This window comes from Martelella mediterranea DSM 17316, assembly GCF_002043005.1.
Taxonomy (GTDB): domain Bacteria; phylum Pseudomonadota; class Alphaproteobacteria; order Rhizobiales; family Rhizobiaceae; genus Martelella; species Martelella mediterranea.
The window spans coordinates 2,371,051-2,426,777 of sequence record NZ_CP020330.1; the positions used below are offsets into that span (position 1 = coordinate 2,371,051).

Below are 55,727 nucleotides of genomic sequence, written 5' to 3' on the forward strand. Positions count from 1 at the left end.
GGAGACCGGGCTTTTGCGGCTCTTCTTCTCTGTCATGTCATTCTCCAGATAGGCACTTCATGGCTTCCGACAACAGCACCTCGAACAAGATGTGGGGCGGACGTTTCGCCTCCGGTCCCGATGCGATCATGGAGGAGATAAATGCCTCCATCGATTTCGACAAGGCGCTCTATAACGAGGATATCGACGGCTCGATTGCGCACGCCACGATGCTTGCCGAAAAAGCCATCATTTCGAAAGAGGATGCCGGCTCAATTATCGAGGGTCTGACTACAATTCGCCGTGAGATCGAGGCGGGCGATTTCGCCTTCTCGCGCCAGCTCGAGGATATTCACATGAATATCGAGGCGCGGCTGCGCGAGCTGATCGGCCCCGCCGCCGGCCGCCTGCACACCGCCCGCTCGCGCAACGACCAGGTCGCGCTCGACTTTCGCCTGTGGGTGAAGAAGGAGCTGCAGCGCACGGAGGCGGCGCTCACTCGGCTGATCGGCGTGTTCTTGACGCGCGCGGAAGAGCATGCCGATACGGTGATGCCCGGCTTCACCCATCTGCAGACCGCCCAGCCCGTCACCTTCGGCCACCACTGCATGGCCTATGTCGAGATGTTCGGCCGCGACCGCGCCCGCGTGCGCCACGCGATCGAGCATCTGGACGAAAGCCCGATCGGGGCGGCAGCCCTTGCGGGCACCGGCTTTGCCATCGACCGGCACATGACGGCCGCCGCACTCGGCTTTTCCGGCGGGCCGACGCGCAATTCGATCGACACGGTGTCGGACCGCGATTTCGCGCTGGAGTTCCTGTCGCTCGCCTCGATCTGCGCCACGCATCTGTCGCGGCTGGCAGAGGAAATCGTGATCTGGTCGACGCCGCAGTTCAATTTCGTGCGGCTTTCGGATAGTTTTTCCACCGGTTCCTCGATCATGCCGCAGAAGAAGAACCCGGATGCCGCGGAGCTTGTGCGCGCCAAGACCGGCCGCATCAACGGGTCACTGGTGGCGCTTCTGACGGTGATGAAGGGCCTGCCGCTCGCCTATTCCAAGGATATGCAGGAAGACAAGGAGCAGGTGTTCGACGCCGCCCGCAGCCTCGATCTCGCGGTCGCCGCGATGACCGGCATGGTCGGCGATCTCACCGTCAATATGGATGCCATGAAGGCCGCCGCCGGCTCGGGCTTTTCCACCGCCACCGATCTGGCCGACTGGCTGGTGCGCGAGGCGGGCCTGCCGTTCCGCGACGCCCACCACGCGACGGGCGCCGCCGTGGCGCTGGCGGAAAAGAAGGGCTGCGATCTGGCGGAACTCTCGCTGGAAGAATTGCAGGGCATCAACCAGGCGATCACCGCGGGCATTTTCGACGTGCTGACCGTGGAGGCCTCCGTCGCCAGCCGCAAGAGCTTCGGCGGCACGGCCCCAGACGAGGTGAGGAAGCAGATCGCTTGGTGGCGCGAGCGGGTTTGAGGCAGGCCGCATAGCCCCCAAACCTTCTCGCCCCGGAGGGGAGAGATGTCGCGAAAGCGACAGTGAGCGGGGAGTCTATCCCCGCGATCGCCCTCGCGGACTGAAAAGCTGCTTCACCCTTGTAACTTCGAATCCGCTGCTTGTGGTATAGAGCAGGTTGCGGTGGCGGACGGGAGACCGGTCACCCTGAGGGACACCAAGCCCGTGAGTGAGCAAGGGTCCTCGTCCGCCGTTCCATCGAACCCGAACAGTCGCTTGGGCCGCTCGAAGCGAAGCCCGCTTAAGCAAGGATGGGATCGGATGGACGCTCTTAACATCGGTATCGACGTCTCCAGGGATCGTCTGGATGTCGCCGCCAACACGTCTTCGATGGCCCCTTTTCATGTCCCGCGCGATCATGACGGGCTGGAGGACCTGATCGCGCGGCTGAAGCCGCTCGGGGCCGCACGGATCGCCATTGAGGCCACCGGCGGCTTCGAAACCGTGGTCGCGGCGGCGCTGGCTTCGGCCGGACTGCCGGTTGTCATCGTCAATCCGGCGCAGGTGCGGGCCTTTGCCCAGGCGCTCAGCAAGAGGGCCAAGACCGATCCGATCGATGCAGCCGTGATCGCCCGTTTCGCCGAGGCCACAAGGCCCGCCCTGCGGCCGCTGCCGGACGCCGAAACCCAGGCCCTGGGTGATCTCGTCGCTCGCCGGCGGCAGATCATCGCCATGATCGGCGCGGAAAACCAACGCCTGAAGCGATCGTCTCAGCGCACGGCCAAGAGCATCAACCGGCTCCTCAAGGCGCTGCAGAAGGAACTCACCGACATCGATCAGGACATTGACGACAGCATTCGCCGATCGCCCCATTGGCGGGCCAAGGTCGAGCTCATGAAGTCTGTCCCCGGTATCGGTGACCAGATCGCCCGCACCCTGATCGCCGAACTGCCGGAACTCGGTACGCTCGACCGACGTCAGATCGCCGCTCTCGTCGGTCTGGCTCCATGGACGCGTCAGTCCGGCCAATGGCGCGGAAGGAGCTTCATCGGCGGAGGACGCGCCGGCGTCAGAACGGCGCTCTACATGGGAGCCCTCGTTGCAGCGCATCACAATCCAAGCCTCAGGGCGTTCAGGGATCGTCTGGTCGCTCATGGAAAACCTAAACTCGTGGCCATCATCGCAGTCGCACGAAAACTCATCACCATCCTCAACGCAATCCTCCGGGACAATCATCCATGGCGCGAACAAAACGCTTGACCAGAAAGACAGTCGCTCACTCCCCCTTTCGGGGGTATCTCTCCCGCAAGCGGGAGAGAATATAGGGAGCGAGCTTCGACTGCTTTATGCTCAGAAGCGTTCGCCCGCGCGGGTTTGACACGGTGCCGTGGGCCGCGACTTTCTTTCAGTCGCGCAATTTGGGGTGCACAAAGCGGTTCTGATCGGTTATCAGAATGGCCAGGGCGTTTGCGTTTGCGGGGCCCGTATCCGGTTCGGGGCTCTTGATGAAGACGATCACGATTGCAGTTGTTGCGCTGATGGCGCTTTCCCTTAGCTCCTGCGGACGACGCGGGCCGCTGGAAGTGCCGCCGCCCACGCCCGAACAGCAGGCGCGCGCCGCGAAGACGCAATCCGAACCGACCATCCGGCTTGCCCCCAATGACAAACCGATCGTGTTCGACGGCTCGGGCGACGATGTCATCAATGCCGGGCCGGATGCCGCCGTCGACGGCGAGCCCTTCCTTCTCGATCCACTGCTTAACTGACGCAGGCCAGACGTGAACCATTTCGAATATCGCGACGGCGTTCTCCATGCCGAGGGCGTTTCCATTCCGGCGATCGCGGCGGCCGTCGGCACGCCGTTCTATTGCTATTCCACCGCCACCTTCACGCGCCATTACAAGGTCTTCGCCGAAGCCTTCGCGGGCACCGATGCGCTGGTCTGCTACGCGGTCAAGGCCAATTCCAACCAGGCCGTGCTGAAGACGCTCGCAAACCTCGGCGCCGGCATGGACGTGGTGTCGGAAGGCGAATTGCGCCGTGCGCTCGCCGCCGGGGTTCCGGCCGAAAAGATCGTGTTTTCCGGCGTCGGCAAGACCGTGCGCGAGATCGATTTCGCGCTCGATGCCGGCATCTACTGCTTCAATGTCGAATCCGAGCCTGAACTGGAGGTGCTGAACGCGCGCGCCATGGCAAAGGGCGTTGTCGCCCCGGTCTCCTTCCGCATCAATCCGGATGTGGATGCGAAGACCCATGCGAAGATCTCCACCGGCAAGAAGGAAAACAAGTTCGGCATCGCGTTTTCGCGCGCCCATGATGTCTATGCCCATGCGGCGAGCCTGAAGGGCATTCGCGTGACCGGCATCGACATGCATATCGGCAGCCAGATCACCGAGCTTTCGCCGTTCCGCGATGCCTTTCGGCTGATGCGCGAGCTGGTCACGGAGCTGCGCACGGCCGGCCACGAAATCGACCATGTCGATGTCGGCGGCGGGCTCGGCATTCCCTATCAGTTCGACAACAACCCGCCGCCGGAGCCGCTCGCCTATGCCAGCGTCATCCGCGAGGAACTGGCGGGGCTCGACTGCCGGATCGTGGCCGAGCCGGGGCGGATGATCGCGGGCAATGCCGGCATCTTCGTCACCGAGGTTCTGTATGTGAAGGACGCCGAGGCGAAGAGCTTCGTCATCGTCGACGGGGCGATGAACGATCTGATCCGCCCGACGCTCTATGACGCCTGGCACGATATCCGCCCGGTGGTGCTGAAGCCCGGGGCGGAGCGGATGACCGCCGATGTCGTCGGCCCGGTCTGCGAGACCGGCGATTACCTGGCGCTGTCGCGCGAGATGCCGCGCCCCGAACCCGGCGATCTGTTCGCGGTGATGACGGCGGGCGCCTATGGCGCGGTCCAGGCCGGCACCTACAATACCCGCCTTCTGGTGCCGGAAGTGCTGGTTGATGGCGACCGCTTTCACGTGGTGCGTCCGCGCGGCAGCTATGACGAACTGATCGGCCTCGACTCGCTGCCGGACTGGCTTTAGGCCGGTCGCGGGAATGTGAACCGGGAATTTGCCGGCCTCACCTCGCTATCGACACAAAGCGTGCTATTCTGAGGCCATCACGCCGCGCGACAACAGGGGCTCATGACCGGGCAGAATCACACTGCGGGAAAACCCAAAGACGCTGTCGATGACGCGCTGACGCGCCGCATCCGCCGCAAGCGCGCGCTCACGCGTTTCAATCTCTTCGTTGAGTCTCTTGCGCCCCGGCTGTTGTGGCCGGCAGCGGTCGTGGCGCTTTATGTCGCGCTGTCCTGGCTCGGCGTGTTCCTGCTGCTGCCGTTTGCCGTCAGGATCGCGCTGCTGTTCTTCCTCGTCGCCGGTTTCGTCGTCAGCCTGTGGCCTCTGCGTCATCTGCGCATTCCCTCGGCCCACGCCGCCGAGCGGCGGCTGGAGGCGCATAACGCGCTTGCCCATCAGGCGATTTCGGTGCGCCTCGACCGGCCGGCGCGGCAAACGCCGGAGGCGATGGCGCTGTGGCAGGCCCATCAGCGCCGCATGGCCGAACGCCTGCTGGAGATCGACAGCGGCCTGCCGAAGCCGGACCTCGCCGCCGTCGACCCCTATGCGCTTCGCGCGGTTCCGGTTCTTTTGCTGTTCGTGGCGTGGTTCTATGCCGGTCCCGACAGCGCGTCGCGGCTTGCCGATGCCTTCGCGCCGCCTGCGGGCGAGGGTGAGACGCAGGTGGCGCTCCGATTCGATGCCTGGATTTCGCCGCCCGGCTATACTCGCAAGGCACCGGTCTATCTTCAGGCCGATGGGGAGGAGGCGATCACCGGCATTCCCGAGGGCTCGGTGCTGACCGTCCGGCTTTCCGGCGAGGGCGCGGACCAGCCGATCACCTTCACGCCCGATAGCAGCGAAGAGGCCCAAGCGCCCGCCGAGGCCGAACAGGGGGCGCTCGCCAACAGCGCCAGTTTCTCGCTATCCTCCGGCGGTCGGCTGGAAGCGGCCGGGCGAAACTGGGAGATCACGGTCGATCCCGACGAAGCCCCGATGATTGCGTTCAAGGGCACGCCGAAGGCGGCGGCGAACGGGGCGCTGGAACTCGAATACACCGTGACCGACGATTACGGGGTCACCCGCGCCCATGCCGAGATCGCGCCGGCCGGCGATGTCGATCCGCATGCCGAGCCGGTCTATCCGCTGCCGGAGTTTCCGCTCAACATGCCGGGGCGTTCGTCTGAGGATCATTCGGCCTTCACCAGCCGCAATCTGACGGAGCATCCGCTTTCCGGCAAACCGGTGACGATCACGCTGATCGCCGAGGATGCGGCCGGACATGTCGGCAAAAGCCCGGCGCTGGAGATGGTGTTGCCGGAGCGCACCTTCCGCAACCTGCTTGCCGGTTCGGTGGCCGAGCAGCGCCAGATTTTCGCGCTCGACACACGCCGCATGCCGGAGGCGCTGCAATATAGCGCGGCGATCACGCTCAGGCCGGAGGAAACGATCCCGGACCTCACGCAATTCCTGCTGATCAAGTCGGCGCAGACCCGGATGGCGCTCGCCCATGACGATGACAGCTATCGCGATACAGCCGATTACATGTGGGATATCGCCACCGGCATAGAGGACGGCGCGCTGTCGGATGCCGAGCGGCGGCTGCGCGAGGCGCAGGACGCGCTGAGCGAGGCGCTGGAGAATGGCGCTTCGGATGCCGAGATCGCCCGGCTGATGCAGGAATTGCGCGAGGCGATGCAGCAATTCATGTCGGAAATGGCCCAGCGCATGCAGCCCTCCGAGCAGATGCCCGGCGACCAGCAGACGCTGCGCCAGCGCGATCTCGACAATCTTCTGAACCAGCTTGAAAACCTCGCCCGCTCCGGCAATCGCGATGCCGCCCAGCAGCTTCTGTCGGAATTGCAGCGGATGATGAACAATCTCCAGCCACCGTCTTCCACCGCCCAGCAGCAGGGCGGACAGCAGAATTCCGAGATGCGCCAACAGATCGACAAGCTCGGCGAACTGATCCAGGAACAGCAGCGGTTGATGAACGAGACCTTCGACCTCGATCAGCAATTGCAAGACCGGGAACGCTGGGGCGATCCGGAGCCTTCGCCCGGCGAGCAGGCGGAAGACGGCGAGAAAGCGCCCCGCGACATGACGGCGGAGGAGTTGCGCGAGGCGCTGAAACAGCTTCAGGAGCAGCAGCAGGGTTTGGCCGAGCAATTGTCCGAAATGCAGCAGAAGCTCTCCGAACTCGGCATGCCGCCGGCGGAAGGCTTCGATCAGGCCGGCGAGGCCATGGAAGGGGCAGCGGGCGCGCTCGGCGAGGGGGAGGGCTCCGCGGCCGTCGAGGGGCAGGGCAACGCGCTGGAGGCGCTGCGCCAGGGCGCGCAGCAGATGATGAATTCGATGATGGCGCAGGGCCAGGGTCAGCAAGGGCAGGGCCCGGGCGGACAGACCGGCTGGGGCAACCAGGCCGGGCGCGATCCGCTTGGCCGCAATCAGGGGGCCGACGGGCTCGATTTCGGTGATAATGTCGATGTTCCCGACGAGATCACCGTTCAGCGCGCCCGCGAAATTCTCGACGCCATCCGCGAGCGGCTGAACGAACAGGCCCCGCTGCCCTCCGAACCGCCTTATCTGGAGCGGCTTCTGGAACCCCAGTCACAGAACTGATTTTTGCTTCAATATGCCTTTAAAACGCACCCTTTCGGCGCCACTTGAATCAATGGCGCCCGCATCGGAGCGTCGGCATCAAGGAGTATCGTCATGTCCAAGAGATTCGAAAACAAAACCATCATCGTGACCGGAGGCGCTTCCGGCATCGGCGAGGCCTGCGTACACCTTCTGGCGCGTGAAGGCGCCAATGTGGTTGTGGCCGATCTCAACGAGGACCATGCGAAGAAAACCGTCGCCGATGTCGAGCAATCCGGCGGCAAGGCAGCCGCTTTCGCTGTTGACGTGAGCGACCCGAAGGCCGTGGAAGCCATGGTCAAATTCGCTGTCGAGACATTCGGCGGACTTTATGGCGCGGTCAATAATGCCGGCATTGGCGGCCCTTCGGCTCCGATCGGCGATTACGACATCGACGCATGGCACAAGGTGCTGAATGTCGACCTGCACTCCGTCTTCTATTGCATGAAATACGAACTGGCGGCTATCGAGGCATCGGGCGGCGGGTCGATTGTCAACATGTCGTCAATTCTGGGAACCAACGGGTTTTCGACGGCGCCTGCTTATGTGGCCTCGAAACACGCCGTGGTCGGCATGACGAAATCGGCGGCGCTGGAATATTCCAAGCGCGGTATCCGCGTCAATGCCGTCGGCCCCGGCTTCATCCGCACCCCGCTGCTTGACGAAAACCTGGAGCCGGAGGATATCGAAGGCCTCGTCGCGCTCCACCCGATCGGCCGGCTCGGCAAATCCGAGGAGGTCGCCACCCTGACGGCCTTCCTGCTCTCTGAAGACGCCTCCTTCGTCACGGGCAGCTATCATCTGGTGGATGGCGGCTACGCCGCGCAGTGAGGCAAGCAAAAGGCCGTTGCCCTCCGCGGGCAGCGGCCTTTTCAAAACTGCGGCGGTTGTAGCCCGGCTTTATGCCGCCAGCGCGCGAGCAACGGCCTTGCGGATATCGGGCAGCGCGAAGGGTTTGGAGACCACGTCGACGATCTTTTCCATCAGGTCGTCGGCGCGTTCGCGCTGTTCGGCAAAGCCGGTCATCAGCAGGATCTTGGTGCGCGGATGGTCGTGCGCGGTGGCGTGCGCCAGCGCGATGCCGTCCATGATCGGCATGCGGACATCGGAGAGCAGAAGGTCGTAGTGGCTTTCGCTCAGGAGTTCGAGCCCCTCGGCGCCATCGCAGGCTTCTACCGTCTCATGCCCGTCGAGCCGCAAGGCGCGGGCGACAAACATACGCAGCGATGCCTCGTCTTCGGTGATCAGAATCCTCGCCATGGCGCTATCCAGTTCTCTCTGTCTTTCAAAACCCGTATTGCAAACCTGTTGTTCCAGGCTTTGTTGCAATGGAGATGACCAGAACTTTCCTAGCGAGAGGTAAACATCGAAATGTGGCGGTTTATGTAGTTAACAAGCTGTTCGGACTGTATTTATGCTTGATTAAGCATCCCCGGTCACCACGCCGACGAAAGGAAGCTCGCGGAAGGCATAGGCGACGTCCATACCGTAGCCGACAACGAACTTGTCGGGGCAGCGGAAACCGGCGTAATCCGCCTCAAGCGCTTCCTCGCGCTTGTTCTGCTTGTCGAGAAGAACGGCGACCGAAACATTGGCCGCGCCGCGCTCCAGCATCAGTTCGCGGGCGAAACGCAGCGTGCGGCCCGATTCGAGAATGTCGTCGATCAGCAGGATGTCGCGGCCCTCGACCTCGCTGTCGATATCCTTGACCATCCGCACGGACTTGCCGACCGTGCCGGTGCCATAGCTCGACAGCGTCATGAATTCGACTTCCGGCGCGAGGCCGACCTTGTGCAGCGCGCGGATCAGGTCGGCGGCGAACACGAAGGAGCCCTTCAGGATCGCGATCACCAGAAGGTCCTGCGACGGGCCGCTGGCAATCTCGCGGGCGAGCTCCTCATTGCGCGCGGCAATTTCCTCGGGCGAGAACAGAACTTCGATCTTTTTGCCGCGGACGACATGCATGGCGCGCTCCCTTGCCTCCAGCGCTGAGCCGTAAGGGCCGGAAACGCCGTATATGTTTGAAGATGGCCGGTTTTACTGGGTTTGGCCGGGCGGGGCAATCGCAAGGCCGGGCGCAACCGCGCCTTGAGGCCAAAACGCCGTGGATATCCGCCAAAATCGCATAACTTGCGGCCTGTTCACGACCTGTTATTCATAATCGCGGATAATGGAAGGGATCGAACGACGAGGACAGTATCAGGGCATGGCACTGATTCAGTTTGAAAATGTTGGCCTGCGCTATGGAATGGGCCCGGAAGTCTTGCGCGACATGACCTTCGACATTCCAAGGAACTCCTTCCAGTTCCTGACCGGCCCGTCCGGGGCGGGCAAGACCACGCTGCTCAGGCTGATGCTGATGGCGCTGCAGCCGACGCGCGGCCTGATCCGCCTGTTCGGCCGCGATGTCGCCGTCATTCCGCACAAGGAACTGCCGATGCTGCGCCGCCGGGTCGGCATCGTGTTTCAGGATTTCCGCCTGCTCGACCATATGACGACCTATGAGAACGTCGCGCTGCCGCTCCGGGTGCGCGGCAAGGACGAGGTCTCCTACCGCAATGATGTGATCGAACTCCTGAAATGGGTCGGGCTCGGCGAACGGCTCCATGCCCGCCCGCCGGTGCTGTCCGGCGGCGAGAAGCAGCGCGTGGCAATCGCCCGCGCGCTGATCGACCAGCCGGAAGTGCTGCTCGCCGACGAGCCCACCGGCAATGTCGATCCGCCGATGGCGCGGCGTATCCTGAGCCTGCTGGTGGAGCTCAACCGGCTGGGCACCGCCGTTGTCATCGCCACCCATGATATCGCGCTGATGGACCGCTATAATGCGCGCCGGATGATCCTTTCGGAAGGAAGGCTCGATATTCATGACTAGGCCGCCCCGCTCGCTTCGCGATCCCCGCATCGAGGAAAGAGAACGCGCCGAACGACGCCTTGCCGAACAGCGCGCGGAGGAAGAACGCCTCCTTGAAGCGCGGCGGCTGGAGGAAATCCGCCAGCAGCAGGAGGAGGTCGCGCGACGCCAGGCGGAACAGCAGCGCCAGCTTGCGCAGCGCCGCGCGGAGGAACTGGAGAAGCGGCGCGCGAAGGAGCGCGAGGCGGCGCGACAGCAAGAGACCCGGCGGGTAGAGGCCGAGCGGGCCGAAGAGGCCCGGCGGGCGGCGCAGGCGCGGCAGAAGGCAACAAGCCCGACGCCCGCATTCCGGTCGCGCGCTAACCCCGTGCCGCAAGGGCAGGAGACGCCGGTTGCGCGGCGCGCCGAGCCGTCCCGTCCGGGCGCTGCTCCATCCTCGGAGCCCACATCGACGAAGGCGCGGACCCCGCGTCCAGCCCCCGGCTCCAAGTCCGGCGGCAAGACCCGCTTTCAGCCCGCGCGCCAGGCACCGCGCAAGCCGACGCCGATCGTGCCGCCCTCCAATGTCCAGACGCGGGCGTTGATGGCCGTGGTGACGATCATGGCGTTTCTCGCCTGCCTGACGCTCGGCGCCGTCTCGATGGTGCGCGCGACGGCTGAAAGCTGGCAGGGCGGCATCTCGCGCGAGGTCACGATCCAGATCAAGCCGCGCGAGGGCCGCGACATGAACCAGGCGCTGCTGAACGCGCGCGACGTGGCGCTCCAGTTTGTCGGTACGCTGGACGGAAGGGTGGTCGATGAGGCGGCAACCGAGCGGCTCCTGGAGCCGTGGCTCGGCACCGGGCTTGATTTCGACATGCTGCCGGTGCCGCGGCTGGTGATCGTCACCATCGACGAGAACAATCCGCCCGATTTTACGGCCATGGCCGCGGCGCTGCAAAAGGCGGTGCCGGGCGCATCGCTTGACGATCATCGCGCCTGGGTGAGCCGGTTGTCGGCGATGGCGGACGCCACCACCACGATCGGCGTTTCGATCATGGCGCTGGTGTTTTCGGCCATGGTGCTGACGGTGGTTTTCGCCACGCGCGGCGCGCTTGCCGGCAGTCGCGATATCGTCGAGGTTCTGCATTTCGTCGGCGCGGAAGCCTCGTTCGTCGCCCGCCAGTTCCAGCGCCATTTCCTCAATGTCGCGCTCAAGGGCGCGTTTCTCGGCGGGGCGCTGGCCTGCCTGTTTTTCGTGCTGGCGCGGTTCTGGCAGCGGCGCTATCTGGCGACCCCTGGCGCGGACCAGACCACGGCGCTGTTCGGCACGATCTCGATCGGCTGGGGCGCCTATTTCGGCATCCTGCTCACCATCGTCGCGATCGCCGGTCTGACGGCGCTGACGACGCGGCTGACGGTGATCAGGACAATCCGCGAGATCGACATCGTGCGCTCGGACCCGGAGCGGAGCGATACGGGCTGATTTTTTCGAATTGCTTCTCCGACCTGACGCCTGAATTTCAACTCTATTTCCTGTGTTGTATAGGTTGGCGGGTCAACCGTCTGATTCGGACGGTTTCACAAACATTCAGAGAACGACCCCGCGAGCCGGGCGCAGAACTGGAAATGGATCGGGCATGGCGGAAAGGGAGCGCAAGCCGCATGGCAAAGGCGGCAGCGAACGCGGGACGCGGCGTTCTGCCGCCGGCCGTCTCGCGCGCCTTGTCGCCTTCCTGCTTCTTTTGATCGTGCTGGTGTTCGGCGGCGGTTTTGTGGCGTTCTGCTACAACGCGCTGACCGCAAGACCGCCGCAGATTTACGAGACCGATGCGATCGTGGTGCTTACCGGCGGCTCGCGCCGGATCGAGGAAGCGTTCGCGCTGCTGGAGGCCGGCGCGGGCGAGCGGCTGCTGATCTCCGGCGTCAATCCCTCGACCACGCCCGAGAGCATCCTCAACGTGATCGGCGGCGACAGCCAGCTTTTCGAATGCTGCGTCGATGTCGGCTATGAGGCGCTGGATACCTACGGCAATGCCGTTGAAACCCGCAAATGGATCGAGGAGCACGACTACCGGCGCATTCTCGTCGTCACCAGCGCCTACCACATGCAGCGCGGTCTTTTCGAGCTCAGGCATATCGATCCGGATACCGTTTTCGTCGGCTATCCGGTGCCGTTCAGCGACCAGGATGCGTCGTGGCGGCAGAGCCTTCGCTATCTGAGGATTCTCGGCTCCGAATACATGAAATTTCTCGGCGCTCACCTGCGCGCCGAGACCGGGCTTTCGGCGCTTGCGCCGGCCGGGGAGGGGAATTGATGGGAATGATCCGCTCTGCGGCTTTCAATATCGCCTTCTATGTCGGAACTGCGGTGTTGATGATCGTGCAGTCGCCCTATTATTTCCTGGCCTCGCGCAAGAACGCCTATCGGGTGGTGGTCCAGGGCTGGGGCCGCTTCGTGAACGCGCAGATGCGGCTCTGGGCCGGCGCGACGTTTACCATCGAGGGGCTCGAAAACCTGCCGGACGGGCCCTGCATCATCGCCCCCAAGCATCAGTCGGCCTGGGACACGATCATGCTGCTGCCGTGGATCCCGGATTCGGTGTTCATGCTCAAGCGCGAGCTGATCCAGATGCCGCTGTTCGGCTGGTATCTCAAGAAACAGCGCCAGATCGCCGTCGACCGGGCGCAGACCGGCCGCGCCATGGCGGATGCGATCGCGCGCACCAAGGCCGAGGTCGAGACCGGGCGCCAGCTCGTGATCTTTCCGGAGGGAACGCGCCGGCCGCCGGGGGCAGCGCCCGACTACAAGCGCGGCATCCAGCGGCTCTACCGCGATCTCGGCGTGCCCGTCATCCCGGTGGTCATGCATCCGGGCCTGTTCTGGCCGCGCGGCAGTTTCCGCCGCCAGGGGGGACATTTCAAGGTCCGCATCCTGCCGGCGATTGCGCCCGGAAAGGAGCCCCGGCAGTTTTTCGACCAGCTTGTCGAGACCATGGAGCGCGAAAGCGACCGCCTGCTGATCGAAACCGTCGATGCCAATCCGCATCTCGACCTGCCGGAGGTGACGCGCAAGCGCGTTGCGGAACTGCGGGCGTCTGACGGAGCTTAGAGTCCGTCCTTGCGCACCGGGCGCGGCTGCTCGTTCTTCAGGAGGCCAGCGATCGTCTCCAGCGCCGCGTCATTGATCTTCATCTCGCGCAGGTGGTCGACGGTGTTCAGAAGATAGTCGCGATTGGCGCCCGACTGGCCATGGCCGCCGCGCACCAGTTCGGCGGCGTGGTCGAGATCGAGCTTGCCGGCATATTGCTCATGCGCATGATCGACCACATAGGTTATGGCGGGCACATTCTCGCCCGATGACAGCCGGACAGGCAGCACCAGTTCGCGGTAGACGCGGGTGACGAGTTCGCGACCGCGCAGATAGGCGAGGATCTCCTCCTCGTCCTTGACCCTGGCGGCGAGCGCCACGCCCTCGCAGAAACCGCCGCGGTCGAGACCCAGCACCAGGCCCGGCTTGTGGGCGGTGCCGCGGTGAACGTGGGAATAGACGCAGAGGCTGCGGTGATAGCCCGCAAGCCGGGCGGGCATGCGTCGGTGGGTCGCAAAACCCGGATTCCACATCAGCGAGCCGTAGCCAAATACCCAGAATTCGTCCATATGCTATGCCTGACACCGTTGAGTTCCGAAATTACAATGAGGCCCATGATGGCGAGATCAACCCGAACGCGCAAGTTTCTGAAATGGACGCTGACCGTTCTGATTGCCGTGATCGTCGCCTATGCCCTCGGCTGGTTCTATATCGCCCGCACCGTGAAGGCCCGGATCTTCACGCTGCTTCAGGGCCAGGGTCAGCAAAATGTCGTCGTTAACTGCGAGGACATCGGCTATAACGGCTTTCCCGCCAAATTCGGTTTCTTCTGTGACGACCTGCATGTGCGTGACCGGACGTCGGACTCGGTTTTCGACGCGCCGCAACTTATGGCCGAGGCGCCGGTCTATTCGCCGTGGTCGGTTCTGGCGACGCTCACCGGTCCCGCCACGCTGCAAAACGACGCCGGCATGCTGTTGCGCGCGGAGTGGCAGGATTTCGGCGGCAAGCTGATCTACAGGGGCGGCGCGCCGCGTCTCGTCTCTTTCGATTTCGAGGCCGTGACCGCCCGTTTCGCCGATCCCCAAGGCCGTCAGGGAACGCTGACGGCGGAGCAGGGGCAGGGGCTGGTGCGCAATGACAACGGCGATCTCGATGTCGCGCTGAACCTGAACGAGGCGGTTCTGCGCCCGCAGAACAATGCCGAGGCCTTGCCCGCCGTTTCGGTCAACCTTCTGGCGACCGTCGATGACGGCGGCGCGCTGCTCGAGACCGATTTCCACCCGCAAATGCTGCGCGGCAAGAGCGGCATCGTCAACCAGGCGGCGCTCGCGATCGGCGAGAGCCAGTCGATGATGGCGGTCTCGGGCCGCTTCGCCTTCGACAAGGACGGCTATCTCGATGGCCGCTTCAGCTTCGAGCTGACGGGCATAGACGGCGTCGCCCAGCTTGCCGCGCTCAGCTTCCCCGGTGCCGCCGGCGTCATCAATTCCGTCACCGGCCTGGTCAAGAACTTCACCGGCGGCCAGCGCACCGTGACGCTGGACGTTCGCGTCGAACATGGCAGGGCTGTGCTCGGCTTCATCCCGCTCGGCAAGATACCGCCTCTTTGACGTGATGCGCTAATCTTTGTCGTCGAGCGCGTGGCGGCCGAAGTCGGCGGCCTCGACATCCTGTCCGGCCTCGATGATCGAGCGGCGGATGTCGCGGGTGCGGCTGAACAGTTCGAACAGCTTGTCGCCCTCGCCCCAGCGGATCGCGCGCTGAAGATAGGCGAGGTCTTCCGAAAACCGCGCCAGCATTTCCAGAATGGCATCGCGGTTATGCAGGCAAACGTCGCGCCACATGGTGGGGTCCGAGGCCGCAAGGCGGGTGAAATCGCGAAAGCCAGAGGCGGAATACTGGATCACTTCCGATTCGGTCACCGTCTCCAGATCGTCCGCCGTGCCGACGATATTGTAGGCGATGATATGCGGCAGGTGCGAGACAATCGCCAGCACCTTGTCGTGATGATCGGCGGCCATGGTGTCCACCCGGGAGCCGAGCGCCTGCCAGAACTGCGTGAGCTTGTCGAGGGCGACGGGATCGGCGTCTTCCGCCGGTGTCAATATGCACCAGCGGCCCTTGAACAGGCCTGCAAAGCCGGCATCCGGCCCGGATTTCTCCGTGCCCGCGATCGGGTGGCCGGGAATGAAATGCACGTTCTCCGGCACGAATGGCGACATCTGCGCGATCACGGAGGCCTTGGTGGAGCCGACATCGGTAAGGATGGCGCCGGGCTTCAGATTGGGGGCGATGCGCTCGGCCACCGCGCCGGATGCGCCGACGGGCACCGACACGATCACCAGATCCGCACCGCGCACCGCGTCTTCGGCGGAAGCGGTATAGCGGTCGCCAAGCCCCAGTTCCTCCGCCCGTCGCAGCGTTTCCGGCGAGCGCGTCGAGACGATGATCTCGCGGGCAAGCCCCTTGGCGCGGATATCGCGGGCAAGCGAGGAGCCGATCAGGCCGATGCCGATCAGCGCTATGCGTTCGAAAGCAATCATGCCTTTTCCGTTTCCGGCGCGGCGGCCAGGAAAGTCTTCAGCGCTTCGATGACGCCCAGATTGGCCTCTTCGGTGCCGACACTCATGCGCAGCGCATTCGGGAAGCCGTAGCCGGTAACGGCCCGCAGGATATAGCCGCGCGCGCTCAGATAGCGGTCGGCGTCGGCCGCGCGCTTGCCATCCTCGTCGGGGAAATGGATCAGCACGAAATTGGCGACCGAGGGCGTGACCGAAAGGCCGAGCGCGGTGAGTTCGGCCGTCAGCCGCTCGATCCATTTCAGATTGTAATCGACCGCGGCCCGGGTGAAGGCGTCGTCCTTGATCGCCGCCGTCGCCGCCGCGATGGCCGGTGCGTTGAGGTTGAAGGGGCCGCGCACGCGCTCCAGCGCCGCGATGATATCGGTCGGTCCGTAAAGCCAGCCGACCCTGAGTGCTGCAAGCCCGTAGATTTTCGAAAACGTCCGGGTCATCACCACATTGGCGTTGTCGGCGACCAGTTCCAGCCCGGCCTCGTAATCATTGCGGCGGACATATTCGGCATAGGCGGCGTCGAGCACCAGCACCACGTTTTTCGGCAAGCCGGCATGGAGCCGCCGGATTTCGGAGAACGGCACATAGGTGCCGGTCGGGTTCGCCGGGTTGGCGATGAACACCACGCGGGTCCGGTCGGTCACGGCATCAAGGATCGCGTCGACATCGACCCGCGCGTCCTTTTCCTTCACGGTGACGGGTGTGGCGCCGTTTGCGAGAATCTGGATCTTGTAGACCAGGAAGCCGTGTTCGGTGATGATCGCCTCGTCGCCCTCGCCGAGATAGACATGGGCGATCAGGCCGAGCAGTTCGTCCGAACCGTTGCCGCAGATGATATTGCCGATGTTGAGGCCGTATTTGGCGGCGATCGCCTCGCGCAGGGCGCTCGACTGGCCGTCGGGATAGAGCTCAAGGTGCTCGCCGATAGCCTGCATGGCGACGATCGCCTTCGGGCTCGGCCCGAGCGGCGTCTCGTTCGATGACAGCTTGTGAACCTTGTCCGTGCCTTCGCCGTGGGACTTGCCGGGCACATAGGCGGCGATGTCCATGATGCCGGGGCGCGGCGTTGGCTTGATCATCTGTTCGGTCATCGGAAACCTCGAAAAATTGTCGGCCTTTTCCGGCCGGTTTTTAGCGTCAGCAGCAATAATTGCGATTGGGGTCTTTGTCGAGTGTCAGCCGCTATGTCGCGCGCGGGTGGTCGGCACGCCCTGGGGGGCGAGAGCCGGCACCAGCACCTTGCGCGCGGCGCGGGCGGCGACGGGAAGGCCCTGATAGAGCCGTTTCTGCGCCTCGATGATGTTGACGCCGGCAAAGGCGGGCCAGAAGGTACGGCCGGAGCGCTCGAAACTGGAGCGGAATTTCAGGATTGCGCGGCTTTTCGACGGCGGAAAGAACAGCGCCTCGGCAAAAGCCGCGGGCGTGAAATTGGTCTCGCGCAGCAATTCGATGATCTGGCCCTTGGAATAGGGCCGGCCATTGCCGAAGGGCGTATGTTCGAGACGCGCCCACACGCCGCGCCGGTTGGGGGCGACGATGACGACCCTGCCGCCGGGCGCCAGCACCCGCCATAATTCGCGCATGGTCTCGCGCGGGGCCTCGGCGAATTCCAGCGCATGCACCAGCAGGACGCGGTCAATGGACGCATCCGGCAGCGGCAGTTCCTCTTCATGGACGAGGACGGTTGCCGACGGGCCGAGCGGCGGCCAGTTGATCGCGCCCTGCGAGGCCGGCATCAGCGCCATGGTTCTTTCGGCCTCGCCGGCGAAGCGGTCGAGATAGGGCAGGCAGTAGCCGAGCCCCGCCAGCCTTTCCTCCGGCAGCGCCTGCCAGATCGGCGTCAGCGCCATCGTGATCGAATGGGCGGCAAGCCTTCCGAGCTCGGTGTGATAAAACGCGCGCAGGTCTACGATATCGGCATTCATGAGCTGAGGTTGACCCGGCTGATGGTTGGACTTCAATGTCCACCGTACTACATTGAACTCCATTGAGTAAGCAATTGCGAGGCCTGATATGCGTTCACTGGAAATTGCCGTCTTCATGTGCCGCTCCGACAATTACGGTGTCCTGGTGCACGAGCCGGAAAGCGGCAAGACCGTCAGCATCGACGCGCCCGATGGCGAAAAGGTGATGGCCGAGGCCGAACAGCGCGGCTGGACGATCACCGACATCTTCACCACCCACCACCACAAGGACCATGTCGACGGCAATCTTGTCATCAAGGAGAAATACGACTGCCGCATCGTTGGGCCGATCGAGGAGGCGGTGGTGATACCGGGTCTCGATCTCGCCGTGTTCGAGGGCGACGAACTCGAATTTGCCGGCCACAAGGTGGAGGTGATCGAAACCCCCGGCCATACCGCCGGCCATATCTGCTATCATTTCGTCGAGGATGGGCTGCTGTTTGCCGCCGATACGCTGTTCGCCATGGGCTGCGGCCGGCTGTTCGAGCGACCGGCCTCCGATATGTGGCCGTCTTTGCAAAAGCTGATGGCGCTGCCGGACGAGACCGAGGTCTATTTCGGCCATGAATATACCCTCGCCAATGCCAAGTTCGCGCTCACCATCGATCCCGACAATGCGGTGTTGAAGGAACGGGCGGAAGCGGTGGCGGAGCTGAGGGAAGCGGGCGGCTTTACCATTCCGACCACGATCGGGCTGGAGAAGAAGACCAACCCGTTCCTCAGGGTGGCCGATCCGGCGATCCGCAAGGGGCTCGGCATGGAAGAGGCGAGCGACGCCGAAGTTCTGGCCGAAATCCGCAAGCGCAAGGACAATTTCTGATGACCGCCGCCGCGATCATCGAAGCGCTGGGGCTCCAACCCCATCCCGAGGGCGGATGGTTTGCCGAGACATTTCGTGATTCGGCCGGCGGCGGGCGCGGGGCCTCGACGCTGATCTACTTCCTCTTGAAGGCGGGCGAGCGGTCGCACTGGCATCGCCTGCATACAGCCGTCGAGGTCTGGCACTATTACGCCGGCGCGCCCCTGAAACTGATGCGCTCCGCCGACGGCAAGGTGGTGGAAACGCAGATGCTCGGCCCGGACATCGCGAACGGCGAGCGCCCGCAGGGGGTGATCCCCGCCGGATGCTGGCAGGCGGCCGAGACCACCGGCGATTTTACACTGGTCGGCTGCACCGTCGCCCCTGGCTTCACCTTCGAGGATTTCGAACTCGCCGAACCGGGTTGGGCGCCCGGAGGGTGAGGTGAGCGGTTCTGTTTCACGGTCGTTCAGCCGATGTACACACTCCAGGGGCAGCGATCTTTATGTGGCCGTGAGACTTGCACCCAATACTCTCTCCCGCTGGCGGGAGAGATGCCCCGACAGGGGCAGTGAGGGTGGCGCGGCATTTCAAATTTTGAGGGCGTTCGCGGTGATAGTCTCCCCCCTCACTGTCGCTTTCGCGACATCTCTCCCCTCCGGGGCGAGAAGATTGGGGGGCTGTGCGGTGGGGTCCCGCATGACAGCCGGGCGTCAAATAAAGGGTCGGAGGGTGGCTCCCGAGCTCCCGCTCAAAGTTCCCGCTTAGGAATTCTTTCCTCTGATCATGTCCCGCGCCGCGATCACCGCGCCGCCGGTAATCAGCAGGCAGGCCACGATCACCCGCCAGCCGGGTTCGCCGAATCGGGCGATGATCAGGATGATGGTCGATAGCAGCGGCGCGGCATAGCTTGCCGCCCCCAGCACCTGAATATTGCCGTGCTTGACGCCATAGTCCCAGGCGTAGAAGGCAAGGCCCACCGGAAACAGGCCGAGGCCCGCGACCGCCAGCCACTGGCCGAAATTTTCGGGCCAGACCGTGGTTTCAAGCCCGATATGGCAGAGTAGCGAGAGCAGGGCGGTCGCAAGGCAGAAGCCGGTGACGACATCGGTCGAGACCTTGGAGAAGGAGCGCGAGGCCAGCGAATAACCCGACCAGGTGAAGGCGCAGAGGAAGGCGGCGAAATAACCGAGCGCGTATTCCCCGCTGAAGGCCAGCCCGCCGCCGCGGGTCACCAGGATCGCCGTACCCGCGAAGCCCGCAAGCGCGCCGATGATGTGGTGGGCTCTCAGCCGCTCGCCCGGAAGCAGCGCCGAACCGACCACGATCAAGAGCGGCCAGAGATAGGCGATCAGCCCGGCATCGACCGCCGGCGCGTTTCTGAGCGCGGTGAAATACAGGAAATGATACCCGAACAGGCCGGCAATGCCGACGATCCAGACTTTCGCCGGCTGGCGCAGCCGCTGCAGGCGCTCCGGCCGCGCGATCAGCACCGCAATCCCCGGCAGGCTGGCGATGGCGAATGCGATCGCCGAAAGCTGGAACGGCGGCACATTCCCGGAGGCAGCGGTAAACAGCGCCAGCAACGACCACATCAGCACGGCTGAAAAGCCGATCAGGGTTGCACGCATGCTCATGATGCTAGCGCGGAAGGCCGAATTTGGAGGCGTAGATCGTCAGCCGGCCGATCTTGAGAGGGATGTGGGCCATGACCGGGGCGAACACGTTCAGTTCCTCATTATAGGCGAACCAGACGACCAGTTCGCGGGAATTGGCGAGGTACTCGATGTCCTCATCCTTGCGCTCATAGCCGGCCACCGGCTTGAACCGGACGGCACAGCCGATCGCGCGGCCGGAAAAGCCTTTTGTGGAAAACGGCCGGCTTCCCGCCGACGCCATCTCAAGCTCAAGCCGTGTTTCGCCGTCGAAGATCGAGACCGTGGTGGCGCAGGGGTTGTTGGAGGGCGGCAGCAGCAGCGCGGTAACCGGGTCGATCACATTGCGCAGATGTTTCGGCTTCACCTCGACCCAGTTGTCTGCGCGCGGGCCGGGATCGGGTTCGATGGTGGATTTCGTCACGCGCTTGTTGGAAAAGGTGGCGGCGTAATCGCGGGCGTAGTCACCATCGCGGTAGATGAGCTGGAATTCCCGCGTTTCCGGCTTGCCGTTTTTCCACAACCCGTCGGCATCGACCTTCACCGCGATCGAGGTGAACAGATTGCCTATCCCCGCCGCCTCGATATCGGCATTGATATTGTATTTGCCGTCGGCGACCGTGGTGTTGAACACGGCATCGGCGATCTTGATGCCAGAAAACGACAGCGTGTAGACGGTCTGCTGCTTGATATCCTCGGCTTGCGCGGCGGGCGCGGCAAGAAGCGCCGCAGCGAGTCCGAGCGATTGAAGAAGTTTAGCTGCCATATCCCGCACCCGTCCATTGAAGTTCGATCACCCCCCGTTTATGTCGTAGCTGGCGTCAAAAAAACAGTCGTTAATTTTTTGTCCGCCGCGAAAAACCGCCAAATCGCCTTGACCTTTGGCGAAGGCAAGATTATAGAACCGCAACTTTCCAATGAGCCGCCAATTGGATCGCGGGGCATGGCTGTCCCGTTGAAAGCCTTGGCCAAAGAAGAACAAGTAGGTGAAACCATGTCCCGCATGTGTGAATTGACTGGCAAGGGCGTGATGTCCGGCAACAATGTAAGCCATGCCAACAACAAGACCCGTCGCAAGTTTCTTCCCAATCTTTGCCGGGTAACCCTGATGTCGGAAGCAACCGGCATGAGCTATCGCCTGCGCGTTTCGGCGGCAGCGCTTCGCTCCGTTGAGCATCGTGGCGGTCTCGACGCATTCCTGCTGAAGTCCGGCGAGCGCGATCTTTCGCCGCGCGCCCGCCTTCTGCGCAAGGAAATCATCAAGAAGACGGCCGAACAGGCCGCCGCCTGATTTCAGGCATTCTGACTGAACTGGAGAGCCTTGCCGCCAGCCGGTAAGGCTCTCTTTATTCGTTCTCCAGCTGGTGGCATCACCCAGGGTAAAAAAATGCGACAGACGCAATCCGTGCTTATCTACAGCCTGCTGATGGCAGGCGTCGTGCTTCTTTCCAACATTCTCGTCCAGTATCCGGTTTCCGGAACGCTGTATGGCATCTCGCTCGCCGATCTTCTGACCTGGGGCGCGTTCACCTATCCGCTCGCCTTCCTGGTCAACGACCTCACCAACCGACAGTTCGGCCCGTCGGCCGCGCGCAAGGTGGTGATCGCCGGTTTCGTCGTAGGCGTCGCGTTTTCCTTCTACGCATCCGTGCCGCGAATCGCGATCGCCTCGGGCACGGCGTTTCTGGTCGGCCAGCTTCTCGATATCTCGGTTTTCAACCGCCTGCGCCGTCAGACATGGTGGAAGGCGCCGCTGGCGGGCTCGCTGTTCGGTTCGGTGCTCGACACGGTTCTGTTCTTCTCGATCAGCTTCGCCGCCATCTTCGCCTTCATCGGTCCGAATGATGATTTCGCGCTCGGCACGGCGCCGCTTCTCGGCGTGTTCGCGCTCGAAGCGCCGCGCTGGATCTCCTGGGCGCTCGGTGACCTTTCGGTCAAGCTCGCCTTCAGCCTGATCATGCTTCTGCCCTATGCGGCGCTGATTTCCTGGCTCAGGCCCATGCGCACCGTCAACGGCTAGCTATGGCTACCGCCTCGCGCGGGCCGTTTTCGACGATGTTGTCATAGGCTTTGAGGATCGCGGCGCGGAAGGCGGGATGCGCCGCCAGATCCGCGTCGAAGATCGTATCGATGGCAATGAGGCCGTCGACCAGCGCCTCGCCGTCGCGTTCGCGTGCCATAGCCAGCAATTGTTCGGCAAGCGGGTCGGTCAGCGTGCCGCCATTATCCGCCGCAAGCTTCACGAATCGTATCCAGCCGGCCACGGCGAGCGCCAGCAGCGGAAAGGGTCTGCCGGCTGCGATATTCTCCTCGACCGAATGCAGCAGGCGCTGCGGCAGTTTCTGGCTGGTATCCCAGGCGATCTGGCCGGTGCGGTGTTTCAATTTCGGGTTGGCGAATCGGGAGATCAGGTCGTCGGCATAGGCCTCGATATCGACGCCCTCGATCGCGGGCAGCGTCGGACGCTGTTCATCGAGCATCAGGCTGCGGGCGGCCTTGCGGAACACCGGATCGGCCATGCAGGCATCGACCGTCTCGATCCCTGAGAGGCTGCCGAGCATCGCCAGGAAGGTGTGCGCGCCGTTCAGCATTCTGAGCTTCATCATCTCGAACGGGCGCACGTCGTCGGTCAGCATCGCCCCGCCCTCGGCATAGGGCGGGCGGCCGGCGGCGAAGTCGTCCTCGATCACCCATTGGCGGAACGGCTCGCAGACGATGCCGTTGTCGTCCGCCACGCCGCCATTGATCTCCTTCAGCAGCGCGCGCCCTTCGTCATCAAGCGCCGGCACCACCCGGTCGACCATGGTGCCGGGGAAGGTGACATGGGCGTCGATCCAGTCGGCCAGCCGGCCGTCGCGCTGATGGGCGAAGGCGAGCACCGCGGCGCGCACCAGCCGGCCATTGTCGGGCTGGTTGTCGCAGGAAAGCACGGTGAGGCCGGAAAGCCCGGCCGCGCGGCGGCGCGCGAGCCCCGCGACGATGACGCCGATCGCGGTTTTGGGATTTTCCGGGTTTTCCAGATCGGCGCGGATGCCCTTATGGTCGAGATCGAGCTGGCCGTTGCGGCAGCAATAGCCTTTTTCCGTGATCGTCAGGCTGATGACGGAGAGCGGCTCGGAGGCGATCAGGTCGAGCAGCGAATCGATGCCGTCGCGGACCGGATGGCAGGTGCCGACGACCACGGCGATCTCGCGCGCGGTCACGCCATTGCCGTCGACCTCGGCCACGAGGTAGCGTCGTTCCGCGTCATCGAGCGCCGAAAGCTCTTCCGCGCCGGAGTTCAGCCGGCAGGCCACGACGCCCCAATCGCCGCCGGCGGCGTTCAGCCCTTCCTGCAGATAGACCATCAGATGGGCGCGGGCGAAGGCGCCGAAGCCGATATGGAGGATACGCGGGCGGAGCGAGGCCGGATCGAAATTGGCGCGGATGACGGTTTCTGGCATCGGAACTCCTCGTGCATGCCTGACATATTGCAGTCAGCTTATCGGGGTCGGCGGCGGCTGCGGTCAAGCAAAGTTTGCATGTCATCGGCCGGAGCGCCAGAATGCAGCCTCGCTCAAAGGGCGCGGAACTTTACCCGGCGCGAACCGTTTCTAAGCGCTATCCATCCAATCCAGCGAGGGCAATGTGGCCGGACGCGTTCTTCTTCAGTTTTTCCATTGGTATTATCCCGACGGCGGCAGGCTCTGGAACGAGGTGGCCGAAAAGGCCAGAAGCCTTGCCGATATGGGCATCACCGACGTCTGGCTGCCGCCGGCCTACAAGGGCTCCGCCGGCGGCTATTCGGTGGGCTACGACACCTATGACCTGTTCGATCTCGGCGAGTTCGACCAGAAGGGCACCGTCCCCACAAAATACGGCGACCGCGATGCTCTGGAGGCCGCCTGCAAGGCGCTGGCGGAACACGGGATCGGGGCGATCCACGATGTCGTGTTCAACCACAAGATGGGCGGCGACGAGCGCGAGGCGGTCAAGGTGCGCCGCGCGAACCCCGATGATCGCAACGAGATCGAGGATGAGGCCTTCGAGACCCATGCCTATACCCGCTTCACCTTTCCAGGACGGCAGGGCAAATATTCCGAGTTCGTCTGGAGCCAGAAGTGCTTTACCGGTGTCGACTATATCGAGGACCCGACCGACACCGGCGTCTTCCGCCTCGTCAACGAATATGGCGAGGGCGAATGGCATAGCGAGGTCGACGAGGAGCTTGGCAATTACGATTATCTGATCGGTTCCGACGTCGAGTTCCGCAACCGTGCGGTCTATGAAGAGCTGAAATACTGGGGCAGATGGTTTGCCGAACAGGTGCCCGTCGCCGGCTTCCGGCTCGATGCCGCCAAGCACATCCCCGCATGGTTCTTCCGCGACTGGATCGGGCATATGCGCGAAAGCGTGAAGGAAGACCTGTTCGTGGTCGCCGAATACTGGCATCCCGATATCGGCGCGCTGGAGAACTATCTGGAGCTCGTGGATCGCCAGCTCCTGCTGTTCGATGTCGGCCTGCACCACCGTTTCCACGATGCCTCCAAGGGCGGCGGCGATTTCGACATGCGAACGATTTTCGATGGGTCGCTGCTTTCGGCGCAGCCCGAGCATGCCGTCACGCTGGTGGAAAACCACGACACCCAGCCGCTGCAATCGCTGGAGGCCGCCGTCGAGCCCTGGTTCAAGCCGCTTGCCTATGCCCTGATCCTGATGCGCGAGCAGGGCGTGCCGAGCGTCTTTTACGCCGATCTCTACGGCGCGGACTATCGCGACAAGGGCAGCGATGGCGAGGAGTACGACATCGTGATGCCGAAGGTCGAATGCCTGCCGGCGCTGATCTCCGCCCGCAAGCGCTTCGCCAATGGCGGCCAGACTGACATGTTCGACGACCCGAACTGCCTTGCGATCGTGCGCCATGGAACCGACGAGGCGCCGGGCTCGGTCACGGTGCTCACCAATGGCGAGGAAGCCAGCAAGCATGTCGAACTTGGTGAGGGCCATGCCGGGGCGAGCTTCCGCGATTTGCTCGGTCATCGTGAGGATACGGTGACGGCGGATGAGAACGGCAATGCCGATTTCCCGGTCAATGGCGGCAGCGTCAGCGTCTGGGTGCGAGAGGATGCGCTTTGAATGCCTATCCGCGCGGCAGCGTGCGGAAGGCCTTCTTCGCGGGCGAGCCCTGCCATTCGGGATGCTCGGCTTCCGCCTGTTTCCACGCCTCAGCCGAGCGCCGGTAGGCCATGGGCGAGGCGATTTTCGGGATATGCGCCAGCTCCCAGTGGATGCCGTTGATGGGATCGTCGAAAAAAACGCCGTAATAGCCAGGCGCATAGACCGGATATTCCGCCGGCGTCTCCGTTACAGGAACGCTGTTTGGAACGAGGAACTCCCGATGGAAGCGGTCGACCTCCTTCCGGTTCTTCGCCCACAGCGCGATATGGTGGATGCCGGTGGCGCGCGCCTCGTGGTCGAGCTTTTCTCCGGTTTTCGCCGGCTGGATGCCGATATAGCTGTGGGGGAACGGAAACCTGGCCATGTAATAGGTCGAATGGTAGCCGATATCCATGGTCCAGAAGCTCTTGTAGCCCAGCCAACCGAACATCCGGTCGTAGAACGCCACCGAGTTCTCGTAGTCGAGAACCGAGAATTCAACATGATTGACACCGCGCCAGCGCATTGTGCATCTCCTGTCTTGCGGCGGAATTGGACCTCGCCGTGATTTCGTGTATTCACGTTTAGACCGCTGGTCTAAAATGTCAATGAAGGCGGATTGATGGCTGCGGAAGACAAGAGAAAGCCGATGGCGGAGGGCGACACGGCGCTCGCAAGGCTCGAAGCGCTGGCGCCGGATCGCCGCGCGCGCCTGCTGGACGCGGCCGAGGCGGCTTTCGCAGAGGCCGGCTTTGCCGGCGCTTCGATGAATGCCATCCTGACCGCGGCCGCCATGAGCAAGGGGCAGGCCTATTACTATGTTCATGACAAGGGCGATCTCTATTCCGCCGTGATCGAACGCGCGCTCGGAGACCTGGTTGATCGGATGGATTTTTCCGCGCCCTTCCAGGCCGCCACGATCGATGCGTTCTGGAGCGGCCTTTACGCGGCGTTCGCGCGTCTCTCCGGGCTGTTGAGCGTTGATCCCGTCATGGCGGCACTCGGCCGGACAATGTATGAGGGCCCACAGACTGAGAAAGCGCTCGAAGCGCCGCTGGCGCGGATCAGGCGTTCTCTGGAACTGCTCGTGGAAAAGGGGCAGGGGCTGGGCGCTGTCCGCTCCGACATGCCGCGCGCGCTGATCGTCGACATGGTACTTTCCGCCGCCCGTGCGCTTGACCGATGGTTTGCGGAAAACTGGGACAATCTCTCGCCGGAAGAGGCAGCGCGCCTCAATCTTGAGGGGCTGAAGATGATCCGGGCGATGGTCGCGCCCGCCAGTTGATCCGGCGTCAGTCGGCCAGCCTGAATTCCAGCATAAGCGTCTGCTGCAATACCGAATCATTATCGTCCGAAATGATGATCAGGTGGAGGCTGCCGTCGGGCATTGGAACAACGTCGAGGCCTTCCATATTGTCGATCCGGTTCAAACCGCTTGCCTGCATGATCACCGGCCCGTCCAACACCGCGCCGGCGCGGATCGTATCGGCGGGAATACGGCGGATGCGCATGCCGATGCCGCCCAGAAGCGAAAACCGCCGCTCCAGCAGCAGCAGGTCGCCATCCGGCAGGAAGGCAGCGTCGGTGACGTCGAATTCCTGATTCTTGACGACTTTGAAGATGCCCTTGCCGGGACCGGAAATGATGGCGGCGAACAGGTTTCCGTCGCTGTCGATGCTCTTTTCCGCCACCACCACGGTGCGGCCATCGGCATTGGTCGCCATCGCCTCGAGGCCGCCATTGGCGCGCAGCTCGTTGCGGGGAATCAGGAAATCGGGGCCGGGCTTCGCCGTTGCGTCGTCGTGGCCCTTCAGCGGGTACTGATCGATCCGGTGCTTGTTTTCGAAACCGACGAGGATCCGTCCGTCCTTGATCGTCATGCTCTCGGCATCCATGGCGACCTTTTTGGCATGCACGCCCTTGGCGTTCTTCATCGGCGTGACGGTCACGTCGGCGACGCCTGAAAGCCGGCCCCTGCCATCGCGGGTAATCTCGCCATCGACCCAGTGGCCGTCATCGGCGACCGCAATGAAGCGTTCGCCGCCGGGCAGGAAGCGGATCGCGGAAAGCGAATGCAGGCCGGAAAGCTTGAGCCCGCCGACGAATTGCAGCTCTCCGAAACGGGTCACGGCCGGATCGTCGTCGAAACTTTCGATCCGCGTGGAAGAGATATCCGCAGCCGAAGCCTGCGCGCTGACAAGCGCCAGCGCAAGAAGAAGGGCACGTATCATCTGGCGCGTCGGCGCGTCGGCGCCTCGGCGCCCTGTTCCTCGAACAGCGCGGCTAGCTGGTCGGTCATCGCGCCGGCCAGTTCGTCGGCATCGACGATCGTGACCGCGCGGCGATAGTAGCGTGTGACGTCATGGCCGATGCCGATCGCGAGCAATTCCACCGGCGAGCGGGTTTCGATATGTTCGATCACCGCCCGCAGATGTTTTTCGAGAAAGTTGCCGGGATTGACCGACAGCGTCGAATCGTCGACCGGCGCGCCGTCGGAAATCATCATCAGGATGCGGCGCTGCTCGGGCCGAGCCATCAGCCGGTCATGGGCCCAGATCAGCGCCTCGCCGTCGATGTTTTCCTTCAGCAGTCCCTCGCGCATCATCAGGCCGAGATTGGCGCGCGAGCGCCGCCAGGGCTGGTCGGCGGACTTGTAGATGATGTGGCGCAGGTCGTTGAGGCGGCCGGGGGCCGCGGGCTTGCCCGCCTCCAGCCATTTCTCGCGCGATTGCCCGCCCTTCCACGCCTTTGTGGTGAAGCCGAGGATTTCGACCTTCACGCCGCAGCGCTCCAGCGTGCGCGCCAGAATGTCGCCGCAGGTGGCGGCGACCGTGATCGGGCGACCGCGCATCGAGCCTGAATTGTCGATCAGCAGCGACACCACGGTATCGCGGAACTGGGTGTCGCGCTCCATCTTGAAGGAGAGCGGCTGCATCGGGTCTATCACCATGCGCACCAGCCGCGCGGTATCGAGATAGCCTTCCTCGAGATCGAAATCCCAGGAGCGGTTCTGCTTGGCCATCAGCCGGCGCTGCATGCGGTTGGCGAGCCGGCCGACCGCGCCCTGGAGATGGGCGAGCTGCTTGTCGAGATGGGCGCGCAGGCGCTGGAGTTCCTCCTGGTCGCACAGCTCCTCGGCGGTGATTTCCTCGTCGAATTCGGTCGAGAACACGCGGTAGTCGACCTTCTCGTTGAAATCGTCGAAGGCGGTGTTGGGGCGCTTGGTCTCGCCGGCGACTTCCGAGTCGGGATCGGCCTCGTCGTCGAGATCGGTATCGGCCACTTCCGCGCCGTCGAGCTCGCCCTGGTCCATCTCCTCGTCGGCGCTGTCGCTGTCGTCGGCGGAGGCGGAATCCTCGCCGGCCTGCTCCTCGACCTGTTCGTCGTTCTCGCGTTCGGAGCGCGGCTGCTCCTCTTCGGAGAGGTTTTCCTCCTCGTCGTCATTGTCGAGGTCGTCGCCGGCATAGTCGTCGGCCATTTCCATCGATGACAGCATCGAGCGGACAACCCGGGCGAAGGCGTCCTGATCGTCGATCGAGCTTTCCAGCCGGTCGAGATCGACGGCGGCCTTGTCCTCGATGAAATCACGCCAGTAATCGAGCACCTTTCCGGCCGAGGCAGGAGGCTTTTCACCGGTCAGCTTTTCGCGCACCAGCATGGCGACGGCTTCCGAAACCGGCGCGTCCTCCTTGCGGTCAATGGCGGCGAAATTGGCCTTTTCGTATTTCTCGGCATGCATGGCGGCAAGGTTCTTGGCCATGCCCGGCATGCGCTTCGCCCCGATCGAATCGATCCGCGCCTGCTCCACCGCGTCGAAAATCGACTGCGCCTCGGTGCCGCCGGGCGACATATGGGCGTGGGTGACGGGGTTGTGGCAGGCCATGCGCAGCGCCATGGAATCGCCGAGCCCCCGCACCACGGCAAGCTCCTCGGGTGTCGGGCGCTTGGAGAATTCCGGAAGCCGAATCTGGTGGCCGCTCATGCCCGGCCGGTCGCGCGAAAACACGACCTCCGCCTCGCGTTCGCCGGAGATCGCGCGCACGCAGCCGGACACGGCCCGGTGCAGCGGCTCCAGGTCTACGGGCGCGTACGGATTGGATTTTCGATTGTCGCCGGGACCGGCCATGAAAATTTCCTCAGGCGCTGATCACGACGTTGGCGGCGCTTTCCTTCAACTCCTCGCCGAAGGCGCGCTGATACTGCTCGGCCACCAGCGTGCGTTCCAGCTCGTCGCACTTGTTGAGGAAGGTGACGCGGAAGGCGAAGCCGACATCGCCGAAAATTTCGGTGTTCTCGGCCCAGTTGATCACCGTGCGCGGGCTCATCACCGTCGACAGATCACCGTTGACGAAGGCCGAACGGGTGAGGTCGGCAACGCGCACCATGTTGGAGACGGTTTCGCGGCCTTCCGCGCTGGCGGCGAAGCTCTTCACCTTGGCGAGGATGATGTTCACCTCCTGCTCGTGCGGCAGGTAGTTGAGCGTGGTGACCAGCGACCAGCGGTCCATCTGGGCCTGGTTGATCTGCTGGGTGCCGTGATAAAGCCCGGTGGTGTCGCCGAGGCCGACGGTGTTGGCGGTCGCAAACAGGCGGAAGGCCGGGTGGGGGCTGATCACGCGGCTCTGGTCGAGCAGCGTCAGCCGGCCCGATGATTCCAGCACGCGCTGGATCACGAACATCACATCCGGGCGGCCGGCGTCATATTCGTCGAAGACGAGGGCGACGTTGTGCTGATAGGCCCATGGCAGGATGCCGTCCTTGAACTCGGTGACCTGCAGCCCGTCCTTGACCACGATCGCATCCTTGCCGACGAGGTCGATACGGCTGACATGGCTGTCGAGGTTGACGCGCACGCACGGCCATTTCAGCCGCGCGGCGACCTGCTCGATATGGGTCGATTTACCGGTGCCGTGATAGCCGGAGACCATGACGCGGCGGTTATGGGCAAAGCCCGCGAGAATGGCGAGCGTGGTGTCGCGATCGAAAAGGTAGTCGGGATCGAGGTCGGGCACATAGGGGTCGTCGGTCGAATAGGCCGGGACTTTCAGGTCGACATCGAGGCCGAAGGTTTCACGAACCGAGACGGTGGTGTCGGGGAGGTTCGAATAGTCCAGATCGATCTTGCTCATCATTTCTCCAGCGCGGCTTCCGGGAAAAAAGCCGCTCAACGGTCTTTTATCTGCTCTTGATGGAAGTGTTCCTAGCAGAAGCCGGACTGCTTTAACAATTGGTATGCCTGCACCACGGCGCGAAAAGTTTCCTCCGAGCCGCGGTCGCCGCCATTGGCGTCGGGGTGGTGTTTCTTGACCAGCAGCTTGTACTGCTTCTTGATGTCGTCGGACGTCGCCGCGGCGGTCAGGCCCAGCGTATCGAAGGCCTTGGCCTCCAGCGTCTTCAGCTTGCGTTCGCGCTTCGGGCGCTGCGGCCGGCCATCCCTGCCGTCATGGACGAAGCCGAACGGATCGCGCATGCGCGCGGCGGACGCGGCATTGCCGGCTTTTCTTGAACCGTTGAGCGGCGTCTTGCGGGTGTCGCCGTTGACGCCGACGGTCCAGGTGGGGCGATGGCCGGTGAGCGCTTCCTTCTGATAGCGCGCGATCTCGCTGTCGGAGAGGCCCTCGAAATAATTATAGCCCTTGTTGTAGGCCTTCACATGCTCGAAGCAGAACAGGAAAAACTGCCCCTCGGCATTGCGGCCGACGGGGGCCTTGTGCTTTCCGGGCTTGTGGCAGCCGTCCCACTGGCACTCGGGCACAGCGGTCTCCGCATCGGCTGGTTTTGCCGTGGCGGGGCCCTTGCGCTTGGTGCGGAGGCGGTCGAAATATTTGGAATCTAGATTCATGGCGCGTGATTATGACCTTCCAAGCCCGCCACAACAAGAATTGACAACGGGATTTCTTACTGGCTTTCTGCCCTGTTAACGCGTTGACCACGGCGCGGGGTTCGCGAAAGCCGGTTTTTGACCTTTCCGTCCGACGCGCCACGCGCGACAAGGAGTGAAACGATGGCAATGGCCGCAGCAATCGAAGACCGGCTGAATACCCTGTTCAATCCCGAACGGCTGATTTTGAAAGACGAGAGCGCGCAACATTCCAGCCACTACAATGATCCGGACGCGCCCGAGATCACCCATTTAAGGATCAGGATCGTATCCGACAAGTTCAAAGGGATGAGCCGCATCGCACGACATCGTGCCGTCAATGAGGCACTCGGCCCGGAATTCGCCGATGGCCTTCATGCTTTGGCGATCGAGGCCGCAGCGCCCGACGAGCCGACGCGGTGGTAATGGGGTGAGGGTCGCGCTAAATCGCGACCCCGAAATGCCTCAGACCCTCGATCACGCCGTCGGCGATTTCGCCGCGGGCCTGATAGATACGGTCATTGCCCTTGGCAAGCGCCCTCAGGTCGTCATGGCCGTTGGCCGGGATGATGCCGCGCACGTCGGGCACGGTGAACATCGCGCTGTCATTGCCTGTGTCGCCGGCAACCACGACGTCATCATGGGCGATGTCGAGTTTCTGGCAAAGCCATGAAAGGCAGGCGCCCTTGTCGGCATTCTTCGGCAGGATGTCGAGATCGCGCTTCGACGAGTAGATCAGCTTGACCTCGAGCCCCTTTGCGGTCAGCGCATCCTCGATGGCCTGCAACCGGCCCTTCTTGGCGTTTTGCAGATACCAGCTCGACTTGTAGCCGTTCTGGTAGCGCTCCGGCTGGCGGATCACGTCGGGAATATTGGACATGATCCGCTCGACCGTCTCGACGTCGAAGGCGGTGCCGATGAAATCATCGAAGCCGCCGATGGGCAGGCCGTTGCGGTGGTCATGCGCCATGGTGCCGACGCCGCCGATCAGGAAATCGGGCTCGGGCAGGCCGACCATGTCGATCAGTTCGCGGATATCGTCGACGAGCCGCCCGCTGTTATAGACCAAGAGCGGGCGTTCGGCTTCGGGCACGGCCTCGAAGGCCCGGCGGAAGCGTTCCGTCGAGCCGTTGTCGCCGACAAGCGTGCCGTCGAGATCGGAGGAGAAAAGTCTGATCGCCATCGTCTCAGTCGCCGTCATTCCAGGGTTCGGCCCAGTCGCTGTCCTGCAGCGACTGCCGCATCGGGCGACCCTCGACCAGCGAGATCAATTGCTGGGCGATACCGGTCCAGGTGAACAGGCTGCGGGCCTTGTGCGCGCCCATGCGGGCCAGACGATTATAGAGCCGCTGATGCTTGAACGGCTTCATCATCATGATGCCCAGATCGTATTTGTCGAACGTGTCGGCAAACAGTGCATGGCGCCCGAAGCTGATCGCGCGGTAAAGTCCGCCATTGGTGGTGACCACCGTCGGCGTGCCCGATGCCATCGCCTCGATCGCCGTCATGCCGAAGGGCTCGTAACGGCTGGACAGCACGAACATGTCGGCCGCGCGATAGATATCCGGCAGGTCCTCGTCGGAGACATAGCCGGAGAAATGAACCTTGTCCTCGAGATCAAGTTCCTTCACCAGCGCCTTGAGTTCGTTGAGGATTTTCGTTTCCAGCTCGTCCATGTCCGCGCCACCGACGGCAAGCTGTAGCTCGGCGTCCGGAACCCGTTCGGCCATCACCGAGAACGCCTGGATCAGCAGATCATAGCCCTTGTTGGTGGCAAGCCTACCAAGCGCCAGCACGGTCTTGCCCTTGAAGCCGAACCGCTCGCGCAGCATGTTGCGGGTGGCGCCCGAGACCGGGTAGAAGCGGTTGTCGTCATAGCCGGGCGGGATCATGTAGACCCGGTCCTCGCGGATGCCGTAATCCTCCACCAGCATGTCGACCTGAAGCGGCGTCGTGGCGATCACGCTGTCGCAGGCGCGATAGATCTTGTTTTCGTGCTTGATCCGTTCGGTGAAGTTGAAGTCCTTTTCGAACTGCTCCTTCTTGTCGGGATAGTCGGTCTCCATTGTCCGCTTCTTCCACAGGCCGATCGAATGCGGGGTGTGGAGATGCGGGATGTGGAGCGCTTCGGCAAGCCTGAGGCCCGCATAGCCGGCGTCCCAGTAATGGGAGTTGATGAAGGTGTAATGGAGATCGTGCTCGCGCATGTAGCGCAGCGCATTCTCGCTCCATTCCAGCAGGTGCTTGTAGAGATATTCCTTGGGAATGAATTCCTTACCGCCGCAGGGGATGCGCACAACCCGGACGCGCTCGTCGACCTCGTCGATTTCCGGCTGATCCTCGAACCGGCGGGTATAGATATCGACCGAGAAGCCGAGCTGGGCGAGTTTTTTCGAAAGTTCCAGAATGTAGACGACCTGTCCGCCGGTATCGGCGGCGCCAAGCGGCGGATCTGCGGCAACATATCCATGTGTGGAAACAAGCGCGATATTGGGATATTTATCGGACCCGTTCTTGTCGGCCATCTTCAATCCTTCCTTGCAAAACAAAGCGTGGCGTGTCGGCGCGATTCGGTTCTGTATAATTGCCGGGAGGAGGCGAAAAGAATCGAACGGGCGCACGTCCCGCCTTTCTGTGAACGCACAACCGGCGCGAAGTGTTCCACGCAAACTTGAGCGATCCGGGGTTATGTGGAACATAGGGGAACAGTCCCATAAGGAAAACCCCTATGAATTCCTCCGCCCGCTTCCAAGATAATCCCGACGCGTTCCTGCGCAGGCTCTTCGATGTTGCCGTGGCCGCTGCCGATCCGATGAAGCAACTTTCACGATACTTGCCCGAGCCACCGAAGGGCCGCACGATCGTGGTCGGGGCCGGCAAGGGCTCGGCGCGCATGGCGGAGGCGCTGGAGGCTTGCTGGGAAGGGCCGCTCGAGGGCGTCGTCGTCACCCGCTACGGCCATGAAGCGCCCTGCAAGCATATCGAAATTCTCTCCGCCTCCCATCCCGTGCCGGATGAAGCCGGCGAGAAGGCGGCGAAACGCATACTGGAAACCGTTTCGGATCTGACGGAGGACGATCTGGTGATCGTGCTGATCTCCGGAGGCGGTTCGGCGCTGCTGTCGCTGCCGCCGGAGGGCGTGACGCTCGCTGACAAGATCGCCGTCAACAAGGCGCTGTTGCGCTGCGGGGCGGCGATCGACGAGGTTAATTGCGTGCGCAAGCACCTCTCGGCGATCAAGGGCGGCAGGCTGGCCGCCGCCATCCACCCCGCCCGCTGCCACACGCTGCTGATTTCCGACGTGCCGGGCGACGATCCGGCGATCATAGCCTCGGGCCCGACGGTCGGCGAGACGACCACGGTCGAGGATGCCAGGGCGATCCTGAAGCGCTACGAGATCGACCTGCCCGACCACGTTGCCCGCCATCTCGACACCGAGGCGGCGCGTTGCGTGACGCCTGACGATCCGCGTCTGGCGCGGGCGGAGAACCACATCATCGCCACCCCGTTCATGTCGCTGGAGGCGGCAGCCGACGCGGCGCGCGAGGCCGGGCTCGACGTGCTGGTGCTCGGCGATACGATCGAGGGGGAGGCGAAGGATGTCGGGATCGTCCATGCCGGTATCGCCGGCTCCGTCGTCCACCACGGCGTGCCCGCCAAACGGCCCGCAATCATCCTTTCGGGCGGCGAAACCAGCGTGACCGTGAAGGGTGAGGGAAGGGGCGGCCGCAATGTCGAATTCCTGCTCTCGCTTGCCGTCGAACTCAACGGGCTTGAAGGCGTCTATGCCCTTGCCGGCGATACCGACGGCGTTGACGGGCGCGAAGAGGTGGCCGGCGCCGTGATCGGGCCGGACACGCTCGAACGCGCGCGGTTGCTCGGCCTCGATGCCCGCGCCGCGCTTGCCGACAATGACGGACACGGATTTTTCGAGGCGCTGGGCGACCAGGTGATCACCGGCCCGACGCTCACCAATGTCAATGATTTCCGGGCAATTTTGATTCTCTGAATTGTAACCCGCATCGTGGAACCGGCGCGCTTGCGGCGCGCCGGCGGTCCGTGCGCGCGAAATCGCGGCGCGGCCGGCTGAATGTTCGCTCCATTTTACGCTTTGGTAACCATATTCGCACATTTTTTGCGGGAGCCCGCGCGGCGAATCCCGCGATGCGCGTCCGGCATCTGGTTGGTTGAAGTGGATTACCAATGCGTCGTTTTGTAACCGGTCTTGCAGGCCTTTGCGTTCTCGCGCTCGCTTCCTGCGCCTCCAACGGGGAGCGCGATACCACGATCCTCAAGACCGCGCTGCTGCCGGCTCCGGCGCGCGTTATCTCGGACGGTCCGAATGCCATCGAGGTCATCACCACGGGTTCGATTGGGGAGATCATGCCGATAGAGGAAGCGCCGCTGCAGCTCGGGTCCATCCATTCGCGAGTCGTGGACGGCGCCGATCGCGGCGCGCAGGTCATGACCATCAGCCTCGGCGAGGACGGCCGGCCGGAACACCATCCGCTCGCGGGCCGCACGATCTATCTGGACGAGACCCGAGACATCACGCTGGCACCGCTCGAAGTGGTGCTGACCTTTGATGACGGCCCGGTGCCCGGTCGCACCAATGTGGTGCTGGATGCGCTCGATGCTTATGGCGTCAAGGGCCTGTTCTTCATGGTCGGCCAGATGGCGCATTATTATCCCGAGACGGCGGCGATGGTCTCCGAAGGCGGCCACACGATCGCCACCCACACGTATTCGCACCCCTATCTGCCGGCCCTTGGCCATGACGCGGCCGTCGCCAATATCGACAAGGGCAGGGCGGTTGTGCAAGAGACGACCGGCGAGACGCCGTATTTCTTCCGCTTTCCTTATCTCGCCGAAAACGAATGGCTCGACCGTGCGCTTGCCAGCCGCGGCCTGATCCCTGTCGGCGCCGATGTCGATTCCCTCGATTATCGCGAGGCGACCACCGAGCAACTGGTGGAGCGGGTGATGCGCGGCCTTGAGGCCCGCGGCGGCGGCATCGTGCTGATGCATGATCTGCAGGGCCGCACGGCCCGCGCCATCGGCCCGCTGCTCGCGCGGCTGGAGGAGGGCGGCTACAAGGTGGTGCAGCTTAAATACGGCACCCCGCCGCTAAAGGACGATACGCTGGTGGCGCGGCTCCAGACAAATCCCCTGCGATAGCTTTCGTGCGCGCACGTACCGCAACGGCGTTCAACCGCCTTGAAATGCGCGATCCCGCGGTCTAGAACCGCCTCGGCCCGCCAGAGGCGCCGACATCCCGGATGGCGCGCGGCCAACAAGCACCGAGGGAGGCATCATGAGCCATCGTAAACTCTTTCTTCTGCCCGGCGACGGCATCGGCCCGGAAATCACCGAGGAATTCGTCAAGGTCATCAGCCTTTTGAACGACAAGGCCAGCGCGGGTTTTGAAATCGAGCGCGGACTTGTCGGTGGCGCGGCCTATGATGCCCATGGCAAGGCGATCTCCGACGATGACATGGCGCGGGCGATGGCTGCCGATGCGGTGATGTTCGCCGCCGTCGGCGGTCCGAAATGGGACAATGTCGCCTATGACGTGCGCCCGGAAGCAGGCCTGCTGCGCCTGCGCAAGGATCTGGAACTGTTCGCCAATCTGCGCCCGGCGATCTGCTATGCCGCTCTTGCGGCGTCGTCCTCGCTGAAGCCGGAACTGGTCGAAGGCCTCGATATCCTGATCGTGCGCGAGCTCACCGGCGGCGTCTATTTCGGCGAGCCGAAGGAAATCATCGACCTCGGCAATGGTCAGCAGCGCGCGATCGACACTCAGGTCTACGATACCTACGAGATCGAGCGCATCGCCGCCGTCGCCTTTGAACTGGCGCGCACCCGCGATAACCGCGTCTGCTCGATGGAGAAGCGCAATGTGATGAAGTCCGGCCTGTTCTGGAACCAGGTCGTGACGCGCGTTCACAAGGAAAAATTCGCCGATGTCGAGCTGTCGCACATGCTCGCCGACGCCGGCGGCATGCAGCTCGTGCGCGCGCCTAAGCAGTTCGACGTGATCGTCACCGACAACCTGTTCGGCGACATGCTCTCGGATGTGGCCGCGATGCTGACCGGCTCGCTCGGCATGCTGCCCTCGGCCTCGCTCGGCGCGGAAGATGCCGTCACCGGCAAGCGCAAGGCGATGTACGAGCCCGTCCATGGCTCGGCGCCCGATATCGCAGGGCAGGGCGTTGCCAATCCGCTCGCCATGCTGGCCTCGTTCGCCATGTGCCTGCGCTATTCGTTCAACATGATCGAAGAGGCTGAAGCGCTCGACGCCGCGATCGCCAAGGTGCTCGATGACGGGCTGCGCACCGGCGACATTATGGCGCCCGGCTGCCGCAAGGTCGGCACCAGCGAAATGGGCGATGCCGTGGTCGCCGCCTTTGCCGCCACGCTCGGCGTTTGAAGATGAAGGTCGGCGGCGGGGTTTATAACCGCCGCCGCCGCGCTATCTTGTCGGGATGAACGAGACCCGCGAAGACCTTCCCAAAACCGGTATCCGCATGCCGCCGTTGTTCTGGAAGCGGCGCGTTGCGCACGAGACCTTCCGCCTTTCCGCCACCTGCTGGCCGTGGTTTCTTCTGCCCGCCGCGACTCTGGCGCTGTTATGCATGGCGACGCTTGACGGCCCGGTGGCCTCCGCGCGCGATGCCATGTCGTCGCGGTTCCAGGATTTCGCCGCGCGGCTGACCGATGTCACCACCGCGCCGTGGATATTGGGCGCAAGCGGGACTGTGACCGTCCTCGCCTATGTCGCTATCGCCTGCCTTGCCAGCCCGCGGGTGAAATTCCGCGCCGCGCTTGTGCTGCATCAGGGTTTTTACCTGTTCTGTTCCGTCGCGCTCGCCAGCGCCACCGTCAATGTCGTCAAACGCCTGATCGGCCGGGCGCGTCCGACGCTGTTCGATACGGTCGGCGACCTGCACTTCAATGTCGGCGTCTGGGCCTATGATTACGCAAGCTTCCCCTCGGGCCATTCGACGACATCGGGCGCGATCTTCGCCGGGCTGGCGCTGCTCTATCCACGGCTCGGGCCGTTCTTCGCCGCCTTCGCCATCTTCTTCGGCTTCGCCCGCATCGCCGTTGGCGCGCATTATCCAAGCGATGTCTCGGCGGGCCTGTTCTACGGGGCCTGGATTTCCGTGCTCGTGGCCTGCTTTTTCGCTCGCTACCGGCTGCTGTTCGCCGTGCCGGAAAGGGGCCTGCCGGTGCGTCGAACGCGTCCGCGCCTGCGCGACCGGTTGCGGTCGTAATCTTCCTGTTATGTGGAAAAGTTAGTTGCTTTTGCGAAGCCGGGTCGGCCGCGGGCGTTGATGCCGCTGCCCGGCTCGTCTAACATCCGCCTGGCCGGTGGGGATGCCGGTGTGAATATTCGGAGGGGCGATGACGGTACGCTACCGCTGGTTCAGCCAGCGCAGAAAACTCAAGGACCAGAAGTGGCCGTGCACGCATTGGCGCGGTTTCATGGTCGGCGTGGCGGGCCTTTTGTTCGTCGCCTTCGCGATCCTCGATTATCCCGTCGGGCTGATGGCCCGCGATCTCTCCGGTCCGATCAGGGAGTATGGCGAGTTCATCACCCATTTCGGCCAGTCGGAGTGGATACTGATCACCAGTGTCCTTGTGTTCGCGCTTGGCATGACGGCGGCCGGGGCGGCGGATGAGGCGGATCGGCGCACCCGCGCCAAGGGCGTGTTTCTGGCGCAGGCGGCAAGCTTCGTGTTTGCCGCGGTCGCGCTTTCCGGCCTGGCCGTCAATCTTCTGAAGGGGCTGATCGGCAGGCCGCGGCCGAACATGCTGGTCTATTACGACCTGAGCCCGTTTGCCTTCGATCCCATGAGCTTTGCCGGGCAGTATTCCAGTTTCCCTTCGGGGCATGCCACCACGGTTGCCGCGATCTTCACGGCGGCGGCGTTTTTCCTGCCGCGCCACCGCATCCTGTTTTTCAGCCTCGCCGTCTGCATAGCGATGAGCCGCATCATCGTAGGCGCGCATTATCCGAGCGATGTCATCGCCGGGCTCGCCTTCGGAAGCTGGTTTACGTATCTGACCGCGATCATCTTTTCGCGCTATCGCATGGTGTTCAGCATCGATCCGCACGGCTGGCCGGTGCCGCGCAACGGCTTTTCCGCGCTGAAGCCGGAATTCATGCGCAAGCACCCGCACCATGCAGCGCCGCAAACAGACCTTGACTTGACCACGCAAAAGGGTCATTAGCCTTCGCGGTAGAAGGAAAAGCCGAATATGCCGCTGTTCGCGCGTCACATTGCTGCTGATATCACCCCGGCGCCCCGCGCCGGCGGCCGGATATCGCCTTCCCGCAGTTTCATGAAAACAGCCAAGAAAACGACGACAAAAACCGTCTGACGTTCCTGGCCTACCGCTCTCTCCCCGGTCACGCCGGGGACGGGAAGATGCCGTTTCGGCCGCTCTTCCACTCCCGCGATTTTCGAGGAGAGAAACGAAAGAGAGCTTATCATCATGGGTTTCAAGATTGCAGTCGTGGGCGCTACCGGCAATGTCGGGCGCGAAATGCTGTCCATCCTCGAAGAGCGCGGCTTTCCCGCCGATGAGGTCGTGGCGCTCGCCTCCAGCCGTTCCGTCGGCACGGAAGTCTCCTACGGCGACAAGACGCTGAAGGTGAAGAACCTCGAAAACCATGACTTTTCCGACACCGATATCTGCCTGATGTCGGCCGGCGGCACGGTCTCGCAGAAGTGGTCGCCGAAAATTGCCGCCAAGGGCTGCGTCGTCATCGACAACTCCTCGGCCTGGCGTTACGACGCCGACGTGCCGCTGATCGTGCCGGAGGTCAATCCGGATGCGATCGAGGGCTTCCGCAAGCGCAACATCATCGCCAACCCGAACTGCTCGACCGCCCAGCTCGTTGTCGCGCTGAAGCCGCTGCATGATCGCGCCACGATCAAGCGGCTGGTGGTCTCGACCTATCAATCGGTTTCGGGCGCCGGCAAGGACGGCATGGATGAACTGTTCAACCAGACCCGCGCCGTCTTCGTCGCCGACCCGATCGAGACCAAGAAGTTCACCAAGCGCATCGCCTTCAACGTGATTCCGCACATCGACAGCTTCATGGAAGACGGCTACACCAAGGAAGAATGGAAGGTGCTGGCCGAGACCAAGAAGATGCTCGACCCGAAGATCAGGGTCACCTGCACCGCCGTGCGCGTGCCGGTGTTCATCGGCCATTCGGAATCGGTCAATATCGAGTTCGAGAAGGAAATCACAGCCGATGAGGCTCGCGACATCCTGCGCGAGGCGCCCGGCTGCCAGGTGATCGACAAGCATGAGGACGGCGGCTACATGACCCCGGTCGAATGCGCCGGCGAGGACTCCACCTTCATCTCCCGCATCCGCGAGGATGCGACCGTCGAGAATGGCCTCGCCATGTGGGTGGTCGCCGACAATCTGCGCAAGGGCGCGGCGCTGAACGCGATCCAGATCGCGGAGCTGCTGGTGGAGCGCAAGCTGGTGAAGCCGCGCGCGATGGCGTGATGCCTTCTCCCGAATAGCAAACGGCGCCGGGATTTCTTCCGGCGACGTTTGTGTTTTCAGGGATGTTCGGTCGGCTTTACAGAAATGCCACCTTGCCGGTCGCGATATCGTAGACGCCGGCGATTGATTTCACCGTGCCCGATTCATTCATGTCGCTGAGAATTGGTCCGGTTTCCGCGGCGATGCGGGCGTTATAGACCGCATTCTCGGCGGTAGCGGCGGCAAGCAGATCCTCGGGGTTCTGCTGCATGGCGTTGTAGACGGCGGGACGAATGGCATTGACCAGGCTCGGCAGATGGCCCGGCGGCAGTTCGTTATCGCGGATCGAATCGATGGTCGCGCGTATCGCCCCGCAACTGGTGTGGCCGAGAACCATGACGGCCTGAACGCCGAGAACGGCGGCCGCGAATTCGAGGCTGGCGATGCCGTCCTCACTCAGGAAATTTCCGGCGACGCGTACGACGAACAGATCGCCCGGCGCCTGATCGAAGATCAGTTCCGGCACCACGCGCGAATCCGCGCAGGCGACGATCGCGGCAAAGGGCGACTGGCCGGCAGCCCTGGTGTTGCGCGTCACCGAGTGGTCGGCATTGTTCGGCGTGTTGGCGACATAGCGCGCATTGCCGTCCATCAGGCGCTGGATCGCCTCATCGGGGGAAGCCGGCGGGGTGGCCGTGGTTTGGGCGAAAGCGCGCCCGCCAAACGGAACCGCAAGCGAAAGCGCCAAACCGCCCATCAATAGGCCGCGACGGCCGAGTGTTCCACTATCGCATTGATCGCACATGGCATTATCCTCCTGCTGCGGCGCGCGATGCGGCCGCTCTGACCCTGTTGGTTTACCGATCCTGCAGGACCGGCAAGTGCAGTTTTTCTGATTGCCGTGATACGCTTACAGCGACAGCTATTATTGGCTATCCGATTTCCGCAAAATTGCGGAAAATCAGTTCCGGCGGCAAGCGGCGAGCGTGACCGACGGCGTTTCGCCGAAGATGCGCCTGTAATCGCCCGAGAAACGGCCAAAATGCAGGAAGCCGTGCTGCATCGCCACCCGCGTCACCGTCGTCTGGTGCGGGCTGGCTGCGGCAAGCGCCGCACGCGCCCGGTTGAGGCGCAGCAGGCGCAGATAGGCATTGGGCGACATGCCGATATATTCATGAAACGCATATTGCAGCCGGCGTTGCGAGACGCCGGTGGCCGCGCAGATATCCACGATCGTCGGCAGTCGGTCGCTTTCCACGCAGCTTTCTATATAGGCGCGCGCGAGGCTGCAAACGGCAAAGGCGCGGGCGCGCGCGGCACGCGAAAGGCCCTCGAAGCCCTCGCTATGGGCGGCCACCTGCAGGGCGGATTGCAGCAGCAGGTCCCTGATCATCGCGTTATCGCATGGTGTGCCGCGCTCAGGGGCTGCCTGGTCAGTGAAGGCCATGATATCTGCGGCGAGCCCCCCTTTCGAGGGCGTGGTCCATGACCGGATCGTCTCTGGCGCCTTCTCCCAGCGTCGCGGGTTGAGTATCCGCGCTCCTCGGATAAAGGCGGTCTGATCGAAGCTGATATAGGTCGTGCGCGTGCCGACTGGCACGTAAAGATCGAAATATGTGTGCTCCGGCAGAAAAAACACGGTATCCGGATGGTTGATGCCCTGATCGGAAAACCGGAATGCCTGGTCCGGGGTGCAATAGGAAAGCGTACACAGATTGGCCGGCGTTTTGCCGATCTTCTGGACCGATGCGGCCTGATCCTCATGCACGACCTGCTGGCTTCCGAGGTCGATCGTTTCCATGCGGCAAACGGTTTTGCCGCTGCCGAGTTGAAAACACTCCATGTCGATCCATGGCTGCATCGCGGCCTGGTCGGCCGCGCATGTCAGCACCGACGATCGCACTATCGGCGCAATCGTTACACTATCGGCCATACCCGCATCCCTCCGCCGATCGGTCCTCTGTCAACGGCGCCGCCGTGGCAAGACCGGAAGGACAGCTATCGACCGGGACCTCTATCATAAGAATATCACAAGATGAGAGAGAAGGGCGGCCTATATGCGCTGTGGCGAGCTTGCCAATCCATGACAAAGGCCGAGGAAATTCCGCCACCCGGCCAGCAACGGTCGATCAGTCCTTCTTCAGGCTGGCGAGAACCTCGACGGTATGTTCCCCGAGGGTCGGCGGTGGACGAACGGCGCAGCGTTCACCGTCAATGCGCCATGGCGGGGCGGTAAAGGCGACGTCCTCTCCCTGCGCCGTTCGGTGCGTGACCACCATCTCGGACGCCGCGGTGCGCGGATGTGTCAGCGCTTCGTAGAGCCCCAGGACCTCGCCGCATGGAATGCCGGCTGCCGAGAGGTTCTTCAGCAGGTCCGTGCGCCTGTGTTTGAGCAGTTCACGCTCCAGTTCCGGGATCAGCGCATCACGGTGCTGCGATCGCAGGATGTTGGTGGCATAGCGTGGATCATCGGCCATATCCGCCCGTCCAAGCGCATCCTGGCACAGGGACCTGAACTGGCGGTTGTTGCCGACCGCGATGACGAGCGGTCCGTCAGCCGCGTCGAACACGCCATAGGGCACGATCGACGGATGCGCATTGCCGTATCGCGGCGGATCCGATTTCATCACCAGGGCATCGAGTCCGTAATAGGCGCTGAGCGTCACGCCGCAATCATAGAGCGAGAGATCGACGCGACGGCCGCGTCCGGTCCTTTGAACCTGCACCAGCGCGGCGAGTATCGCCTGGGCCGCATACATGCCGGTAAACATGTCGACGACAGCGACGCCGAATTTCAGCGGCGGACGCCCGGCCTCGCCATTGATCGCCATCAGGCCGCTCTCGCCCTGGACGACGAGGTCGTAACCCGAGCGCTTGGCCTCTTCCCCGGCCCGGTCATAGCCGGCGATCGAGCAATAGATGATCCGGGGGTTGATCTTCAGCAGATCCTCGAAACCGAGGCCGAAGCGCTCCATCCCGCCCTGCTTGAAATTTTCCACGACGACATCGGCATCTGCGACCAGCGCGCGCGCCGCCTCGACCATGGCCGGATCGGCGAGGTCGAGCGCAACCGAGCGCTTGTTGCGGTTGAAGGCGTAGTAATAGGTCGTCTCGGTCTCGCCGATCCGGATGCCCCAATCGCGCGTGTCGTCGCCGCGCTCGGGATGCTCGATCTTGATGACATCGGCGCCGAGGTCGCCAAGAACCTGGGTGCTCAGCGGACCGGCGAGCACCCGTGAAAAATCGACAACCTTAATTCCTTCCAGGGGTAGAGCCGGCATTTCAAGACCTCCGATTGACGCATTTTCCGTCAGCTATTGACTTATTTACCGTCTAGCCGGAAATAAATTCGAATGACTGTCTTGTCAAATACGCGCTTTGCGTGTTGTGACAAGGAAAAGGGGGAGGCCGCAATGGAAAAATCGTCGAATACCTGTCGGCTCCCAGGCCGGGGCGACAGCCGCCATCTGCAGGCTCGGGGCAACGGCGCGGGAAGATGATCCAATACCTGCCTTACGGCATACGGCTTCTGGTCATCTTTACGGTCGCCGCGGCGGGCGCCTGGGGCGCGGTTGCCGCCGGGATGCCCTTGCCCTGGATGCTCGGGCCGCTTTTCGCGGCGGCGGCGGTGGCGATGGCCAAGCCTAAGGTTTTCGGCGCGATACCGGTGATGCCGACGCCGCTGCGGAACATCTTCATTCCCATCATCGGCCTCATGATCGGATCCCAGGTCACGCCGCAGACGATCATGCATATGGGAAAGTGGTGGCCGTCGCTGCTTCTTGTGATTCCGTTCGCGCTCGTGACGCAGATGATCAGCTATGCGCTTCTGAAACGGCTGGGCGGCTTTGATCGCGCCACCGCCTTCTTCGCCTCCTCGCCGGGCGGCGTCGTGGAGGCGGTGATCATCAGCGAGCGGTTCAATGGCGACCCGACGCTCACGGTGGTGCAGCATCTGGCGCGGATTTCGCTTGCGGTCACCATCATCCCTCTGCTGCTGACCGTCTATGTCGGCCACCCCGTCGGTAGCGCGAGCGGGGCAAGCGCGCCCGACGCGGTGAACCCGATCGGAGTGCTGGATACCCTGCTGATGGCCGCGGCCGCCTTCGTCGGCGCCTATGTCGCCCGCAAGATCCACCTGCCGGCGGCCAATATGATCGGTCCGATGATCGCGAGCGCGGCGCTGCATTCGACCGGGCTCACATTCGCCCTGATCCCGACATCGCTCGTCCAGGTCACCCAACTCGTCATCGGCGCCAGCCTTGGCGGACGGTTCGCGGCGGTCGACATGCGCACGCTCTACAAATCGGTGATGCTGTCGCTTCCGCTGATCGTCGTTTCCCTGTCGGTGGCGGCGGTGGCGGGCCTGACGGTTTCGATGCTGGGATATAATTCCGTGATCGTCGGTTTCATTGCCTTCGCGCCGGGCGGCGTGACGGAAATGGGCCTGATCGCCATTTCAATCGACGCCGATCCTGTCTACGTCGCCTGCCACCATATCGTCCGGATATTCACGGCCGTCCTCTTCCTACCCCTGATCTACCGCTTCCTGATCGCGCCAAGACAAGGAGCCTGAAACATGGAACGCCGCAGCCAGGCGTCTTATGTTTAAAGCCGCTTATGCTCAAGGCTAACGGATTGTCGGTCAGCCCTTGCATGAAGCCGGCGAGCTTCATCGGCAGAGGGTCGATGGCGAAGAGGAAGGTGACGGTCGCGGCAAAGGCGATCATGCTCAAGCACGGCGCACCCTTCTTTCACCATGCCGACAGCTTCGCCAGGGTGCGCGGCGGCCATCTCGAACTTGCCGTGCTGGTGGCCTGTCAGTTGGCGTAGAATGGCGATCTTGCGAACTGCGGGTCGGCTCGAAGAGCGTTCCCGCCTCGGTTGGATCTCGTGCATGGTACCGGGCGCGTTGCGGTGGTCACCGATCACGTCCCCGGGATGGTTCGTCCAACCTGGTCAGTGCGTGCACTTTTCCGTTGACCGGCACGGCCGTGTTCGAGCTGAAACCCGGCGAGAAATCGCTCTCCGCCATGTGCCTCGGCGTCGGTCAGGGCATCGCGGTCGCGCTGGAGGCGCTCTGACCTATCGATGCCCGGCGGCCTCGACGAGGGCCGCAAGCAGGTGACGCTGTTCGTCGGTCATCACGGCATTGTTGCGCATTGCCACACCGACCGGACCACCCAGCAGGTCGTCATTCAGACGAATGCCGGAAAGCAGGCCGCTTTCAAGCTCGTCGTGAACCACGCCGGCGGAGATAAACCAGATCGTGTCGGAGGACAGAACCACCTTGCGCCCGAAGGCAAGGCCGACATTCTCGAAGGCCGGCTGCGGATCGAAGAGCCCGATCCCGTGCAGATAGGCCTGCACCAGCGGGGCAATGACCGCGCCCGGCGGCGGCAGCATCAGGGGATAGCGGCCGAGCGTTGCAGCATCCGCCGCCGCGCCGGCAAGCGGGTGGCCGGCGCGCACGATGGCGGCAATCGGCTCGGAATAGAGCTGGCGAAAGGACAACCCCTCCATGAGCTGGGCCGCCGCCATGCGGCCGACGACCATGTCGAGAGCGCCTTCGCGCAATTGCGACAGGAGCAGCCAGTTCGGCCCGGTCGTCACCCTGAGCAGACATTCGGGCGCCGTCTTCCGCAGCGAAAGGGCCGCGTGCGGCAAAAGCACGGTGGCCGCCGTCGGCAATGCCCCGACCGCGATGCGCGAGCGTCGCACCGGCCGTTCGCGGACGAGGTCCTGCGCGCGGCCAAGTTCCACAAGTGCGGCGCCGACATAGCGCTGAAAGGTCTTGCCCGCCTGGGTCAGCGCCAGCCGCCGCCCGGAGCGATCGAACAGCGCCACCTCAAGGATCTCCTCAAGCTCCCGGATTGTTTTCGAGGCAGCGGGCTGGCTGACGCTCAGCGTCTCGGCGGCCGCACTCAGCGAGCCGCGGCGGGCGGTTTCCAGGAAACAATGCAGATGCCGCATGCGAATGCGCGGGTCGAACATAAGTATAACCCATAGGTTATGAAATTTTCCCGAAAGTATAATTTTTTATGCCGATTGGCTATGGCAAAACGTGTCAGGGAGGACAGAAGATGATGATCCGTTCAGGCGATGCAGTACTTCATGTGCGCGACGAGGGGCCGCGTGGCAGCCCGGTCGTCCTGTTCGCCAACTCACTTGGCACCGATCTTCGCGTCTTCGATGCGCTTTTTGCGCGTCTGCCGCGGGATCTGCGGGTGGTGCGCTACGACAAGCGTGGCCACGGCCTTTCCGACCTCACCCCCGGGCCCTACACGATCGATATGCTGAGCGACGATGCAATCGCCATCTGCGAAGCGCTCGATCTCCGTGATGTGACCTTTGTCGGTCTGTCGATCGGCGGACTCATTGCCCAGTCGTTTGCGATCAAGCGTCCCGATCTCACAAGGGCGCTGGTGCTGATGGATACGGCTGCGAAGATCGGCACGGCCGAGACGTGGGGCGAGCGCATTGCCGCCCTCAGTGGCGGTGGCATCGCGTCGATTTCCGATAGCATCCTGTCGCGCTGGTTTGCGCCGGCGTTTCTTGCCGGTCCAGAGGCATCGCAATGGCGCAACATGCTGGAGCGGACGCCGCTTGAGGGCTACATTGCGTGTTGCGAGGCCCTGGCTGCGGCCGATCTTACTGATGGCTGCGCCCGGATTAACTGTCCGGCCATCGCGATCGCCGGCGCGCTCGACGGCGCGACACCGCCCGCCCTGGTGGCCGAAACGGCCAGGCTCTGCAATGCCGCCTTTCACGTCATCGAGGATGCGGGGCATCTTCCCTGCGTCGAAAAGCCCGACGCCGTCGCCGCCCTGATCACCGATTTTCTGAAGAAGGGAAGCCATGACTGAGCGCTACGAGAACGGAATGAAGGTCCGCAGGGCGGTCCTCGGCGACAGCCACGTCGACCGGGCCGAGGCGGCCAAGACCGGGCTCGACGAAGCCTTCCAGACGCTGATCACCGAAAGCGCCTGGGGCACGGTCTGGGCGTCCGATGCCATCACCAGGCGCGAGCGGTCGATGCTGACGCTGGCGCTTCTGGCGGCCACCGGAAATTTTGATGAAATACCCATGCATATCCGCGCGACGAAACGCACCGGCGCCAGCAAGCAGGATGTCATCGAGGCATTCCAGCATGTGGCGATCTATGCGGGGGTGCCGCGCGCCAACCATGCGCTGAAGCTGGCCAGGGCCACCTATGCCGAAATGGAGGAGAATGATGATGACTGATCTTGGGCCGCTGATCCCGCGAAATCGCGCGGTTCATCCACCGGCCTATACACCGGATTACAAGACCTCGGTCGCGCGTTCGCCGACGCTACCGCTGCTGTCGCTGGAAAGCGGCCCGTCGGAGGAGACCGGGCCGATGTTCGGCCACGGCATGTTCGGTGCGCTCGACAACAATCTGATCCTGAACTGGACCAAGGGCGCGGCACCCGCCATCGGCGAGCGCATCCTCGTATTCGGCCATGTGCTCGATGAGCGCGGCAAGCCGGTTCCCGAAACGCTGGTGGAAATCTGGCAGGCCAATGCCGGAGGCCGTTACCGTCACAAGAAGGACGGCTATCTGGCGCCGCTCGACCCGAATTTCGGCGGCTGCGGGCGCGCGCTCACCGATGAAAACGGCTACTACGAGTTTCTCACCATTCGCCCCGGGGCCTATCCCTGGCCCAATCGCGGCAATGACTGGCGGCCGATGCATATCCATCTTTCGGTCTATGGCCACAGCTTCGGCCAGCGGCTGATCACCCAGCTCTATTTCGAAGGCGATCCGCTGATCGACCTCTGTCCCATTGCCAATACGGTAAAGGATCGCGGCGATCTCGACCGGCTGGTCGCGCCGCTCGACATGTCGATGGCCCGGCCGCTCGATTTCCTCGCCTACCGGTTCGATATCGTGCTCCGCGGCCGTCGTCAGACCATGTTCGAAAACAGACTGGAGGGTTTGTGAGATGATCAGGAGACCCGATTTGCTGGCCGAAACGCCGTCACAGACTGCGGGCCCCTATGTCCATATCGGCTGCATGCCGACCTATGCGGGCAATCCCGGAACCTATGACGCGGAAATCGGCGAACGTGCCATCTCCGATGGCGCCAAGGGCACGATCATCGAGATCCGCGGCCAGGTCTTTGACGGGACCGGCAACGCCATTCGCGATGCAATGCTCGAAAGCTGGCAGCCGGATGCCGCCGGCATCTTCCCCGGCCAGCCGGGTGCGGACCCTGCCGTTTCGGGGCACTGCCGCTTCGCTGCCGATGCCGACAGCGGCGAGTTCCTGCTGCGCACCGTCAAGCCGGGCGCTTTCCGGGGACGGGGCGGTTCGCACAATGCGCCGCATATCTCGATCTGGATCGTGGCGCGCGGCATCAATATCGGCCTCAACACCCGCATCTATTTCGACGACGAGGACAATAGCGGCGACAGGCTGCTGAACGCCGTCGAGCTGAAGCACCGGGTGCCGACCCTGATTGCGAAAAAGACGGGGGAGGGGCAATATCGCTTCGATATCCGGTTGCAGGGCGAGGGCGAAACGGTTTTCCTCGACATCTGATCAAGCTGCACCGGCGCGGCCGCAAACCGCGACGGTGTTCTACGGAGCGAATTGCGTGAACACATCTGTCTTCGATCATCCCTGGCTTGGCGGCCTCTTCAGCGACGCGGAAACGGCGGCAATCTGGGCACCCGAACGGCAGCTGAGCCACATGCTGGCGTTCGAGGCGGCGTGGAGCCGCGCACTCGGTGCCTGCGGACTATTCGATGCGACGCTCGCAGAAAACGCGGCGCGCGCCATCGAGCAGGCGACGATATCGCCGGAGGCGCTTGGAACTGGCACCCGTGCCGATGGCGTGCCGGTGCCCGCCCTCGTCGAAATCCTCAAGACCATCGCGCCCGCCGAGGCCGTGCACAAGGGAGCGACATCCCAGGACGTGATCGATACGGCGCTGGCGATGACGCTCGGCGAGACGACGGGGCTCTTCCTCGCCCGCCTCGATCAGCTGATTGCAACGCTGACCGTGCTGGAGCGGCGTTTCGGCGACAATGAACTGACCGGGCGAACCCGCATGCAGGCGGCAATGCCGATCACGGTTCGCGACCGTGTGCTTTCCTGGCGGCTGCCGCTCGATGATCATGTCGCGCGCCTGCAGGCGCTAAGGCCGCGTGTCGAAAAGGTACAGATCGGCGGGGCAGCCGGAGACCGTTCGGCGCTCGGCGACAAGGCGGATGCGATTGTCGCCGATGTCGCCCGGGCGCTTGGCCTTCGGCCGACGGAAAAGGCCTGGCACGCGATGCGCGACGGGATCGGCGAATATGCGTCCGCGCTGTCGCTGATTTCCGGCACGCTTGGCAAGATCGGGCAGGATATCGCGCTGATGGCGCAGCAGGGCATCGACGAAATCGCGCTTTCCGGCGGTGGCGGGTCATCGGCCATGCCGCACAAGAGCAATCCGGTTCTGGCCGAGCTGCTTGTGACCCTTTCCCGCTTCAACGCCGCCCAGCTTTCCGGCATGCATCAGGCGCTGATCCACGAACAGGAACGCTCGGGCGCGGCCTGGTCGCTGGAATGGATGATCCTGCCGCAAATGGCGATGGCAACCGGACGTGGGCTTGGCGCCGCCATCGACCTTTGCGGAAAGGTCGAGCGGATGGGTACGGGCTGAAACCGTGTCAGGCGCTGCCGGCCATCCGGAAGACCTCGTAAAGCCAGTCGCTCATGATCCTGAGCTTGTCTTCGGCGAGGGCGCATTGGCTCTGGGCGCGCAGATAGTCGTGCACGAGGCCGTCCCCCTCGTCGACAGTCACCTCGACGCCGGCCGTCTTCAGCGCCGCCGCATAGGCCGCGCCGCTGTCGCGCATCGGGTCATTGGCGGCGAGCGCAATGAAGGCCGGTGGCAGGCGTCCGTGCGAAGGTGCCAAGAGCGGCGCGACCAGTGGATCGGATCTTTGCCGCTCTGTGTCCGGACAGTATGCGTTCGCCATGGCGTTGATTTCGTCCACGCGCAGCAGAGGCCCTTCGCCATTCTGAAGGCAGGATGGCCGGGACAGGTCGAAGTCGCTGATCGGATAGATCAGCAACTGGGCACAAAGCGGCACATTTTTGTCCCGGCAGATTATCGCGGTGGCGGCTGCAAGGTTTCCGCCCGCTCCGTCGCCGCCGACGGCGATGCGGGTCGCATCGACGCCGAGATCGCTCGCCCGGTCGCGTGTCCAGCCGAGGACCGAAAGCGTCTGTTCCAGCGCCGTCGGACAGGGATGCTCGGGCGCCAGCGCGTAATCCACGGAAATCACCGTCTGCCGTGTCCAGGAGGCAAGACGGGTCGTGGTGTCCCAGTGCGATTCGGGGCTCCCCTGGCTGAAGCCGCCGCCATGCAGATAGATCAGGGCCGGTTGCGGGCCATTGCTCTGGTGCCGGAAGATGCGCACGCGCACCGGCCCGCCGGGGCTGTCGATCCAGTGTTCGGAATCGGTTTCGATATTGGGCGGCGTGGGAAGCCGCAGGTTGCGGGCAACCGAATTGTAGAGCACGCGCCGCGCCTCGAGCGTTGTGCCTTCGGGCAGGCTCGCCTTCTGCGCCTCCAGAACTTCGAGAAAGCGATAGATGCCGGGGTCGATCTTGCGCGGTCTTGTCTGTGGGCGTTGCTCGGCGTCCTCCGGCGAAAGCCCCGGTTTCATCACGAAGCGCAGCACCATATCGCCGGTGTGGCGGCGCAGCATGTCCTGCCCCTTGGGTTCGAAGAGTGCCGAACCGAAAATGTTCGAGAAGGTGGCGCGGTTGGAAACGTTGAAAATCGCGAGCGCGGAAATGTGCCAGTGCAATTCGAGCGCCGTCAGGCCGGGCCGGAACAGGCCCTCGTCGCAACCGCGCCCGTAAATTTCCTCCAGAAGCCGGATGGCGGAGCTGTTCTGGCCCGAGATCATCTCGGATTTCGACATGTGACGGCCTTCATGGATATTCTCGACCATGACCAGCCGCACGAAATCGCGCTCGCGGTTATGGTGGTCGAAGGTGAATTCCGTCAGTTGCCGCAAGGCTTCCACCGGGTGAAGGCGGCCGAGATCGAGATCGTCCTCGGCGCGGCGCATACGCGCATAGGCGTCCTCCAGAACGGCGCGGTAGAGGCCTTCCTTGTCGCCGAAATAATAGTAGATCATGCGTTTCGACGTGCGGGTGCGCGCGGCGATCTCATCCATTTTCGCGCCGGAAAGCCCGTGGGCGACGAAGACGGCCCGGGCAGTCTGCAGGATATTTTCGCGCACGGCTTCCGGATCCTGCTTCCAGCTGCGCCGCGCAGCCGCATCCGGCACCTCGTTGATCTCGTCCTTCGCCAAGTTCTCTCCTCCTGAAATGCCCCTTTGCGGTCTACTGCAAAGCGAAGAATTGCGCGACCCTCAAAAAACAAAACTAACTGATCCGTACATTGTCTTGACATAATTAACTGAATTGAACAAAATCAAAAACAGGAGATTTTCGGGAGGTCGTTTCTGCATGGTTGTCACACAGGCCCGTTCACCGCGCGCCGGTTCCGGTCAGGCTCTGAGGGTCGGGCTGTTGGGCCAAGGCATTGGCGGTTCGCGCACGCCGGGCATGCATATGGCGGCAGCCGGGGCGCTTGGGCTCGATTACCAGTACGACTTTATCGATGTTCTGGAACGAGATCTGCCTCCGACGATCGGAGAGACGCTCGATCTGCTGCAGGCCGAAGGCTATCGCGGCCTCAACGTGACCTATCCCTTCAAGCAGGCGGTGATCCCGCACCTCGACGAACTGTCCCAGGATGCGCAATTGGTCGGCGCGGTTAATACCATCGTCTTCGGCAATGGCCGGCGCATCGGTCACAATACCGATTGCTGGGGCTTTGCGATGAGCTTCCGTCAAGGCCTGCCGAACGACATTGCCCGCGAGCGCGTCTTGCTTCTGGGTGCCGGCGGCGCCGGCAGGGCTGTCGCGCATGCGCTGCTCGACGAAAATGTCGGGCGACTCTTCATCCTCGATCCCGACCGCAAGAGAACCGATGAACTTGTCGATGTCTTGCGCACGCATTTCGGCCCGGAGAGGGTTTTGGGCGCCGATGATGCCGAGATCGCGGCGGAAGTTGACGGGATCGTCAATGCCTCGCCGGTCGGCATGGAAAAGCTGCCGGGCTGCCCGCTTCCGGAGCGCCTGATCGCACCGCATCACTTCGTCGCCGACATCGTCTATTTCCCGCCCGAGACGGAGCTGATCAGGGCGGCGACCGGCAAGGGCTGCGCCGTGCTGCCGGGCACCGGCATGGCGCTCTGGCAGGCCGTCCGCGCCTTCGAGCTGTTCACCGGCAAGGAGCCCGATATTTCCGTGATGAAGCCGGCTCTGCTGGCGGCATCCTTGCCGGAAAAAAGGGGGGTGGCGGAATGAAGACCTCCATCGCCACTGTCTGCATCGCCGGCGACCTGCTTGAAAAGCTGGCGGCCATCTCAGCGGCCGGCTTCGATGGCATCGAGATATTCGAGCAGGATTTCATAGCCTTCGACGCTTCCCCGCGAGAGGCCGGGAAGATGGTGCGAGATCACGGTCTGGAGATCACGCTGTTCCAGCCGTTCCGTGACTTCGAAGGTCTGCCGGAGCCGTTGCGTGCGCGGGCCTTCGATCGCATGGAGCGCAAGTTCGACCTGATGCAGGAGCTGGGGACCGATCTCGTTCTGGTCTGCTCGTCGACCCATCCGGAGGCGCTTGGCGGCATCGACCGCATGGCCGACGACTTCGCAGCGCTCGGCGAGCGGGCGGCCAAACGTGGGCTGCAGGTCGGCTTCGAGGCGCTGGCATGGGGCAAGCATGTCTTCGACCATCGCGACGCGTGGGAAGTCGTGCGTCGTGCCGATCATGCGAATATCGGGCTCATTCTCGACAGTTTTCACACGTTGGGGCGCGGTATCGATCCGAACACCATCCGCCGCATCCCCGGCGACCGGATATTCTTCGTCCAGCTTGCCGATGCGCCGATCATCGAGATGGACCTGCTCTACTGGTCCCGTCACTTCCGCAACATGCCGGGCGAAGGCGATCTCGATGTCGTTTCCTTCATGCGCGCGGTTGCGGCAACGGGATATTCCGGGCCGCTGAGCCTGGAAGTGTTCAACGACCAGTTCCGTGGCGGCAGTCCCGGCGCGATTGCCCGCGACGGGCACCGTTCGCTCGTCTACCTGATGGATCAGGTTCGTCGGCTGGAGCCGGAAAATGCCTTCGACCTGCCCGATATGCCGCCGCGCATTACGACGCGGGGCGTCTCGTTCGTGGAATTTGCTGCAGACGAAACGGAGGCGGCGGAGCTTAGCGACATCCTGTCCACACTCGGTTTCCGTCGGGCAGGGCGGCACATTTCCAAGCAGGTCGAACTCTGGCAGCAGGGCGAAATCCGTGTTGTCATCAATACCGAGCGCGAGGGTTTCGCCCACAGCGCGCACATCGTCCACGGCCTCAATATCTGCGATATCGGGCTGCAGGTGGAAAGCGCCGAAGACACGGTCGCGCGAGCCGAGGCGCTCGGCATCCCGTCGTTTCACCAGCCCGTCGGCACGGGCGAGCTCGATATCCCGGCCATTCGCGGCGTCGGCGCGGGGCTGATGCATTTCATCGATGACAGCAGTGGCCTCGCCGGGGTCTGGGATACGGAATTCCGGCCAACAGCAGAAGAGACATCGGCGCGCGACGCCGGGCTGAAACGGATCGATCACATCGCACAGACGATGAATTACGAAGAGATGCTGACATGGTCGCTGTTCTACCTGTCGCTCTTCGACACCCGGAAGTCGCCCACCGTCGATGTCGTCGATCCGGGCGGGCTCGTTCGCAGCCAGGCGATCCAGTCGCCGGACGGCGCTTTGCGCATAACGCTGAACGGCGCGGAGACGCACCGCACCTTCGCTGGCCGGTTCGTTGCGGACAGTTTCGGCTCGTCCGTGCAGCATGTGGCCTTCGAGACCGATGATATCTTTGCGACGGCCGAGGCGCTCGCGAAAAATGGCTTCGAGGCCCTGCCGATGCCGGACAATTATTATGACGACCTCGTGGCCCGTCTGGCTGTCGGGGCCGAGATGATCGAGAGCCTCAAACGCCACAGCATCCTCTACGACGAGGACAAGAACGGTGCCTATTTCCAGCTCTACAGCAGGCCGTTCGGCGACGGCATTTTCTTCGAGATCGTTCAGCGGCAGGGTGCGTATTCGGGTTATGGCGCGGTCAACGCGCCGTTCCGCACCGCTGCCCAGCGCAGGCTGATGCGGCCTGCATCGGTGCCAAGGCAATGACGGGGGCACGGATGATGACACCGCAAGTAGACTGTATTCAGACAGTAAAGGCCCGGCTCGGCGAAACGCCGCTTTGGTGCGAGCAGACCCGGCGGCTTGTGTGGATCGACATTGAAGACCCCCATTTCTGGCAGCTTGATCCGTCGACCGGCGAGGCGTTTTCGCGCGCCCAGCCCTGCACTTACCTTGGCAGTCAGGCGCTCACCCGCTCGGGCAAACACCTTGTCGCCCGCGATCTGCATCTGGTGATGCTCGATCCGCAAACGGGGATATCCGAACTCTTTGCCCGCGTGCCGGATGAACGTTTTCCCGCAACCCGGCTGAATGACGGTCGCGTCGACCGCAACGGGCGGCTCTGGATCGGCACCATGGACAACGGGCTGAAAGATGGTCTGGGAAGCCTTTACCGTGTCGACCCGGACGGTTCGTTTGCCGCCTTTTACGACGACGTTATCGTTTCGAATGGCATCGCCTTCGATCCTGACGGGCGGCATATGTATTTCACCGATACCCGTCGGCACCTGACCTGGAAGATCACGCTGGACGATGCCGGGGAGCGGCCGGTCTCGCGCGCCGTCTTTGCCGACTACTCCGCCGGCGGGGAGCGCCCCGACGGCGCCTGCGTGGATGCCGATGGCTGCCTGTGGCAGGCCTTCTTTGCCGGGGGCAGGATCGTGCGCTACACGCCCGAGGGCCGCATCGACCGCAGCATCGATATGCCGGTGACCAACCCGACCTGCCTGTGTTTCGGCGGGCCGGACTACAAGACGCTGTTCGTCACCACGGCATTCAAGTTTTTAAGCGAGGAGCAACGCGCAAACGAGCCGCTCGCCGGCAGCGTTTTTGCGATCAGCGGGGCCGGCCAGGGGGTG

57 protein-coding genes (2 of these 57 only partly in view) are annotated in these 55,727 nt (G+C 63.3%); 35 read left to right on the forward strand and 22 right to left on the reverse strand.

Going from position 1 to position 55,727, the window contains the following annotated elements:
• Positions 1-36: the beginning of a thiol:disulfide interchange protein TlpA gene (gene tlpA, locus Mame_RS11075; RefSeq protein ID WP_018067549.1), read on the reverse strand. Its footprint begins 627 nt before the window's first position; only the first 36 of its 663 coding nucleotides appear in the window; the start codon lies at positions 34-36; its stop codon lies beyond the left edge, outside the window.
• A 23-nt stretch (positions 37-59) separates the two neighbouring features.
• On the opposite strand from tlpA, the gene argH reads away from it, so the two are divergent.
• From argH to Mame_RS11105, 6 genes are all read left to right on the forward strand, one after another.
• Positions 60-1,457, forward strand: a complete 1,398-nt coding sequence (argH, locus tag Mame_RS11080) for an argininosuccinate lyase (protein ID WP_018067548.1) — start codon at positions 60-62, stop codon at positions 1,455-1,457.
• 300 nt (positions 1,458-1,757) lie between these two features.
• Positions 1,758-2,696 (forward strand): IS110 family RNA-guided transposase, encoded by a 939-nt coding sequence (locus Mame_RS11085; protein WP_079920753.1) that lies wholly within the window; start codon positions 1,758-1,760, stop codon positions 2,694-2,696.
• 245 nt (positions 2,697-2,941) lie between these two features.
• Positions 2,942-3,202 carry an LPS translocon maturation chaperone LptM gene (lptM, locus tag Mame_RS11090; RefSeq protein WP_155122085.1) on the forward strand — a complete coding sequence of 87 codons (261 nt, stop codon included), beginning with the start codon at positions 2,942-2,944 and terminating at the stop codon, positions 3,200-3,202.
• 12 nt (positions 3,203-3,214) lie between these two features.
• A complete protein-coding gene (lysA, locus tag Mame_RS11095) occupies positions 3,215-4,477 on the forward strand; it encodes a diaminopimelate decarboxylase (RefSeq protein ID WP_018063866.1) in 1,263 nt (420 codons plus the stop codon).
• Positions 4,478-4,579: 102 nt separating this feature from the next.
• Entirely contained in the window at positions 4,580-7,117 is a 2,538-nt protein-coding gene (locus Mame_RS11100) for a TIGR02302 family protein (protein WP_018063865.1), read from the forward strand.
• A gap of 93 nt (positions 7,118-7,210) precedes the next feature.
• A complete protein-coding gene (locus Mame_RS11105; RefSeq protein ID WP_018063864.1) occupies positions 7,211-7,966 on the forward strand; it encodes an SDR family NAD(P)-dependent oxidoreductase in 756 nt (251 codons plus the stop codon).
• Positions 7,967-8,035: 69 nt separating this feature from the next.
• Here Mame_RS11105 and Mame_RS11110 read toward each other — a convergent pair whose 3' ends face one another.
• Positions 8,036-8,395, reverse strand: coding sequence for a response regulator (locus tag Mame_RS11110; protein WP_018063863.1), 360 nt, complete (start codon positions 8,393-8,395; stop codon positions 8,036-8,038).
• A gap of 162 nt (positions 8,396-8,557) precedes the next feature.
• Positions 8,558-9,100 carry a hypoxanthine phosphoribosyltransferase gene (gene hpt, locus Mame_RS11115; protein ID WP_018063862.1) on the reverse strand — a complete coding sequence of 181 codons (543 nt, stop codon included), beginning with the start codon at positions 9,098-9,100 and terminating at the stop codon, positions 8,558-8,560.
• A 247-nt stretch (positions 9,101-9,347) separates the two neighbouring features.
• Between hpt and ftsE the strand changes: the two genes are divergently transcribed.
• The 4 genes from ftsE (at position 9,348) to Mame_RS11135 (ending at position 13,077) form a co-directional block, all read left to right on the forward strand.
• Positions 9,348-10,007: a cell division ATP-binding protein FtsE gene (gene ftsE / locus Mame_RS11120; protein ID WP_026173310.1), complete on the forward strand. Its 660-nt coding sequence runs from the start codon at positions 9,348-9,350 to the stop codon at positions 10,005-10,007.
• A 562-nt stretch (positions 10,008-10,569) separates the two neighbouring features.
• The gene (locus Mame_RS11125) at positions 10,570-11,451 is read left to right on the forward strand and encodes a cell division protein FtsX (protein WP_051085087.1); all 882 of its coding nucleotides are present in this window, start codon (positions 10,570-10,572) and stop codon (positions 11,449-11,451) included.
• A gap of 154 nt (positions 11,452-11,605) precedes the next feature.
• Positions 11,606-12,283, forward strand: coding sequence for a YdcF family protein (locus tag Mame_RS11130; protein WP_018063859.1), 678 nt, complete (start codon positions 11,606-11,608; stop codon positions 12,281-12,283).
• Complete coding sequence (locus Mame_RS11135) at positions 12,283-13,077, forward strand: lysophospholipid acyltransferase family protein (RefSeq protein ID WP_018063858.1); 795 nt, start codon at positions 12,283-12,285, stop codon at positions 13,075-13,077. The genes Mame_RS11130 and Mame_RS11135 overlap by 1 nt, the downstream gene beginning before the upstream one ends.
• Here Mame_RS11135 and Mame_RS11140 read toward each other — a convergent pair.
• Positions 13,074-13,625 (reverse strand): gamma-glutamylcyclotransferase, encoded by a 552-nt coding sequence (locus tag Mame_RS11140; protein WP_018063857.1) that lies wholly within the window; start codon positions 13,623-13,625, stop codon positions 13,074-13,076. The genes Mame_RS11135 and Mame_RS11140 overlap by 4 nt on opposite strands.
• Positions 13,626-13,673: 48 nt before the next feature.
• Here Mame_RS11140 and Mame_RS11145 point away from each other — a divergent pair, with 48 nt between their 5' ends.
• Positions 13,674-14,669: a DUF2125 domain-containing protein gene (locus Mame_RS11145; RefSeq protein WP_026173309.1), complete on the forward strand. Its 996-nt coding sequence runs from the start codon at positions 13,674-13,676 to the stop codon at positions 14,667-14,669.
• A gap of 9 nt (positions 14,670-14,678) precedes the next feature.
• Here the strand turns inward: Mame_RS11145 and Mame_RS11150 are convergent, their stop codons facing one another.
• The 3 genes from Mame_RS11150 to Mame_RS11160 form a co-directional block, all read right to left on the reverse strand.
• Positions 14,679-15,602 carry a prephenate/arogenate dehydrogenase family protein gene (locus Mame_RS11150; protein WP_018063855.1) on the reverse strand — a complete coding sequence of 308 codons (924 nt, stop codon included), beginning with the start codon at positions 15,600-15,602 and terminating at the stop codon, positions 14,679-14,681.
• A complete protein-coding gene (gene hisC / locus Mame_RS11155) occupies positions 15,599-16,723 on the reverse strand; it encodes a histidinol-phosphate transaminase (RefSeq protein WP_018063854.1) in 1,125 nt (374 codons plus the stop codon). Before hisC ends, Mame_RS11150 begins: the two co-directional genes overlap by 4 nt.
• A gap of 84 nt (positions 16,724-16,807) precedes the next feature.
• Positions 16,808-17,557 (reverse strand): class I SAM-dependent methyltransferase, encoded by a 750-nt coding sequence (locus Mame_RS11160; RefSeq protein WP_018063853.1) that lies wholly within the window; start codon positions 17,555-17,557, stop codon positions 16,808-16,810.
• Positions 17,558-17,645: 88 nt separating this feature from the next.
• Between Mame_RS11160 and gloB the strand changes: the two genes are divergently transcribed.
• Positions 17,646-18,416 carry a hydroxyacylglutathione hydrolase gene (gene gloB, locus Mame_RS11165; protein WP_026173308.1) on the forward strand — a complete coding sequence of 257 codons (771 nt, stop codon included), beginning with the start codon at positions 17,646-17,648 and terminating at the stop codon, positions 18,414-18,416.
• Positions 18,416-18,838: a cupin domain-containing protein gene (locus tag Mame_RS11170; protein WP_018063851.1), complete on the forward strand. Its 423-nt coding sequence runs from the start codon at positions 18,416-18,418 to the stop codon at positions 18,836-18,838. The genes gloB and Mame_RS11170 overlap by 1 nt, the downstream gene beginning before the upstream one ends.
• A gap of 321 nt (positions 18,839-19,159) precedes the next feature.
• On the opposite strand, the gene yddG is transcribed toward Mame_RS11170, so the two are convergent.
• Both yddG and Mame_RS11180 read right to left on the reverse strand, forming a co-directional pair.
• A complete protein-coding gene (gene yddG / locus Mame_RS11175; protein WP_018063850.1) occupies positions 19,160-20,032 on the reverse strand; it encodes an aromatic amino acid exporter YddG in 873 nt (290 codons plus the stop codon).
• Between the two features lie 4 nt (positions 20,033-20,036).
• Positions 20,037-20,816, reverse strand: a complete 780-nt coding sequence (locus tag Mame_RS11180; RefSeq protein WP_018063849.1) for a DUF3108 domain-containing protein — start codon at positions 20,814-20,816, stop codon at positions 20,037-20,039.
• Between the two features lie 228 nt (positions 20,817-21,044).
• On the opposite strand from Mame_RS11180, the gene rpmB reads away from it, so the two are divergent.
• Together rpmB and Mame_RS11190 are read left to right on the forward strand one after the other, a co-directional pair.
• The gene (rpmB, locus tag Mame_RS11185) at positions 21,045-21,341 is read left to right on the forward strand and encodes a 50S ribosomal protein L28 (protein WP_026173307.1); all 297 of its coding nucleotides are present in this window, start codon (positions 21,045-21,047) and stop codon (positions 21,339-21,341) included.
• 96 nt (positions 21,342-21,437) lie between these two features.
• Positions 21,438-22,070, forward strand: a complete 633-nt coding sequence (locus Mame_RS11190) for a queuosine precursor transporter (RefSeq protein WP_018063847.1) — start codon at positions 21,438-21,440, stop codon at positions 22,068-22,070.
• On the opposite strand, the gene Mame_RS11195 is transcribed toward Mame_RS11190, so the two are convergent.
• A complete protein-coding gene (locus Mame_RS11195) occupies positions 22,060-23,493 on the reverse strand; it encodes a mannitol dehydrogenase family protein (protein WP_018063846.1) in 1,434 nt (477 codons plus the stop codon). The two genes, Mame_RS11190 and Mame_RS11195, sit on opposite strands and share 11 nt — an antisense overlap.
• A gap of 184 nt (positions 23,494-23,677) precedes the next feature.
• Between Mame_RS11195 and amyA the strand changes: the two genes are divergently transcribed.
• Positions 23,678-25,165: an alpha-amylase gene (gene amyA / locus Mame_RS11200; protein WP_018063845.1), complete on the forward strand. Its 1,488-nt coding sequence runs from the start codon at positions 23,678-23,680 to the stop codon at positions 25,163-25,165.
• Between the two features lie 4 nt (positions 25,166-25,169).
• Here the strand turns inward: amyA and Mame_RS11205 are convergent, their stop codons facing one another.
• Positions 25,170-25,712, reverse strand: coding sequence for a VOC family protein (locus Mame_RS11205; protein WP_018063844.1), 543 nt, complete (start codon positions 25,710-25,712; stop codon positions 25,170-25,172).
• Between the two features lie 96 nt (positions 25,713-25,808).
• Here Mame_RS11205 and Mame_RS11210 point away from each other — a divergent pair, with 96 nt between their 5' ends.
• Entirely contained in the window at positions 25,809-26,471 is a 663-nt protein-coding gene (locus Mame_RS11210) for a TetR/AcrR family transcriptional regulator (protein ID WP_018063843.1), read from the forward strand.
• Between the two features lie 7 nt (positions 26,472-26,478).
• On the opposite strand, the gene Mame_RS11215 is transcribed toward Mame_RS11210, so the two are convergent.
• The 4 genes from Mame_RS11215 to Mame_RS11230 form a co-directional block, all read right to left on the reverse strand.
• Positions 26,479-27,417, reverse strand: a complete 939-nt coding sequence (locus tag Mame_RS11215) for an esterase-like activity of phytase family protein (RefSeq protein WP_018063842.1) — start codon at positions 27,415-27,417, stop codon at positions 26,479-26,481.
• Positions 27,414-29,312: a cobaltochelatase subunit CobT gene (cobT, locus tag Mame_RS11220; RefSeq protein WP_018063841.1), complete on the reverse strand. Its 1,899-nt coding sequence runs from the start codon at positions 29,310-29,312 to the stop codon at positions 27,414-27,416. The genes Mame_RS11215 and cobT overlap by 4 nt, the downstream gene beginning before the upstream one ends.
• Before the next feature lie 10 nt (positions 29,313-29,322).
• Positions 29,323-30,315: a cobaltochelatase subunit CobS gene (gene cobS, locus Mame_RS11225; protein ID WP_026173305.1), complete on the reverse strand. Its 993-nt coding sequence runs from the start codon at positions 30,313-30,315 to the stop codon at positions 29,323-29,325.
• Positions 30,316-30,386: 71 nt separating this feature from the next.
• Entirely contained in the window at positions 30,387-31,028 is a 642-nt protein-coding gene (locus tag Mame_RS11230) for a J domain-containing protein (RefSeq protein ID WP_018063839.1), read from the reverse strand.
• Between the two features lie 162 nt (positions 31,029-31,190).
• On the opposite strand from Mame_RS11230, the gene Mame_RS11235 reads away from it, so the two are divergent.
• Positions 31,191-31,472 carry a BolA family protein gene (locus tag Mame_RS11235; RefSeq protein ID WP_026173304.1) on the forward strand — a complete coding sequence of 94 codons (282 nt, stop codon included), beginning with the start codon at positions 31,191-31,193 and terminating at the stop codon, positions 31,470-31,472.
• A 16-nt stretch (positions 31,473-31,488) separates the two neighbouring features.
• On the opposite strand, the gene Mame_RS11240 is transcribed toward Mame_RS11235, so the two are convergent.
• A complete protein-coding gene (locus Mame_RS11240) occupies positions 31,489-32,229 on the reverse strand; it encodes an HAD-IIB family hydrolase (RefSeq protein ID WP_155122086.1) in 741 nt (246 codons plus the stop codon).
• Positions 32,230-32,233: 4 nt separating this feature from the next.
• On the reverse strand, positions 32,234-33,571 hold the full coding sequence (locus tag Mame_RS11245; protein ID WP_018063836.1) for a glycosyltransferase: 1,338 nt from the start codon (positions 33,569-33,571) through the stop codon (positions 32,234-32,236).
• A 203-nt stretch (positions 33,572-33,774) separates the two neighbouring features.
• Between Mame_RS11245 and Mame_RS11250 the strand changes: the two genes are divergently transcribed.
• The 7 genes from Mame_RS11250 to Mame_RS11280 all read left to right on the forward strand — a co-directional run bounded on the left by Mame_RS11250 (position 33,775) and on the right by Mame_RS11280 (position 40,580).
• A complete protein-coding gene (locus Mame_RS11250) occupies positions 33,775-35,055 on the forward strand; it encodes a glycerate kinase type-2 family protein (RefSeq protein ID WP_018063835.1) in 1,281 nt (426 codons plus the stop codon).
• A gap of 194 nt (positions 35,056-35,249) precedes the next feature.
• Positions 35,250-36,224, forward strand: a complete 975-nt coding sequence (locus tag Mame_RS11255) for a polysaccharide deacetylase family protein (RefSeq protein WP_018063834.1) — start codon at positions 35,250-35,252, stop codon at positions 36,222-36,224.
• A 136-nt stretch (positions 36,225-36,360) separates the two neighbouring features.
• Positions 36,361-37,476 carry a 3-isopropylmalate dehydrogenase gene (gene leuB, locus Mame_RS11260; protein WP_018063833.1) on the forward strand — a complete coding sequence of 372 codons (1,116 nt, stop codon included), beginning with the start codon at positions 36,361-36,363 and terminating at the stop codon, positions 37,474-37,476.
• A gap of 55 nt (positions 37,477-37,531) precedes the next feature.
• The gene (locus Mame_RS11265) at positions 37,532-38,323 is read left to right on the forward strand and encodes a phosphatase PAP2 family protein (protein ID WP_018063832.1); all 792 of its coding nucleotides are present in this window, start codon (positions 37,532-37,534) and stop codon (positions 38,321-38,323) included.
• A 130-nt stretch (positions 38,324-38,453) separates the two neighbouring features.
• Positions 38,454-39,284, forward strand: coding sequence for a phosphatase PAP2 family protein (locus Mame_RS11270; protein WP_018063831.1), 831 nt, complete (start codon positions 38,454-38,456; stop codon positions 39,282-39,284).
• A gap of 27 nt (positions 39,285-39,311) precedes the next feature.
• Positions 39,312-39,434, forward strand: coding sequence for a hypothetical protein (locus tag Mame_RS27515; RefSeq protein ID WP_018063830.1), 123 nt, complete (start codon positions 39,312-39,314; stop codon positions 39,432-39,434).
• 114 nt (positions 39,435-39,548) lie between these two features.
• Entirely contained in the window at positions 39,549-40,580 is a 1,032-nt protein-coding gene (locus Mame_RS11280; RefSeq protein WP_018063829.1) for an aspartate-semialdehyde dehydrogenase, read from the forward strand.
• A 76-nt stretch (positions 40,581-40,656) separates the two neighbouring features.
• On the opposite strand, the gene Mame_RS11285 is transcribed toward Mame_RS11280, so the two are convergent.
• From Mame_RS11285 to Mame_RS11295, 3 genes are all read right to left on the reverse strand, one after another.
• Positions 40,657-41,364: a carbonic anhydrase gene (locus tag Mame_RS11285; RefSeq protein WP_026173302.1), complete on the reverse strand. Its 708-nt coding sequence runs from the start codon at positions 41,362-41,364 to the stop codon at positions 40,657-40,659.
• Between the two features lie 156 nt (positions 41,365-41,520).
• A complete protein-coding gene (locus Mame_RS11290; RefSeq protein ID WP_018063827.1) occupies positions 41,521-42,492 on the reverse strand; it encodes a helix-turn-helix domain-containing protein in 972 nt (323 codons plus the stop codon).
• A 196-nt stretch (positions 42,493-42,688) separates the two neighbouring features.
• A complete protein-coding gene (locus Mame_RS11295) occupies positions 42,689-43,840 on the reverse strand; it encodes a CaiB/BaiF CoA transferase family protein (RefSeq protein ID WP_051085080.1) in 1,152 nt (383 codons plus the stop codon).
• A gap of 215 nt (positions 43,841-44,055) precedes the next feature.
• Here Mame_RS11295 and Mame_RS11300 point away from each other — a divergent pair, with 215 nt between their 5' ends.
• Positions 44,056-45,135, forward strand: a complete 1,080-nt coding sequence (locus tag Mame_RS11300; protein WP_018063825.1) for an AbrB family transcriptional regulator — start codon at positions 44,056-44,058, stop codon at positions 45,133-45,135.
• Positions 45,136-45,248: 113 nt separating this feature from the next.
• Positions 45,249-45,392, forward strand: coding sequence for a hypothetical protein (locus Mame_RS26670; RefSeq protein ID WP_155122087.1), 144 nt, complete (start codon positions 45,249-45,251; stop codon positions 45,390-45,392).
• A gap of 252 nt (positions 45,393-45,644) precedes the next feature.
• Here the strand turns inward: Mame_RS26670 and Mame_RS11305 are convergent, their stop codons facing one another.
• Positions 45,645-46,553 carry a LysR substrate-binding domain-containing protein gene (locus Mame_RS11305; RefSeq protein WP_018063822.1) on the reverse strand — a complete coding sequence of 303 codons (909 nt, stop codon included), beginning with the start codon at positions 46,551-46,553 and terminating at the stop codon, positions 45,645-45,647.
• Positions 46,554-46,642: 89 nt separating this feature from the next.
• On the opposite strand from Mame_RS11305, the gene pcaD reads away from it, so the two are divergent.
• Genes pcaD through Mame_RS11330 form a run of 5 tightly spaced genes read left to right on the forward strand, consistent with a single transcriptional unit; the run spans position 46,643 to position 50,234 of the window.
• A complete protein-coding gene (gene pcaD / locus Mame_RS11310; protein WP_018063821.1) occupies positions 46,643-47,425 on the forward strand; it encodes a 3-oxoadipate enol-lactonase in 783 nt (260 codons plus the stop codon).
• Positions 47,418-47,804 (forward strand): 4-carboxymuconolactone decarboxylase, encoded by a 387-nt coding sequence (gene pcaC, locus Mame_RS11315; RefSeq protein ID WP_018063820.1) that lies wholly within the window; start codon positions 47,418-47,420, stop codon positions 47,802-47,804. Before pcaD ends, pcaC begins: the two co-directional genes overlap by 8 nt.
• Complete coding sequence (gene pcaH, locus Mame_RS11320) at positions 47,797-48,525, forward strand: protocatechuate 3,4-dioxygenase subunit beta (RefSeq protein ID WP_018063819.1); 729 nt, start codon at positions 47,797-47,799, stop codon at positions 48,523-48,525. The genes pcaC and pcaH overlap by 8 nt, the downstream gene beginning before the upstream one ends.
• A 1-nt stretch (position 48,526) precedes the next feature.
• On the forward strand, positions 48,527-49,126 hold the full coding sequence (gene pcaG, locus Mame_RS11325; RefSeq protein WP_026173301.1) for a protocatechuate 3,4-dioxygenase subunit alpha: 600 nt from the start codon (positions 48,527-48,529) through the stop codon (positions 49,124-49,126).
• A 55-nt stretch (positions 49,127-49,181) separates the two neighbouring features.
• A complete protein-coding gene (locus Mame_RS11330; RefSeq protein WP_018063817.1) occupies positions 49,182-50,234 on the forward strand; it encodes a 3-carboxy-cis,cis-muconate cycloisomerase in 1,053 nt (350 codons plus the stop codon).
• Positions 50,235-50,241: 7 nt separating this feature from the next.
• Here Mame_RS11330 and Mame_RS27620 read toward each other — a convergent pair whose 3' ends face one another.
• On the reverse strand, positions 50,242-51,903 hold the full coding sequence (locus tag Mame_RS27620) for an alpha/beta hydrolase fold domain-containing protein (RefSeq protein WP_018063816.1): 1,662 nt from the start codon (positions 51,901-51,903) through the stop codon (positions 50,242-50,244).
• 157 nt (positions 51,904-52,060) lie between these two features.
• On the opposite strand from Mame_RS27620, the gene Mame_RS11340 reads away from it, so the two are divergent.
• The 3 genes in view from Mame_RS11340 to Mame_RS11350 are tightly spaced (at most 11 nt apart) and all read left to right on the forward strand, a layout consistent with a single transcriptional unit that may run on beyond the window.
• Positions 52,061-52,966, forward strand: a complete 906-nt coding sequence (locus Mame_RS11340; RefSeq protein ID WP_018063815.1) for a shikimate dehydrogenase — start codon at positions 52,061-52,063, stop codon at positions 52,964-52,966.
• Entirely contained in the window at positions 52,963-54,855 is a 1,893-nt protein-coding gene (locus Mame_RS11345) for a bifunctional sugar phosphate isomerase/epimerase/4-hydroxyphenylpyruvate dioxygenase family protein (protein ID WP_018063814.1), read from the forward strand. Before Mame_RS11340 ends, Mame_RS11345 begins: the two co-directional genes overlap by 4 nt.
• Before the next feature lie 11 nt (positions 54,856-54,866).
• Positions 54,867-55,727 carry the 5' portion of an SMP-30/gluconolactonase/LRE family protein gene (locus Mame_RS11350; protein WP_210162229.1) on the forward strand. The gene runs 27 nt beyond the window's last position, so 861 of the gene's 888 nt are visible here — the first part of the coding sequence; it begins with the start codon at positions 54,867-54,869; its stop codon lies off the right edge, out of view.

Bases quoted from the DNA above. Each gene is read 5' to 3' on its own strand.
- Mame_RS11100 (WP_018063865.1), top strand. From the start codon at position 4,580: ATGACCGGGCAGAATCACACTGCGGGAAAACCCAAAGACGCTGTCGAT.
- Mame_RS11240 (WP_155122086.1), bottom strand. From the start codon at position 32,229: ATGGCGATCAGACTTTTCTCCTCCGATCTCGACGGCACGCTTGTCGGC.
- Mame_RS11230 (WP_018063839.1), bottom strand. From the start codon at position 31,028: ATGAATCTAGATTCCAAATATTTCGACCGCCTCCGCACCAAGCGCAAG.
- Mame_RS11285 (WP_026173302.1), bottom strand. From the start codon at position 41,364: ATGTGCGATCAATGCGATAGTGGAACACTCGGCCGTCGCGGCCTATTG.
- pcaC (WP_018063820.1), top strand. From the start codon at position 47,418: ATGACTGAGCGCTACGAGAACGGAATGAAGGTCCGCAGGGCGGTCCTC.
- Mame_RS11105 (WP_018063864.1), top strand. From the start codon at position 7,211: ATGTCCAAGAGATTCGAAAACAAAACCATCATCGTGACCGGAGGCGCT.
- Mame_RS11245 (WP_018063836.1), bottom strand. From the start codon at position 33,571: ATGGCCGACAAGAACGGGTCCGATAAATATCCCAATATCGCGCTTGTT.
- Mame_RS11130 (WP_018063859.1), top strand. From the start codon at position 11,606: ATGGCGGAAAGGGAGCGCAAGCCGCATGGCAAAGGCGGCAGCGAACGC.
- pcaD (WP_018063821.1), top strand. From the start codon at position 46,643: ATGATGATCCGTTCAGGCGATGCAGTACTTCATGTGCGCGACGAGGGG.
- Mame_RS11170 (WP_018063851.1), top strand. From the start codon at position 18,416: ATGACCGCCGCCGCGATCATCGAAGCGCTGGGGCTCCAACCCCATCCC.
- yddG (WP_018063850.1), bottom strand. From the start codon at position 20,032: ATGAGCATGCGTGCAACCCTGATCGGCTTTTCAGCCGTGCTGATGTGG.
- cobS (WP_026173305.1), bottom strand. From the start codon at position 30,315: ATGAGCAAGATCGATCTGGACTATTCGAACCTCCCCGACACCACCGTC.
- gloB (WP_026173308.1), top strand. From the start codon at position 17,646: ATGCGTTCACTGGAAATTGCCGTCTTCATGTGCCGCTCCGACAATTAC.
- Mame_RS11160 (WP_018063853.1), bottom strand. From the start codon at position 17,557: ATGAATGCCGATATCGTAGACCTGCGCGCGTTTTATCACACCGAGCTC.
- Mame_RS11210 (WP_018063843.1), top strand. From the start codon at position 25,809: ATGGCTGCGGAAGACAAGAGAAAGCCGATGGCGGAGGGCGACACGGCG.
- lptM (WP_155122085.1), top strand. From the start codon at position 2,942: ATGAAGACGATCACGATTGCAGTTGTTGCGCTGATGGCGCTTTCCCTT.
- Mame_RS11305 (WP_018063822.1), bottom strand. From the start codon at position 46,553: ATGTTCGACCCGCGCATTCGCATGCGGCATCTGCATTGTTTCCTGGAA.
- hpt (WP_018063862.1), bottom strand. From the start codon at position 9,100: ATGCATGTCGTCCGCGGCAAAAAGATCGAAGTTCTGTTCTCGCCCGAG.
- Mame_RS11270 (WP_018063831.1), top strand. From the start codon at position 38,454: ATGACGGTACGCTACCGCTGGTTCAGCCAGCGCAGAAAACTCAAGGAC.
- Mame_RS11290 (WP_018063827.1), bottom strand. From the start codon at position 42,492: ATGGCCGATAGTGTAACGATTGCGCCGATAGTGCGATCGTCGGTGCTG.
- Mame_RS11135 (WP_018063858.1), top strand. From the start codon at position 12,283: ATGGGAATGATCCGCTCTGCGGCTTTCAATATCGCCTTCTATGTCGGA.
- Mame_RS26670 (WP_155122087.1), top strand. From the start codon at position 45,249: ATGGCGAAGAGGAAGGTGACGGTCGCGGCAAAGGCGATCATGCTCAAG.
- Mame_RS11125 (WP_051085087.1), top strand. From the start codon at position 10,570: ATGGCCGTGGTGACGATCATGGCGTTTCTCGCCTGCCTGACGCTCGGC.
- argH (WP_018067548.1), top strand. From the start codon at position 60: ATGGCTTCCGACAACAGCACCTCGAACAAGATGTGGGGCGGACGTTTC.
- Mame_RS11250 (WP_018063835.1), top strand. From the start codon at position 33,775: ATGAATTCCTCCGCCCGCTTCCAAGATAATCCCGACGCGTTCCTGCGC.
- Mame_RS11205 (WP_018063844.1), bottom strand. From the start codon at position 25,712: ATGCGCTGGCGCGGTGTCAATCATGTTGAATTCTCGGTTCTCGACTAC.
- Mame_RS11215 (WP_018063842.1), bottom strand. From the start codon at position 27,417: ATGATACGTGCCCTTCTTCTTGCGCTGGCGCTTGTCAGCGCGCAGGCT.
- rpmB (WP_026173307.1), top strand. From the start codon at position 21,045: ATGTCCCGCATGTGTGAATTGACTGGCAAGGGCGTGATGTCCGGCAAC.
- Mame_RS11265 (WP_018063832.1), top strand. From the start codon at position 37,532: ATGAACGAGACCCGCGAAGACCTTCCCAAAACCGGTATCCGCATGCCG.
- leuB (WP_018063833.1), top strand. From the start codon at position 36,361: ATGAGCCATCGTAAACTCTTTCTTCTGCCCGGCGACGGCATCGGCCCG.
- Mame_RS11235 (WP_026173304.1), top strand. From the start codon at position 31,191: ATGGCAATGGCCGCAGCAATCGAAGACCGGCTGAATACCCTGTTCAAT.
- pcaG (WP_026173301.1), top strand. From the start codon at position 48,527: ATGATCAGGAGACCCGATTTGCTGGCCGAAACGCCGTCACAGACTGCG.
- Mame_RS11150 (WP_018063855.1), bottom strand. From the start codon at position 15,602: ATGATTGCTTTCGAACGCATAGCGCTGATCGGCATCGGCCTGATCGGC.
- Mame_RS11255 (WP_018063834.1), top strand. From the start codon at position 35,250: ATGCGTCGTTTTGTAACCGGTCTTGCAGGCCTTTGCGTTCTCGCGCTC.
- Mame_RS11340 (WP_018063815.1), top strand. From the start codon at position 52,061: ATGGTTGTCACACAGGCCCGTTCACCGCGCGCCGGTTCCGGTCAGGCT.
- Mame_RS11190 (WP_018063847.1), top strand. From the start codon at position 21,438: ATGCGACAGACGCAATCCGTGCTTATCTACAGCCTGCTGATGGCAGGC.
- pcaH (WP_018063819.1), top strand. From the start codon at position 47,797: ATGACTGATCTTGGGCCGCTGATCCCGCGAAATCGCGCGGTTCATCCA.
- Mame_RS11085 (WP_079920753.1), top strand. From the start codon at position 1,758: ATGGACGCTCTTAACATCGGTATCGACGTCTCCAGGGATCGTCTGGAT.
- Mame_RS11295 (WP_051085080.1), bottom strand. From the start codon at position 43,840: ATGCCGGCTCTACCCCTGGAAGGAATTAAGGTTGTCGATTTTTCACGG.
- Mame_RS11280 (WP_018063829.1), top strand. From the start codon at position 39,549: ATGGGTTTCAAGATTGCAGTCGTGGGCGCTACCGGCAATGTCGGGCGC.
- Mame_RS11110 (WP_018063863.1), bottom strand. From the start codon at position 8,395: ATGGCGAGGATTCTGATCACCGAAGACGAGGCATCGCTGCGTATGTTT.
- Mame_RS11195 (WP_018063846.1), bottom strand. From the start codon at position 23,493: ATGCCAGAAACCGTCATCCGCGCCAATTTCGATCCGGCCTCGCTCCGC.
- hisC (WP_018063854.1), bottom strand. From the start codon at position 16,723: ATGACCGAACAGATGATCAAGCCAACGCCGCGCCCCGGCATCATGGAC.
- Mame_RS11345 (WP_018063814.1), top strand. From the start codon at position 52,963: ATGAAGACCTCCATCGCCACTGTCTGCATCGCCGGCGACCTGCTTGAA.
- cobT (WP_018063841.1), bottom strand. From the start codon at position 29,312: ATGGCCGGTCCCGGCGACAATCGAAAATCCAATCCGTACGCGCCCGTA.
- Mame_RS11140 (WP_018063857.1), bottom strand. From the start codon at position 13,625: ATGGACGAATTCTGGGTATTTGGCTACGGCTCGCTGATGTGGAATCCG.
- Mame_RS11145 (WP_026173309.1), top strand. From the start codon at position 13,674: ATGGCGAGATCAACCCGAACGCGCAAGTTTCTGAAATGGACGCTGACC.
- Mame_RS11300 (WP_018063825.1), top strand. From the start codon at position 44,056: ATGATCCAATACCTGCCTTACGGCATACGGCTTCTGGTCATCTTTACG.
- Mame_RS11180 (WP_018063849.1), bottom strand. From the start codon at position 20,816: ATGGCAGCTAAACTTCTTCAATCGCTCGGACTCGCTGCGGCGCTTCTT.
- Mame_RS27515 (WP_018063830.1), top strand. From the start codon at position 39,312: ATGCCGCTGTTCGCGCGTCACATTGCTGCTGATATCACCCCGGCGCCC.